The sequence below is a fragment of the Kitasatospora sp. NPDC018058 genome (assembly GCF_044327205.1).
Taxonomy (GTDB): Bacteria; Actinomycetota; Actinomycetes; order Streptomycetales; family Streptomycetaceae; genus Kitasatospora.
This window is the reverse complement of the sequence record NZ_JBIRFA010000016.1, coordinates 113,955-166,932: the sequence shown is the minus strand read 5'-3', so window position 1 is coordinate 166,932 and position 52,978 is coordinate 113,955. Positions and strand designations below refer to the sequence as shown.

Below are 52,978 nucleotides of genomic sequence, written 5' to 3'. Positions count from 1 at the left end.
GTTCCATGGCCTCGCCGCCCCTCCCCAGGGGCGGCGGGGCCATGTCGTTGCCAGTTCGGGTGATCTTCTGCGGGCCGCCTTGCGTGATCGTCCGGCTACACGGTGCGCTTGCCGCTCAGCGGACGGAGCATGCTCACATCCGCAGCGAGAAGCACCGGGGCGGACGACCGACGAAAGTCGCGTGACCCTACCCGTGGCACCGGTGACACTGACGCCATGACTGGTTCTGCACTGCCTCACCTGCTTCGACCGCGTGCCCTGAGGCCCGGCGATCTCGTTGTCATCGCTTCGCTGTCCGGTCCGCTGCCGGCCGCTGACGAGCCCAACGTCGAGCAGACGGTGGTGGTGCTCGAGCGGATGGGATTCCGCGTGCGTCGGGCTCCGCTACTCGAAGTGGGACGCCGCCATTGGTGGAGCGCGGCCACGCCTGCGGAGATCGCCGGGGAGCTCAATGGTCTTCTGCGTGATCCTGAGGTGCGCGCGATCGTCGCGAGTGACGGCGGCCAGACGGCGCTCGGCTACCTTGACCTGATCGACGTCGAGGCGATCAGGGCCGACCCCAAGCCGATCCTCGGCTACAGCGACATCTCGCTGCTGCATCTGGTGCTCTATGCGCGCACGGGTCTGGTCGGGTTCCATGCCGACATGGCCGTCCCTGGCTTCGGCGGGCACTGGCAGTCTGCGCCCGTGGCGCGCCAGGCGGAACTCGAGAGGCTCTACTCCAGGTTGCTGACCGGTACCGAGGCGATCGGTGCGCTGCCTGCGAGCCCGTCGTGGGAGTGCTGGCGTCCTGGTCGTGTCGAAGGTCGGCTGATCGGCGGGGTGATCAATCGCATCGTGCTGGCGCAGGCGACGCGTTTCGCGCTGCCGCTCGAACGGTTCGACGGTGCGGTGCTGTTCTGGGAGGAGATGGGCGGCCTGGCATCGTACGTGTGGAGCTATCTGCAGGTGATGCGACACTGCGGCATCCTCGACCGGATCTCCGGCATGGTCGTGGGCGTTCCGCACGAGATCGGTGGACTCGAGCCCGGCGCGTCCCCGACCCTGCCCGAGATCGTCCTCGACGTCCTCGGCGACCGTGACATCCCGGTCCTGGGCAACGTCGAGTTCGGGCATGCCGGCCCGAATCTGCCGATGCCGGTCGGCATCCGCGTCGGCCTCGATGCGCAGCAGCGGACGTTGTCGTTACTCGAACCGGTGGTAGGGCCGCACGCGATGACTGGACCGGTCGGCTGAACACCGCGGATCAGTGAGCCGACGGACCCCGGCCGCACCCCCTGGGGTCAACTCACGCTTTGGTGACCGCCGCCCTGAGTCGCTTGTTCGACCAGTAGGAGGGGCCATGAACACCTGGTGGCTCGTGTTGATCTCGAAGCTCAGCTCCTGACGTCAGGGATCACCGACCCGGTGAACATCTGCGATCACAGCACCAGCAGGCGCCCATGGAGTGGGAAGTCGGCGGGGCCGACTTCCCACTCACGGCGACGCCAGGCACTGCCCGGGAAGCTCAACTCCCGTACGGGTTCGCAGCCGCGCCATGTCCTGGCGGTCCTTCTCCCGCAGCTCGTAGCCGGTGTGGCAGCGCACCTGGGTCTCGGCGTCGACGCACAGGACCTCGCGCCCGCCGATGGTCCCGCTCACCGGGGCCGGGTAGTGGAACAGCCCCCCGTCCGGGAGCAGTTGGTATCCGCCTTCGGCGGTGGATCCGGCGACCGGGTGCAGGTCCAGCGCTTCGAGGACATCGGATTGATTCACCACGACGGGCACTCTGGCACCGCCGTCGATCCGCCGCCGCCGGGATTCCCGCAGGCCAAAGCCCTCCCGCGCCGAGGGGGTGGAAGGGCTCCGGGGGCTTTACGTGCCGGTGATCAGCAGCACAGGTGGTCGGCGTGGTTCACCGAGGCGCTGGTGACGGCCGTGCCACCCCGGGGTGCCACGTCGCCCCAGGAGGTGTCCGCGAACGCCTGGCCGCTACCGAGGCCGAGCAGCGCGGCTGCTGCGATAACGACGACGACACGCTTGAGCATGATGGTCCTCCGAACATTCGTTGAGTCAGCACTGACAGTAGATCAATGTGCGGATGGATGTTCGATCAACGTCGACATTGACCGCGGGCTCGGTTGGTGTGGAACCACCGTGCCGACGTGAGGTGAAGGACGGCGACGGCCATGCCCTCGTCGCGCCGCCGGACGCCGGCTCCGCCGGTACGCGCGGCACTTCGCCGCCCGCGCCTCACGTGCGCGCCGCGGCCCCGGCGCGGATCCGCTGGCGCAGGAAGAGGGCGGCGCGGTCCAGCGCCTCGTCCGCCTCGTCGAGGACGCCGGCGAAGGCCTGGAACACGTGCGGCACGTCGGCGGTGACGTCGAGGATGACGTCCACGCCCGCCGCCCTGGCCCGCGCGGCCAGGCGGGTGGAGTCGTCCAGCAGCACCTCGTTGGCGCCGACCTGGATCAGCATCGGGGGGAAGCCGGTCAGGTCGGCGAGGACGGCCGGGCTGAGCAGGGGCTGGTGCGGGTCGGCGCCGGCGAGGGCGGCGGCGAAGCGGTCAGGGTCGTCGGGGGGCAAGGTCAACCCCGGCTTCCGGACGCCCTCAAGGGGCTGTCGGGAGAACGTGCCGCTGCTCCTCGCCTCGCCCGACCGGTCCGCCGGACGAGGCTCGATGGTGTCCCTTTCGGCTGTGGGGTGATCTTCGCGCCGTTGCCGTCGGCGGGGTGATCGCGGACGTCGACCGGCTCGCCGCCCGGATCTTGGCGGAAGTCCACAGCGACCCCGGGGCGCCCCGGGCCCGCTACCCTCACCGGGCCGGCGGCGTGGGGCAGTCGCTCCCTTGCGCGCCCCGGACATTGCCCGACACTTCGTCAAATCGTGCAACTCCGGCTTGTGGAAGTGGCCTTGGGGGCGGAAAGCCGCCCGCGCGACCACCGTGTTCTCGCTGGGACGCGCCCGGCCGAGACGTGCCCTGCGGTGCCTGCCGCCGGGCACCGGCCCGTTGTCGGACCCCCGCGCTAGCGTGCGACCATGACGATCTCCCCCACCCTCGCGCCCTGGTCCGAACAGGGCCTCGGCCTGCTGCACCGGCAGAACACCCCCGAGCTGACCGAGCACCTCGGCGGGGTGGAGAGCGAGGAGCGGGTCCGGCGCCGCCACGAGCGCTACCTCGCGCTCACCGGCGGGCGGATGTTCCTGCTGCTGCTCGACGGCGAGATCGCCGGCTCGGTCGGCTACTGGACGCACGCCTGGGAGGGCCGGGACGTCTACGAGACCGGGTACGCCGTCCTGCCCGAGTTCCAGGGCCGGGGCCTGGCGGTGCGGGCGCTGCTGCTGTGCGCCGAGCGGGCCGGGCGCGAGGGCACGCTGCCCTGGCTGCACGCCTTCCCCTCGGTGCACCACGACGCCTCCAACGCGGTGTGCCGCAAGGCGGGCTTCGAGCTGGTCGGCGAGGTCGCCTTCGAGTACCCGCCGGGCCACCACATCCGCTCCAACAACTGGCGCCTGCCGCTGGCCGGTTGAGGCGGACGCAGTCGGGCCGCCCGGACCTACGCCGCCGCGAGCAGCGGTGCGATCTCGGCGGCCCACCGCGGGTACAGCGCAACCTTCTCCTCGTGCAGTGCGAGGATCCGCCCGGCCAGGTCCGGCGTCATGTCGTCGGACAGGTCGGGGCCGATGGCGATCCGGGACAGGTGGGGCATGATCTGCGGGTCCCCGGCCAGGTGCACGGGGTCGTGCATGTAGCGCCGCAGGGCGTCCAGGTCGGCGATGCCCACGCAGTAGGCATGGGTGAAGCCGTCCTCCTCCCCCAGGCTCTGACCGACCGTCCCGAAGGACACCGACTCCACCGAGGCCGTGCGGCGCATCACCGTGAGCACGTGCTCGCGCTCCTGCTCGGTGGTGTCCTGTTTGAACGCGAACCTCAGCATGTGGACGATCACGCCACTCTCCACCCTTCATTGAACCCGCTGGTTCAGAAATACTTACTGACTGGTTCGGGCACTAGACTGAACCCATGGGTTCAGAAGTGTCAACCGGCGCCGGACGTACGGGCCGTGGACGGATCGAGCGGCGACAGGCCATCCTGGACGCCGCGTTCACGGTCTTCGCCCGGCGCGGCTACGCGCAGACGTGCGTGCAGGAGATCGCCCAGGAGGCGGGCGTCGCCAAGCCGACCGTCTACAACCACCTGAACGACAAGGAGAGCCTCTTCCGCGAGGCCGTCGAGGCCGTCGCCGACCGCATCGCCGCCCGCGGCCTCACCGTCCTCGACGAGCTGCGCCTGGCCCCCGCCGGCGCCGACCCCCGCCCGGCGCTCACCACCGCGGCGCGCGGGCTGCTGTCCGCGCTGACCTGCGAAGAGGCGTCCGCCGCACGGCAGTTGGCCGCCTCCGAGCCCGCCCGGTTCCCGGACCTGGCGGCGGGGGTGCGCGAGCGCACCGCGCTGCGGGTGCGCGCCGCCCTCGCCGACCGGCTGGCTCGCCTGACCCTGGCCGGGCGGCTGCGCGCCTGCGACCCGGACCAGGCCGCCGAGCACCTGCTGTCGCTGCTCACCGGGCCGCTGGACTACCGGCCGGACGCCGACCCCGAGCCGCTGGCCGAGGCGGCTGTCGAGGTGTTCCTGCGCGCGTACGGCGCCTGATCAGGCCTGGTCGAGGTAGTCGTCGTCGCACCGGCCGGTGCGGCAGCACTCGGGCAGCCAGTCGGCCGCGAGCTCCCGGACGCGTTGCAGGCGGGCCCGGTCGGGTTCCACCACCGTGAGGATCTCGAAGGCGTCGCCGGCGGCGCCGAGGGACCGGTTGGCCATCACCTCCCGGTAGAGCAGCCAGATCCCCTGCGCGACGACGGCCTGGCACAGCGCCGGGAGGTCGAGCCCGCGCCGGGCGGACTCCATGTCCGTGCCGCTGTCGGTCACCACACAGCCCAGGAGGACGAGGAAGCGATCACGGGCCGGCGGCGGGACGCCCTCGTCGGCGAGGCCCGCGAGGGCCACGGACGCCACGGCCGGGGCCGGCTCCCACAGGACCACCGGGTCCCAGCAGCACCCGTTCAGCCACTGCCGGGACTCCCCGCGCGCGATCCGCCGCAGGTCCTCCGCCAGGTGCCCGGCCGAGCCGCCGCACCCGCAGTGCATGTTCGCCCAGTCCTGCCGGGCTATTTCCATCTCGACCAGTCGCATGATTCCCACACCCTAGAGGGCCCGCCGGCCGGCGGGCGGGGCGCAGGGGGCGGGGGCGGGGCCGTCGGCGAGGGCGGCGAGGAGCACCACCGGCAGCTCCTTGTCCTCCTGCCCGACCGCCAGGCCCAGCCACCGCGCCCCGGCGCCGGGCAGCGGCCAGACCCGCAGGGTGACGGCCTTTCCGCTGAGCAGGCCGAGCGGCACCGGGGACGGGCGGCCCGGGTGGTCCCAGCCGTAGCCGGCGACCAGGTAGGACCACAGGTCGACGTCGTACGGCTCGCCCCAGCGCGCCGTCAGCACGGCGGCCAGGGCCTCCAGGCGGGCGTCGGCCTCGTCGTGGGCCCGCTCGCAGGCCTGCCCGTCCTCGTCGTCCCAGAAGTCGCCGCTGACGTCCAGCTCCAGCACCCGGTAACCCGGGCCGCCGTACCCTTCACCGTCGACGACCTCCTTCTGCGGGTACGGCCGCTCCCGGGCCAGCAGGTCGTCGATCCGCGCGAGGAGCTCGGGCGTGTCAGGGTCCGTGGTCATGGGCGCAAGGCTAGGGCCCGGCGCCGACAGCCCCGGGGCCGGTCGCAGGCGTCCGGTGCACGAGGCCCTCTCGACGGGGGTGGGCGTGCGGGCCATCCTCGTGCCGAGCGCACACCGACCCTTCGTGAAGGAGCCCTCGTGGAGCCCCAGTCGGACCAGTCGGACCATTCCGTGCCATGCCCGCGGCTCGTGCTGGACCCCACCGGGCGGGGTCGTGACACCGAGAGCGCCGAGCTGTTCGCGCGCGGGCCGGCCACCCCCGTGGACATCCTGGGGGTGCACGCGTGGGCGGTGGCCGACCCGGTGCTGCTGGAGGAGCTGCTCAAGGACCCGCGGATCTCCAAGGACGGCCCGCAGCACTGGCCGGCCTTCGCCGAGGTGGTGTCGAACTGGCCGCTGGCGCTGTGGGTGACGGCACGCAACATGTTCACCGCGCACGGCGCCGACCACCGCCGGCTGCGGCGCCTGGTGGGCGCGGCGTTCACGGCCCGTCAGGTCGCCGCGCTGGGCGAACGGATCGAGGAGCTGACGGCGGCGCTGCTGGACGAGGTGGCGCTGACCGGGCCCGGGGTGGCGGTGGACCTGCGCGAGCGCCTGGCCCACCCGCTGCCGATCCAGGTGATCGGCCGACTGCTGGGGCTGCCGGAGTCGCTGCGGGACCGGTTCCGCCGCACCGTCGACCGGGTCTTCGACACCACGCTGACCCCACAGGAGTCGGCGGCCAACGCGGCGGCGTTCTACTCGATGCTGGACGAGCTGATAGCGGCCAAGCGCGAGCGGCCCGGGGACGACATGACCTCCCGGCTGATCACCGTGCGCGACACCGAGGGCGACGGCGGCGCGCTGACCGAGGAGGAACTGCGCGACACCCTGCTGCTGGTCGTCTCGGCGGGCTACGAGACCACCGTCAACCTGATCGACAACGCGGTGGCGCTGCTGCTCACCCACCCCGAGCAGCTCGACCTGGTGCGCTCGGGCGAGGCCGGCTGGGACGACGTGGTCGAGGAGGCGCTGCGCCGCGAGGCGCCGGTGGCGCACCTGCCGCTGCGGTACGCGGTCGAGGACATCGCGCTGCCGGGCGGGGTGGTGATCCGCCGGGGTGAGGCGATCCTGGCCTCCTACGCGGCGGCCGGGCGTCACCCGGTGCGGTACGGGGACAGCGGTGCCGTCTTCGACGTCACCCGGCCGGTCAAGGACCACCTGGCGTTCGGGCACGGCCCGCACTTCTGCCTCGGCGCGCCGCTGGCCCGGCTGGAGGCGCGGACGGCGCTGCGGGCGCTGTTCGAGCGCTTCCCGCGGCTGGCGCTGCTGCCGGGGGCGGAGCTGGAGCCGGTGGAGTCGCTGATCTCCAACGGGCACCGGTCGCTGCCGGTGCTGCTGGGCGGCGGGGCTGAGGGCGTCTAGACAAGTGGGCGGGTAGGCGGGTGGGCCTGGCGCCCCGCTGAACCGCTGCCCCGTTGCCCGGTGTGCGCGGGCGCACCGGGCGGCGGGGCGGCGGTTCAGCGGCCTTCGGGGGTGGCGGCCCGGCCGAAGCCGGCGACGAAGGCGGTGATCAGGCGGGCGAACTCGGTGCGGTCGGCGTCGGGCCAGTCGGCCATCGCGCGGGCGAAGACCTCGCGGCGGAAGTGGTGGGCGCGGTCCAGCTGTTCGCGGCCGGCGGGGGTGAGGGCGAGCAGGGTGCGGCGGGCGTCGCGCGGGTCGCTGCCGCGTTCCAGCCAGCCCTCCTCGACGGTGCGCAGCACCAGGCGGCTGGCGCGGGGCTGGTCGACGCCGAGGGCGGCGGCGACGTCGGTGACCGCGCAGGGGCCGTCGTGGGCCTCGACGGCGTCGAGGACGCCGAAGAGGGTGGGGTCGATGGCGCGGGCGCCGTCGGGCGGGGCGATGCGGCCCAGTGAACGGCGCGTCTGGCTGCGGCGGATGGCGACCATGGCGCGTTCGACGGCGGCGACGGCTTCCTGTTGCTGCGGGCTCTTCTCCTGCTTCGACATGCATGTTAGGTTACAACTATTGTAAAACGACATGCATCAGGGGGGATCACCGTCATGACCACGTCCGAGCTGCCCGATGTCCGCGAGCAGCGCCCGTTCGGCTACTGGCTGCGGCACATCGACGGCGCCATCGAGCAGTGCATGGCCCGTCTGTTCGCCGCCGACGCGCTGAGCCGGCGCGGCTGGCAGGTGCTCAACACCGTGGCCTGCGGGCCGCTGACCACCGCCGAGGTCGACGAGACCATGGCGCCCTTCCTCACCGCCGACGAGCCGACCATGCGCCCGTACCTGGACGCCCTCGCCGCCCGCGGGTGGGTGCGGATCGGCGAGGAGGCCGTCGTCGCCCTCACCGAGGACGGGCGCGCCGCCCACCTGCGGATCTCCACGCAGGTCGCGGCGCTGCGCGAGCGGCTGACGGCCTGTGTGACGCCGGAGGAGTTCGCCACCTTGATGACCTTGCTGCGGCGCATCGGCGCCCACCTCGACACCCTCACCGAGGCCGCGTAGCGCCGCCCACCACGGCGAACCGGGCCCACCGCACAGGAAGTCGGCCCCATCGACTTCCCGCTCCCCCGTCCCGACAACCCACCGCCCCGGCGACCCAGCCGCGCGAACGGGCGCGAGGTCCTCCTCGCCGAGCGGCCTCGCGTCGTCCCGCATCCGTCGCGGCCTGTCGGCGGGAATCCCGCGTTCCCCCCGTCACCGGCGGCCGGTCCTGCACTGTGGGGTCCGGGGGCCCGCACGCGGCGGGTCGCAGCGAAGGAGCGGATCGTGGCGTTCGCCGACTACCAGAACGAGATCTACCTCGACGGGCTGCGCGGGGTCGTGCCGCGGCTGCCGATGACGTACGCGGAGCTGGAGCCGCCGGCCCTGGCCGCGCTGCCCGCCGCGGTCCGCTCGTACGTCGCGGGCGGCGCCGGCGACGAGTACACCCAGCGCGCCAACGTGTCCGCGTTCGAGCGGTGGGGCCTGGTGCCGCGGATGCTGGTCGGCGCGAAGGAACGGGACCTGTCCCTCGACCTGTTCGGCCTGCGACTGCCCTCGCCGCTGTTCCTGGCGCCGGTCGGGGTGATCGGGCTGTGCGCCCAGGACGGCCACGGCGACCTCGCCACCGCGCGGGCCACCGCCCGCACCGGTGTGCCGATGGTCGCCTCCACGCTGACGGTCGATCCGATGGAGGAGGTGGCGGCCGAGTTCGGCGCCACGCCCGGCTTCTTCCAGCTCTACACACCCACCGACCGGGAGCTGGCCGAGAGCCTGGTGCGCCGGGCCGAGGCCGCCGGGTTCAAGGGCATCGTGGTCACCCTGGACACCTGGGTCACCGGCTGGCGCCCCCGCGTTGCATCCCGTCCGGGCAGTCCTCGCCGGCCCGTTCCGCCAGCGACCAGCCGTTCTTACGTTCCAGCGGGGCGATCAGTCCCGCCATGTACTCCAGCGCCCGCCCGCGCGGCTCCGATCTGGTGAAGCGCGACGCGAAGCGGGCGTGCAATCCCGCCAGCGCCGCCTTCCACTCCTCGACCTGCCCCACCCCAAGATCAATCACTCGCCAAGTCAACCACGATCAAGTGCGGTTGCAGTACTAACCGAAGAGCGGCGCCCGTGCGCGGCGGCGCGCCCCTGTCGGATGTCAGGGACCGCCGCCGCGCCCGCGTTCCTAGGCTGGCGAGCACTGGCCCCGACCCCACGTCAGGGCCGCCCCACCAGCAAGGGAGAACCACCCATGCGCAGGATCACCCACGCCCTGGCCGCCCTCGGGATCGCCGCCGCCGCACTGGCCACCCTGGGCACCGGCGGCGCCGGCGCCGCCGACGGCTCCTGGGCGGGCTGCCCGTACGGCGCCGTGTGCGTCTACCCGCAGGACCAGAACCCGGCCTCCGCGCCCAGCGACGTGTACTGGAGCTACGGCGCCCACAACCTGAGCAACCAGAACGGCAACCACTGGGTGCTCAACAACCAGTCCGGCGGCGCCCACGCCCACCTGTGCCGTGGCTCGGGCGGCTCCGACTGCGTGTACGACGTCCCCGCCCAGAACGGCGTCTACTACGACCTGGGCCCGATCAACTCCATCACCCTCGACCGGCCCTGACGGGTCTCGTCATAGTGGGCCGGGGTGTCCGCCGTGTCCGGGGGGCGGCGGGCACCCCTTCACCGCTCCCAGCGCGCGGCGAACCCGGCGCCGGAGCGGGTCACGCGCGCGGCGCCGGGTCCGGCGAAGTGCGCCGGAAGCACCAACTCCCGCTGATCGGCGGCCCGTTCCAGTATCCGCAGCCGGCTGGCCGCCGCCTGTGCCGCGTCCAGGCAGAAGCAGCTGTTGCAGGAGGGGTGCGCCAGCTGGACCGGCGAGTGCAGCAGGTCGCCCACGAACACCGCCCGCCGGCCGTGCGACTCCAGGCGCAGCACCGAGGAGCCGGGTGTGTGGCCGGGGGCCTCCTCCAGGACCAGGCCCGCGCCGATGCGCCGTGTGCCCGACCACTCGACGCCCTGCCCGGCGGCGAGCACCGGGGCGACGCTGTCGGTGAAGACCTGGTCCCACTCGGCCCGGTGCGCCGGGTCCACCGCGTCGCCGGTGCGGGCGGGGTGGGCGGCGCCCGGGTCGAAGAAGGCCCGGTGGGCGGCGGGCAGGTAGTAGACGGCGTTGGGGAAGGTCGGCGCCCAGTTGCCGTCCTGCCAGCGGGTGTTCCAGCCGACGTGGTCGGCGTGCAGGTGGGTGTTGACCACCGCGTCCACCTGTTCCGGTCGTACCCCCGCCTCGGCGAGCAGTTCCAGGAAGCGGCCCCGGCGCTGGTGGAACATGGGGGTGGCGGGCCTGTGGCGTCCATCGCCGACGCCGGTGTCCACCAGGACGGTGCGCCCGCCGCCGCGCACCACCCAGGTCTGCAGCGCGCCGACGTAGGAGCCGTCGGTGGGGTCGTAGTGGTCGGGGGCGAGGTCGCCCGCGGCGCCGGTGTGCCAGGCGTGTTCGGCGAGGTCGGGCACGATCCGCGCGGCCGGCCCGAACGGGCCCCGCCATTCCAGTACCCGGACGATCTCCAGGTCCCCCAGCACGATCCGCTCCACGGTCATCCCCTCCGTCACCCGTCGTCTGCGCCTTGAGCCTAGGACGCCGGGATGAGCCGCTCAATGCGCCAACGGCTTGCCCGGATACGCGATCGGCTCACTATGCTGGCCGCCATGGACGTGGTCAGTGATGCGATCGCCGCCGTACGGGTGGGGCGGCCCTCCTCCAACCGGCTGTGCGCGGGAGGGCGTTGGGGTGCGTGGATCCCCGCCTACGCGGGTGCGGGCTTCCATGTGGTGCTGGCCGGCTCCTGCTGGCTGCTGGCCGAGGGCTGCGAGGCGCTGCGCCTGGGGCCGGGGGACGCGGTGCTGCTGCCGCACGGCACCGGACACGCCCTGTCCAGCGGTGAACTGACGTACCGTCAGGCAGGGGCGCTGCCCGATCTGGACGCCCTCCTCGCCCGGCGGAGCGCACCCTCCGCCGACCCCGACCCCGACTCCGACCTCGACGCCGGCCCCAACCCCGGGCCCCAGGGGGAGCGCGCGGAGCTGCTGTGCGGCAAGTACCGCCTCGACCACGGCCTGGGCCACCCGCTGATGCGCGAGCTGCCGACCGTCGTCCACCTGCCCACCCGCACCGGCGAGCACCCCGGACTGCGGGCGGCCGTCGACCTGTTGGGTGCCGAGCTGGCCGCCGAGCGCCCCGGCGGGCGGCTCGCCGTGCCCGCCCTGATCGACCTGCTGCTGGTCTACCTGGTGCGCGCCTGGACCGGCCGGCCCGGCGCCGGCGGCTGGAGCGCGGCGCTGGCCGACCCGGTGGTGGCCGCCGCTCTGGCGGCCGTCCACGAGGACCCCGCCCGCCCGTGGACCGCCGCCGCCCTGGCCACCCGCGCCGGCGTCTCCCGCGCCACCCTCACCCGCCGCTTCACCGCGCTGGCCGGGCGCCCGCCGATGGCCTACCTGACCTGGTGGCGGATGACCCGGGCCGCCGCCCTGCTGCGCCAGGGCGGCGAGCCGTTGGAGACCGTCGCCCGCAAGGTCGGCTACGCCAGCCCGTACGCGCTTTCGCACGCCTTCACCCGCGAGTTCGGCACCACCCCCGGCCGCTACCGCAGCGCCTCGGGCCGTCACCGAACCACCGAGGCTGCGGGCGAGGCGAACTGATGGGCGTTCACAAGGATAACGAGTGGCAGAGGATTGCCCGGAGGCTGGTTTGACTTATTGACGCCATGTACGCGGCCAGGTTTAACTCCCCCCACCCGCCGCGAAGTTGCGGCGCCCCCAGGGAGAGGCACCCCTATGAACGCCGCACTGCGTCGCGCCCTCGTCTCCGCCGCCGGCCTCGCGCTGGCCCTGTCCCTGACCGCCGCCTGTGGCAAGGCCGGCGGCGACAAGAAGGACTCGGCCTCCGGCGGCGACACCACCTCGATCGGCCTGCTGCTGCCCGAGAACGCCTCGTCCACCCGCTACGAGTCCTTCGACCGCCCGTTCATCGAGGCCAAGGTCAAGGCCCTGTGCGCGCAGTGCAAGGTGCTCTACAACAACGCCGAGGGCAGCGCGGCCAAGCAGAAGCAGCAGTTCGACACCCTGCTCGCCCAGGGCGTGAAGGTGATCATCCTGGACGCCTTCGACGCCAAGTCCACCCAGGGCTGGGTCCAGGAGGCCGCCGCCAAGGGCGTCAAGGTCCTCGCCTACGACCGCCTGGCCACCGGCCCGGTCTCCGCCTACGTCTCCTTCGACAACGAGAAGGTCGGCGAACTCCAGGGCCAGGCCCTGCTGGACGCCCTCGGCGCGCAGGCCGCCGACGCGAACATCGTCATGATCAACGGCGACGAGGCCGACCCCAACGCCGCCCAGTTCAAGGCCGGCGCCCACAAGGTCCTCGACGGCAGGATCAAGAAGGTCGTCTACGAGCAGTCCGGCGAGTGGAAGCCCACCGTCGCCGGGCAGAAGATCGCCGCCGCCGTCACCCAGTTCGGCAAGAACGGCTTCCAGGGCGTCTACTCCGCCAACGACGGCATGGCCGGCGCCATCATCACCCAGCTCCAGGGCTCCGGCATCAAGGTCCCCGTCGGCGGCCAGGACGCCGGCCTCGACGCCGTCCAGCGCATCGTCAACGGCGACCAGGCCTACACCATCTACAAGGCCTACCGCCCGCTCGCCGACAACGCCGCCGAACTGGCCGTCGACCTCCTGCAGGGCAAGGACGTCAAGACGGTCGCCGACGCCGGCATCGACAGCGCCACCGACAAGAACATCCCCGCCAAGCTGCTCGACGCCAAAATCGTCACCAAGGCCGACATCGCCACCACGGTCATCGCCGACGGCCTCTACAAGGCCTCCGACATCTGCACCGCCGACTACGCCGCCGCCTGCACCGCCGCCGGCCTCAAGTAGCCGACCGGCCACGACCCCGGGATGGTTCACGTGACAGGCGCACCCGTCCTCCGGCTGCGGTCGGTCTCCAAGCGCTTCGGCGCCGTCCAGGCCCTCACCGACGTCGACCTCGCCGTCCACCCGGGCGAGGTGCTCGCCCTCGTCGGCGACAACGGCGCCGGCAAGTCCACCCTCGTCAAGACCATCGCCGGCGTCCACCCCGTGGACGAGGGCACCATCACCTGGCACGAGCGGCCCGTGCGCCTGACCCGCCCCCAGGACGCCACCGCGCTCGGCATCGCCACCGTCTACCAGGACCTCGCCCTGTGCGACAACCTCGACGTCATCGCCAACCTCTTCCTCGGCCGCGAGAAGCACCGCCTCGGGCTGCTCGACGAGGTCGCCATGGAGCAGCACGCCCGCCGGCTGCTGGACACCCTCTCCATCCGCATCCCCGACGTGCGAAGCCCCGTCGCGGCGCTGTCCGGCGGGCAGCGCCAGGTCGTGGCCATCGCCCGCGCGCTGGTGGGCGAGCCCTCCGTCGTGCTGCTGGACGAGCCCACGGCGGCCCTGGGCGTCGAACAGACCGCGCAGGTCCTGGACCTGGTGGAGCGGCTGCGCGAGCGCGGCCTCGGAGTGATCCTGGTCAGCCACAACATGGCCGACGTGACCGCGGTGGCGGACACCGTGGCCGTGCTGCGGCTGGGCCGCAACAACGGCCTGTTCCCCGTCGCCGGCACCACCCAGGAACGGATCGTCGCCGCGATCACCGGCGCCACCGACAACGCCCACGCCCGCCGCCGGGCCCGCCGCACCGAGGAGGAGGACGGCGCATGACCACCCCCGCCACCGACCCGAGGGTCCGCGTGAGCGCGGCGACCCGGGCCGCCCTCACCGAGGCCGCCCGGCGCCGGCTCGCCTCCGGCGAACCCGGCTCCCTGCCCGTCGTCGTCGGGCTCGTCGCGATCGCCGTCGTCTTCCAGACCGTCACCCACCACTTCCTGCAGGCCGACAACCTCACCAACATCACCCGCTTCATCGCCGGGCCCGGACTGATCGCGGTCGGCGTCGTGTTCGTGTTGATCCTCGGCGAGATCGACCTCTCGCTCGGCTCGGTCGCGGGCGCCACCTCGGCCGTCGCGGCCGTGCTGGCGGTGCGCCAGGGCTGGCCGGAATGGGCGGCGATCCTCGCCGCGCTCGGCACGGCCTGCGCGATGGGGCTGCTGCACGGCCTGCTGTTCGCCCGGGTGGGCGTGCCCGCGTTCGTGGTCACCCTGGCCGGGATGCTCGCCTGGAGCGGCCTGCAGGAGTGGGTCCTCGGCGACGGCGGCACCGTCAACAACCGCCACAACGGCATCATCGCCGGCCTGGACTCCACCTTCCTCGGCGACGGCGACATCGCCTACGCCTGGGGCCTGGCGGTCATCGCCCCCGCCGCCTACCTGCTCGCCCGGCTGCGCACCGCCCGCCGCCGCGCCGCCGCGGGACTGCCCGCCCGGCCCCTCGCCGACACCGCGCTGCGGGCGGGGGCGCTGGCGGTGCCGTGCCTGGTCGCCGCGTACGCCCTCAACCAGGACCGCGGGCTGCCGCTGTCCCTGGTCGTCCTGCTCGGGGTGGTGGTGGCCACCGACTTCACGTTGCGCCGCACCCGCTACGGACGCGAGGTGTTCGCGGTCGGCGGCAGCGTCGAGGCCGCCCGCCGCGCCGGCGTCGACGTCGCCCGGGTGCGGGGCACGGTGTTCCTGCTCTCCTCCCTGCTGGCCGGCCTCGGCGGCCTGTTCTACGCCTCCCAGCAGGGCTCGGCGGACAAGCAACTGGGCAGCGGCAACGTCCTGATGATGGCCATCGCCGCCGCCGTGATCGGCGGCACCAGCCTCTTCGGCGGCCGCGGAGGCGCCTGGTCGGCACTGCTGGGCATCCTGGTGATCCAGTCCATCACCACCGGCCTGGACATGGTCCACGCCGCCCAGGCCATCCAGTACATGATCACCGGCGCGGTGCTGCTGGCGGCCGTCGTCCTCGACTCCCTGACGCGGCGCACCCGGGCCGGCGCCGGCCGGACCTAGGCGGCCCGCTCCCGGACCCCGCTCCCGGGCCCGTCGCCCCACCGGGGCGGCGGGGAGCGGGAGTGGAAGCGCCCGGCCCCCGGGCGGGACCGTCAGACGGGCGGGCCGCCTCGGGCCGCCGGGGCGGCTAGATCCTGCCGGAGAAGGTGTCGCACCGGGTGAGGTCGCCGCTGCGGTAGCCGGTGGTGAACCAGGCCTTGCGCTGGTCGGAGGAGCCGTGCGTCCACGCCTCCGGGTCGATCTTCCCGGTGGCCTGCTTCTGGATCCGGTCGTCGCCGACGGCCGCGGCCGCGTCCAAACCCTGGGCGATGTCCTGGTCGGTGAGGACGGCGATCAGCGGACGGCCGGTGGAGGCCTGCGGGGTGGTGGTGGCGTGGTGCGCCCACACCCCGGCGTAGCAGTCGGCCTGCAGTTCCAGGCGCACCGAGGCGCTGTCGGCGCCCTGGCGGTCGCCTCCGACCTTCTGCATCGCGCCGGTGAGGGTCTGGATGTGGTGGCCGTACTCGTGGGCGACCACGTAGGACTCGGCGAAGGGGCCGCCCTTGGCGCCGAAGCGGGTGGAGAGCTCGTCGAAGAAGCCGAGGTCGAAGTAGGCCTTCTGGTCGCCGGGGCAGTAGAACGGGCCCACCGCCGAGGTCGCCGGCCCGCAGGCGGTGGAGACCCGGTCGGTGAACAGCACGGTCTGGGCGGGCTTGTACGCCACCTTGGTGCGCTGCGGCAGCTCGGTGCGCCAGAACTCCTGCAGGCTGTTGGTGACCGCCGTGATGCGGCAGTCCTGGCGCTTGTTGGCGTCCGCGCCGCTCTTGCAGGACTGCTGCACCTCGCCGCCGGTGCGGGCGCCGGAGGAGGAGGTGCCGCCTCCCCCGGAGGACAGGCCCAGCAGCTTGGGGTCGACGCCGAGGAGGACCGCGACCAGCACCGCGACCAGGCCCACGGCCCCGCCGCCGATGGCGACCTTCCCGCCGGGCAAACCGCGCCGGTCGTCCACCTGCGAGGTGTCGAGGTCGCCCTGGTCGTCGAACTGCATGCCCCTGCCTGCCCGCTTCTGTCGCTCTGTCGCTTTGGTGATGTTCTGTGCCGCCTACGGCCCGCCCAGCCTACGGGCAGCGACCCCTGACGCGCCGCAGCCGGGACGTCACGCGCGGGCACCGCGGCCGGGGCGTCACACCGAGGCGCCGACCACCCGCAGCAGCTCCAGCCGCGAGGCGCACCCGCCGCCGGGCGGCGCGGTGTGCACCAGCAGCAGCTGGTCCTGCCCGCCCGCGGCCAGCACCTCGCACTCCAGCTCCAACTCCCCCACCACCGGATGCAGCACCCGCTTACGGCCGCTGCGCCGCACCGCCACCTCGTGGCGCTCCCAGTGCGCGGCGAACTCCTCACCGGTGGCGAGGAGTTCGGTGAGCAGCCCGGTGGCCCGCCGGTCCCCCGGGCGGGCCGCGTGCACCGCGCGCAGAGACGCCACATGGGCGCGGGCGAGCGCGTCGTGGTCCTCGGGCGGGAACAGGGCGCGGCTCGCCGGGTCGGTGAACCAGCGCAGCAGCAGGTTGCGCCGCTCGGGCGCCAGCGCGGCGAGGTCCCCGAACACGGCGGCGGCCATCGCGTTCTGCGCCAGCACGTCCCCGAGGTCGGAGACCACCTGGGCGGGCACATCGTGCAGCCGGTCCAGGATCAGCAGCAGCCCGGGGCGCACATGCGTCAGCACGCCGTGGCGGCGCGGCGGCTCGTGCCCGGCCAGGTGGAACAGGTGGTCGCGCTCGTCCTCGCTCAGCCGCAGCGCCCGGGCGAGCGCGGCCAGCAGCTGCGGCGAGGGCTGCGGCCCGCGCCGCTGCTCCAGGCGCGCGTAGTAGTCGACGGACAGTCCCGCCAGCTGTGCCACCTCCTCCCGGCGCAGCCCGGGGGTGCGGCGCCGGGCCCCGGGCGCCAGGCCGACGTCGGCGGGGGTCAGTCGGGCGCGGGAGCGGCTGAGGAAGTCGGCGAGGGCGTCACGGTCGATCACGCGGTCCAGCATGGCGCAACCGGGCCGGCCGGAGCCAGGGATCACCGGTCCCCGGGTCGGTCTGACGGGTGGTCCGAGGGATGGTCTAGGGTCGTCCCCCGTGTCCGAATCCTCGTCATACCTCGCCACCACCCGCGACGCCTACGACACCATGGCCGTGCGCTACGCCGAATTCGTCAAGGACAGCCTGGCCGGTCTGCCGCTGGAGCGCTCGTTCGTCACCGCGTTCGCCGACCTCGTCCGGGCCTGCGGCCCCGCCTTGGTGGCGGACCTCGGCTGCGGGCCCGGCTACCTGTCCGCGGCCCTGCGGGAGGCGGGGCTGGACGTCTTCGGCGTCGACCTGTCGCCGGCGCTCATCGACATCGCCCGCCAGACGTACCCGCACCTGCGCTTCGAGGTGGGCTCGATGGGCGCGCTGGAGACGGCCGACGGCGAGCTGGGCGCGGTGGTGTCCTGGTACTCGCTCATCCACACCCCGCCGGAGCAACTGCCCGCCTACCTGGCCGAGTTCCGCCGGGTGCTGGCGCCGGGCGGGCACGCGCTGCTGGCCTTCTTCGAGTCCGAGGGCGATCCGGTGACGGTCTTCGACCACAAGGTGACACCCGCCTACCGCTGGCCGATCGACGCCCTCGCGCAGCTCGCGGCCGGGGCCGGCTTCGCCGAGGTCGGCCGCATGCTGCGCGAGCCCGGCGACGGCGAGCGCTACCGGCGCGGACACCTGCTGCTGCGCGCACGGTAGCGGGCGGCCCGTGGGGGCGGTGTGGGAGGGCGCTCCTACGATGCCGGTCATGGCACGTTTCGAAGACCTCCGGCGCTCCCTGTGGGACACCGGGAGCGATGGCACGGTGCAGCCGGCCCTCACCGACGAGGCCCTCTCGCAGGCCCGGCGGCTGCTGGGCGTCACGCTTCCCGCCGCCCTGCTCGACCTGCTGCGCCACCGCGACGGCGGCGAGGTCGCGGACAGCCGGAACGTCTTTCCCACCGTGCGGCCGACCTCCTGGAGCGCCGACCACGTCCCGTTCGACAGCGTGCTGGGCATCGGCCGTCGCGCGGGGACGATGTCCCTACTCGACAGCCCGTACCTGGTCGGGGAATGGGGCCTGCCCGCCGAGGTGGTGCTGGTCTCGGGTGACGGGCCGTGCTGGATCGGACTCGACTACCGGGTCTGCGGCCCGCACGGGGAACCGTCCGTCACCTGGTTCGACGCGGACACCGGCGAGGAACTGGCCCTCGCCCCCGACGTCCGGTCCTTCGCCGAAGGCCTCGCCGCCGCCGGCGACTTCACGTGAGGGCCCCCGACCTGCGGTGTCCTGAGCCGGCGGTCTGAGCCGGCGGTGCGCGGGCCGGGGCGTACCCGCCCGCGGCGGGCCCGCCGCGGGCGGATAGCGTACGGCCGTGAGCAACTCGACGCCTCCCGGGTGGTACCCGGTCCCCGGTGCGGACGGCACCCCCGGGTACGAGCGCTGGTGGGACGGCAACGCCTGGACCAGCGAGGTCCGCCCGCTCCAGGGCGGCACCGGACAGAGCGCCGGCGCGCCGGCCCCGGTCTGGCAGCCGCAGGCCCCGCAGGGCGGCTACGGCTACCCGGGGCAGGACGGCGCCCAGGCCCCCGGCTACGGCTACCCCGGCCCGCAGGCCTACCCCGGTGCGCAGGCCTACCCCGGTGCGCAGGCCTACCCCGGTGCGGGCTACGGCCACCCCGGGCCGGGGTACCCGCCCCCGCCGCCGCCTCGGCGCAGCAGGACCGGGGTGATCGTCGGCGCCGCGGTCGGCGTGCTGGCCGTGGGCGGGATCATCGCCGCGTTCGCGTTCAGCCACGGCGGCGGCCCGCAGGCCGGCCCGACCCCGAGTCCCACCGTCTCGACCGGACGGGGCGAGAGCCCCTCGCCGGGGCCCACCCCCGTCCCGACCACCCCGGTGGCCAAGCCCGTGCCGGCCGTCACGGGGATCGTGCCGGACGCGCGGCACGCGATCACCCTGCCGATCCTGGAGGGCTGGTCCACGGAGAGCGACCGCCCGAACGTGTCGATGTTCGAAGGCACCGGCGGATACGGCTGCAACGGCGGTCACCGCTGTGTACGGGGCATGTTCGCGGTCGGCAAGGACCCGGTCCAGGGCGCCACGGCCAAGGACGCCGCCGACGCCGCGATGCCCGCCTGGGCGGAGGGCCTCTACCCCGGGCTCACCCAGCACACCGACTACGGTTCCGGCCCCATGAGCGTGGACGGCGTGCCCGGTTACGCCGAGCGCTGGCACGTGCGCAACTCGGCCGGCCTCCAGGGCTACGTCCTGCTCGCCACCTTCCAGGCCAAGGGCGGCGGCTACGTGGCGTTCCAGGGCGCGGTGGACGACGACGCGCTCTCGCCGGACAAGGACGCGCTGGAGCAGATCCTCAACGGGGTGAAGCAGTCCGGCTCCTCCGGCAGCGGTACCTGACGGGCTGAGGCCCTCCTCACGCGCCGGGGCCTCGCCTGGTGACCGGGATCCCGTCGGCCCCGGTCGCCGGGCTCGGTCTCAGCCAGGGATCGGCGATCCCCGGTTCGACGGGTCTCTGCCGTCCCTGCCCGGGCGCGGGCAGGCTGGTGGACGTCGAAGAGGGCGACACCCAGGAAGGGGACGGGGACATGACGCAAATTCTGGTGACGGGCGCGACCGGTTCGGTGGGGCGGCGGCTGGTGCCGCGCCTGGTGCGGTGGGCCGGGGCCGAGGGTGGTTCGGTGCGGGTGCTGGTGCGCGACCAGGCGAAGGCGCAGGGCCTGGGCGATGTCGAGACGGTGGTCGGTGACCTGTGCGAACCGGCGGACCGGGCGCGGGCGTTGGACGGCGCCGAGGTGGTCCTCAACGTGGCGGCGGCGCTGCGCGGGGTGCCGGACGAGCAGGCCTGGGCGGTGAACCGGGACGCGGCGGTGGCGTTGGGCCGTGAGGCGGCGAAGGCCGGGGTGGCCAGGTTCGTGCACACCAGCACCAACCTGGTGTACGGGCGGGGCCTGGGGCGCCCGGCGGTGGAGCGGGACCGGCTCGCGCCGCACGAGGCGTGGGGCGTGTACGCGGCGTCCAAGGCGCAGGCCGAGGCGGGCCTGCGCGAGCTGGGGGACGAACTGCCGCTGGTGGTCGCCCGGTTGGCGTTCGTGTACGGCGAGGGCGATCCGCATCTGGCGCAGTCGCTGCACTGGGCCGGGAAGTGGCCCGCGCACCAGCGTCTGGCGGTGGTGCACCACGCGGACGTGGCGCAGGCGCTGTGGCGGGCGGTGGTGACCCCGGGTATCGAGGGCCGTACCTACAACGTGTCGGACGACGCCCCGCTGACCGCCTGGGACCTGCACGCGCTCAACGGCCGGGCGCACCCGGGTGGTTCGCAGCAGATGGAGTTCGACCCGTGGGAGGGCCAGGTGTCCACCGCCGCCGCGCGCCGGGACCTGGGCTGGCGCCCGCTGTACCCGTCGGCGTGGGCGGCGGCGGAGGCCGGCGCGCTGTAGGGATCTGCCTCTAGGCCGTAACGCCCGGCCCCGCCGCCCGAACAGACGGCGGGGCCGGGCGGGCCGGTTCACCCGAGCGGGGGCGCGGGCGCGTAGCCGGCCGGGCGGGAGGTGAAGGTGCCGCGGCCCTGGGTGCGCCCGCGCAGGCGGCCCGCGTAGCCGAACAGTTCGGCCAGCGGCACCAGCGCGCTCACCTGCGCCGCGCCGTCGCGCCCCAGGGTGGTGGCCTGTACCTGGCCGCGGCGCGCGGCCAGGTCCCCCAGCACCGCGCCGAGGGCGTCCTCGGGCACGGTGGCGGTCACCTCGGCGAGCGGCTCCAGCAGTTGCAGCCGTGCCGAGCGCAGCGCCTCGCGCAGGCCCTGGCGGGCGGCGGTGCGGAAGGCGAGTTCCGAGGAGTCCTTGGGGTGGGTGATCCCGTCGGTGAGGGTGACGGCGACGCCGACGACGGGGTGGCCGCCCAGCGGCCCCTCGGCGAGCGCGTCGCGGCAGCCGGCCTCGACGGCCTGCGCGTACTCGCGCGGTACCCGCCCGCCGGTGACGGTGGAGGCGAACGCGAAGCCGTCACCGGCCGGTCGGACGTCGAGGACGATGTGGGCGAACTGGCCCGCGCCGCCCTCCTGTTTGGCGTGCCGGTGGACGAAGCCGCTCACGCCCTCCACCAGGGCCTCGCGCAGCGCGACCCGGGGGCGGCCCACCACGGCCTCCACGCCGGCCTCGCGGCGCACCTTCTCCACCGCCACCTCCAGGTGCAGCTCCCCCAGCCCCGACAGGGTGCGCTGCCCGGTCTCCGGGTCGGTGGCCAGGCGCAGCGAGGGGTCCTCCTCGGCGAGGCGGGCGAGGGCGGCGGTGAGCTTGTCGGTGTCGGCGGCGCGGCGGGCCTCGACGGCGACGGTGACGACGGGTTCGGCGCTCACGGGGGCCTCCAGCAGGATCGGGTGGTCGGGGTCGCACAGGGTGGCGCCGACGCGGGCGGCCTTGGGGCCGATGACGGCGACGATGTCCCCGGCCAGGGCGTGGTCGGTCTCGGTGTGGCGGTCGGCCATCACGCGCAGGATGCGGGCGATGCGTTCGGTGCGGCCGGTGGCGGCGTCGAGCACGGTGTCGCCCTTGCGCAGGGTGCCGGCGTACAGGCGCAGGTAGGTGAGGCGGCCGGTGGGGGCCGCGGTCACCTTGAAGGCCAGGGCGGTCAGGGGCTGGCGGGGGTCGGCGCCGCGCTGCTGCCGTTGCTCGTCGGCGGCCCGTACGGGCGGGGCGTCGAGGGGTGAGGGCAGGTAGGCGACGGCGGCGTCCAGCAGCGGTTCGATGCCGCGGTTGCGGTAGGCGGAGCCGCACAGCACCACCACGGCCTCGCCGGTGCGGGTGAGGTCGCGCAGGGCGGCGGTGAGGGTGGCGGCGTCGAGGGCGCCGTGGGTGCAGAAGTCCTCCAGGGCTTCGGGGTGCAGTTCGGCCACCGCCTCCTCCAGGGCGCGGCGGCGTGCGGTGGTGTCGGCGGTGAGGTGGTCGGGCACCGGGCCGTGCGTCAGGGTGCCGTCGTCGGCCCAGGTGAGGGCGCGCAGGTGTACGAGGTCGATGACGCCGGTGAAGGACTCCTCGGTGCCGATGGGCAGTTGGACGGCGAGCGGGCGCGGGTGGAGGCGTTCGCGGATGGAGGCGAGCGCGGTGTCCAGGTCGGCTCCGGCGCGGTCGAGCTTGTTGACGAAGGCGATCCGGGGCACGCCGTGGCGTTCGGCCTGGCGCCACACCGATTCGCTCTGCGGTTCGACGCCGGCGACCGCGTCGAACACCGCGACGGCGCCGTCCAGGACGCGCAGCGAGCGTTCGACCTCGTCGGCGAAGTCGACGTGGCCGGGGGTGTCGATGAGGTTGATCCGGTGTCCGGCCCAGGCGCAGCTGACGGCGGCGGCGAAGATGGTGATGCCGCGGTCGCGTTCCTGGGGGTCGAAGTCGGTGACGGTGGTGCCGTTGTGGACTTCGCCGCGCTTGTGGGTGGTGCCGGTGAGGTAGAGGATCCGCTCGGTGACGGTGGTCTTGCCGGCGTCGACGTGGGCGAGGATGCCGAGGTTGCGGACGGCGGCGATGGCGGCGGTGGCGGCGGTGGTGGAGCGGGTGGTGGTGGTGTCGGTGCGCATGGCCCGGTTGCCTTTCAAGGGGCGTCTTCTACGGGTGGGCGCGCGATTGGGTCCAGTGCCGAAAGTCTGATGATTCGTCAGATATGTTGCGGTGGAACGCCGGTGCCGGTTTTCGGCAGGCGGGGTTCAGGCGGTCGCGGCACTGTTCCGGTGCCGGCCGCGCAGCGGGCACCGGAAGGGCGGGGACACCAGGATCACCTCGTACCGCGACGCGGGAGAGGGGGCGGCGGCGCTGTGCTTCGGCATGGCCGCCCTCCCCCTCTCCCCTGGCTGTCGTCGTCACGGTCGTCCGCACCTCGGGGCGCGGCTGCGTGGCGAGTGTAGGGAAGAGGGGTCCTGCTCCGCGAAGGGTTTTACGGCGGGGTCGTCACGGTGCGTGGAAGCGCAGGACCGGCTCCGACCAGCCGTCGTCGCCCGCCCCGGCGTCCAGGGCGGCGCCGATGGCGCGTTCCTCGTAGCCGAAGTGCGATTCCATGATGGCGGCCAGTCCGTCGAGTTCGCGGCCGATCGCCTCCAGGTCTGCGTCGGGTGCCTCGGCGGCCTGTTCGGCGAGTTCGCGCACCCGGGTGAGGATGCGGGAGATGAAGCCGTGGTCCTCGACGAGTTTGGCCACCGTCGGTGCGAGGTCGGGTCGTTCGCGCACCAGGGCGGCGAACAGGCCTTCGTCCTCTCCTTGGTGATGGTTGGTCAGGGCGGTGCAGAAGGCCAGGCAGTGGGTGAGGAGGGTGTCGTCGGCGAGCGTTCGCCGGCCGAGTCCGGCCCGGACGTCTGCCAGGCGGCGGCGCAGTTCCCGGTGGGCTTGGGAGAGTTGAAGACTGAGGGCGGCGGTTCGGCCGTTCACGGGGGAGGCCACGGGTGGGCGGTCCCTTCGGTTGCGCACCTCCATGCCTGGCGCGGTCCGCCACCGGCACGCGATGCCGCCCGCCATCCGATCACGGCACCCGCCGGCGCGGCAAGCCCGGCCGCCCGGCGGCGGCGCGTGCCGCGAGCGGGCGCGGGGGTCGCGGGCGCCCGAGCAGGACCCGGCCGCCACCAGCGCCGGCCCCGCCCCCTGGCGCACCCCGAAGGCGCCCCCGTCCAGCGCGGTGCCCAGCAGCACCGGCCAGCGGGTTGAGCAGTCCGAGCAGGCCGACGGTTGCGGCCGGCAGGTGACGCAGTCCCGCGAACCGGCAGGCGAAGGCGAGGGCGGTGGCCACCAGGGTGACGTTGCCGAAAGCGAGCGGGGTGGGGCCCTCCAGCGGGGGCGGCGCCCCCTCGACGGCGGCGGCCAGGAGGTGGCACGACTGGACGTGCGCTTTCGCGCGATCCTCGACTACCGGCACAGGGCAAGCACAATATGACCCATGACCAGCGATGCTCCCCCACCCGACCCCGACCCCGACCGCCTGGGCCGGTCCGCTCCCCCGCCGCCCGGCTGGGAGAACCCGGCGGTGCGGGCGGACCGGCGCCTGGTGGAGCTGCTGCAGGAGCTGCGGGTGCTGCAGACCGGTGTGCAGATCGTCTTCGCGTTCCTGCTCGGCGTCGCCTTCACCCCGCGCTTCGCCGAACTCAGCGACGCCCAGCAGGACATCTACATCGCCACCCTGCTGCTGGCCGTCGTCGCCGCCGCCGTCCTGGCCACGCCCGTCGCCCTGCACCGGGGCCTGTTCCACCATCCCGGCAAGGCCCGCATCGTCGACGTGTCCACCCGCATCGCCCAGGTCGGCCTGCTGCTGCTCGCCTCCGCCCTGACCGGGGCCGTGCTGCTGGTCCTGGACGTCGTCCTCGGCACGGCGCTGGCCGTCACGATCGCCTGCGTCATCGGCCTGATCTTCACCGGCCTGTGGTTCGTCCTGCCGTGGGCGGTGCGCCGCGCCACCACCCGCGACCGGCCCTGACGCCCCCGCCTCGCGCCGGCGTTGCGCAGGCAGCCCGCCACCACCTGCGCCCCGGCGCCGTGCGCCGCCGCCGCGATCGCCGACCCGTTGGGCGAGGGCAGCACCAGGCGCGGCGTGGCCGGCGCGCGGCGCAGCGCCGCCGGGGAGAGCAATCAGGGTGTCTGCGCGCTGACGGCGCTTCGGCCGACGGCGAGTCGGGCGTCACGGCTGCGGGCGAAGGTCTCGGCGTTCTCGTCGCGCCAGGCGTACGGGAAGACCCGCGCCCCGGTCTCGACCGCGACCGAGACGGAGGTGGTGAAGGACAGGACGTCGACGACCACCAGGGCGGCGACCTCGGCGGCGAGGTGGCGGGCGCCGGCCGGCCCCATGCGAAGCGCACGCCGTGGCCTGCTTGTACGAAGTATTCGCGCATGGCCGAGGACCCTGTCACGGCGGCGTACCGTCGTGACGGTGCCGGTCCGGTGGGCGGCTCGGGGTGGAACGGGGAGGCGGGCGGTGCTGATCGTGGTGAGCGGCGGGCCGGGCAGCGGGAAGACGACGCTGGCGCACGCGCTGGCCGGGGAGATCGGCTGCCCGGCGGTGTGCCGGGACGAGGTGAAGGAGGGCCTGGTGCACGCGGGCGCGGGCGAGCCGGCCCCCGGGGTCGACGAGGCGGTGCGTGCCGTCTTCTTCGAGGTGCTGGGGGTGTTGGTGCGCGCCGGGGTGAGCGTGGTCGCGGAGGCCGCGTTCCAGGACCGGCTCTGGCGCCCGGGTCTGGAGCCGCTGGCCGCGCGCACGCAGCTGCGGGTGGTGCACTGCCGGGTGGAGGCGGCGCTGGCCCGGCGGCGGATCGCCGAGCGCCTGGCCTGTGGCGGGCACCGGGCCGCGCACGCCGACCGGGAACTGCTCGCGGCCCCGCCGGGGGCGGGCAACCTGCTGGACGACTTCACGCCGCTGTCCCTGCCCGGTGTGCCGCGCCTGTGCGTGGACACCACGCGCGGCTACGACCCGCCGCTGGCGGACATCGTCGCCTTCGCCCGGCGCTGACGGGCGGGCGGGCGCTCGGGCGGGCGTGGACCGGGCCCGCCGGGCGGCTCGGCGGGCCCGGGCGACGTGGCGCCGCGGCTGCGGCCAGTGCCGCATCCGGTACATGCGGCCTGGGGCCGGGTCCTGAAGCACACCGCCGACGAGCCCGAAGTGACGCGGCCCGAAGGCGTCCGAACCGTCAGGCGGCCCGGTACGCCCGCAGGAAGGCCGCCACGCCACCGGTGATCTGCCGGTCCGTCTCCTGCGCCGACAGCGTCAGCACCCCGTAGTGCGTGAGCTGCACGATCGAGTGCGACGTCAGCGCCATGAAATGTGCACCCGCCAACGCCGCGTCCCCATGGAGATCGAGCAGTCCGGCCGCGGCCAGAGAGGTCATCGCATCGGCGAGGGCGCGGCCCACCGGGCCCGGCCCGGCCTCCTTCCAGGTCTGCAGCACCTCCGGCGGCACGTGGTCGGCCTCGGCATGAATGTGGCGGACCAACGCGAAGTGGTCCGGGTGCTCGGCCATCAACGCCACGAAGGCGCGCGCCAGGGCGACCAGGTCGCGCTCCAGGTCCGCCGGCCGGGGCGGGCGTTCCGCATCCAACAGGCCGTTCATCTTGGCGATCTGGGCATCCCGCACCTCGCCCGAGGTCCATGCCACCACCGTGCGGAACAACTCGGCCTTGCCGCCCGGGAAGTGGTTGTAGAGCGTCCGGGTGGAGACGCCGGCCGCCGCGGCCAGCGCGTCGACCGAGGCGCGGGCGTAGCCCTCGCGGCCGAAGACGCCGCAGGAGGCGCTCGCGATGGCGATCTGCTTGGCCAGTTTGCGCGGTGGGACCTCGCGGCGGGACTGCACCGACCCGGCCGGCTTCCGTACCGCGTACGCGGTGGCGGCGGGTGTACTGGCACTGGCGCTGGTACCGGCGGGGCTGCTGGCGCGGCGTCGATGAGCACCCGTCCCGCTCCTGCGACCGTCACCTGCGGCCGGCCGTCACGGCCGGCTCCCTTGCCCGCCGGCCTGGTGGTGGTCGTAGTCGGCGCGGGCGGCGAGGACGTGGGGCATGTGGGTCTCGGCCCAGGCCTTGATGGACCGCACGAGGGGCAGCAGGTCGTGTCCGAGCGGGGTGAGGGCGTAGTCGACGCGGGCGGGGACGGTGGCGGTGACGGTGCGCTGCAGCAGGCCGTCGCGTTCCAGGGCGCGCAGGGTCTGGGTGAGCATCTTCTCGCTGACCCCGGCGAGGCGTCGGCGCAGGTCGCTGTAGCGCTGGGGTCCGTCGGCGAGGGCGTTGACGGCGAGGCTGACCCACTTGTCGCCGATCCGGTCGAGGAGTTGGCGGGCCGGGCACTGGGCGAGGTAGGCGTCGTAGTGGGCCCGTGCGGCGGCGCGGCGCTGGGCGGCGGTCATGGTGGGCAACTGGCGCTCCTCCCCTTGGGGTCGGTTACGCACCTTGGGGTGCGTGCTTCCCGGTGGGGAGCAACTCTCCCTAGGTTGGGCATCGTTGTCGAGTCCTTGAAGGGGTGTGGGCGGTATGCGTGCGGTGGTGGTGCGGGCGTTCGGCGGGCCGCAGGCCCTGGAGGTGGCGCGGGTGGCGCTGCCCGGGGCGGGTGCGGGTCAGGTGCGGGTGCGGGTGGCGGCGGCGGGGGTGAACCCGGTGGACGCGCTGACCCGCGCGGGGGCGCTGGCCGGGGCGGGGCTGATGGCGGCGCGGGAGGTGACGGGCATCGGCTGGGACGTGGCCGGGGTGGTGGACGCCGTCGGCGAGGGGGTGACGGCTTTCACGCCGGGGCAGCCGGTGGTGGGGCTGCGCGACCGCCTGGACGTGGACCTGGGCGCCTACGCGCAGTTCGCGGTGCTGGACGCGGGCGCGCTGGCCCCGGCGCCCGCGGGGGTGGGCTTCGCGCAGGCGGCCACGCTGCCGCTGAACGGCCTCACCGCGTGGCAGGCGCTCGACCTGCTGGACCTGCCCGCCGGCGCGAGCGTGCTGGTGACGGGCGCGGCGGGAGCGGTGGGCGGCTTCGCGGTCGAGCTGGCGGTGCTGCGCGGCCTGCGGGTGGTGGCGGTCGCCGGCGCCGGGGACGAGGCGCTGGTGCGCTCGCTGGGCGCCGAGTGGTTCGTGCCGCGTACGGTGCCCGATGTGGCGGCGGCCGTACGGGAGTCGGTGCCCGGCGGGGTGGACGGAGCGCTCGACGCGGCGCTGCTGGGGACGACGGCGCTGGGGGCGGTGCGCGGGCGGGGCGCGTTCGTGGCGGTGTCGGGCGGCAGTGAGCCGGTGGGGCTGCGCGGGATCCGGGTGGCGAACGTGTGGGTGAGCGCCGACGGCGCCGCTTTGGCCCGTCTGTCCGCGCTGGCCGAGGAGGGCCGCCTGACCCTGCGGGTCGCCGCCACCCTGCCGCTGGAGCGCGCCGGCGAGGCGCACGAGCGCCTGGAGCGGGGCGGGCTGCGGGGGCGGCTGGTGCTGGTGCCCTGACCTGGGGCGCTTGGTACGGCGCGAGGTTGCCCCGCCACCACCCTTGAGAGCGCCCTGGTCCCACGGTCGAAGCGCCCCGGTTCACCACGCGCCGAAACGGCCGCCCACGTGCCCGCCACACCCGCCCGAACCGCTGGTCGGTCACCGGCGCTGACCGCCCGCGCCTGCCGAAAGGTCGGGCAGCGCCGGCCGGCAGGCCCCGGCCGCGAAGCCGGGCCGCGAGCCCCGGTGCGGCGGTCGCGGGACTGCGGCACACTGTCCCGGTGATCACCGACCACTGGCCGCTGCGGGGCCTGCGCGTCACCACGCCCCGTCTGGAGCTGCGCGCGCCCTGCGAGGAGGAGCTCGCCGACCTCGCGGACGTGGCCGCGCGCGGCGTCCATCCCCCGCACGTACGCCCCTTCCTCACCCCGTGGACGACCCTGCCGCCCGCCGAACGCGCCCGGCACGTCCTGCAGTTGCACTGGAGGCGACTGGGACGCTGGAGTCCGCAGCACTGGGCCCTGGACCTGGTGGTCTTCCACGAGGGGCGCCCGGTCGGCTACCAGGACATGCGCGCCCGGGACTTCGCCGTCCGCCGCGAGATCGCCTCCGGCTCCTGGCTCGGGCTGGCGCACCAGGGCCTGGGCATCGGCACCGAGATGCGCGCCGCGATGCTCCACCTGGCCTTCGCCGAACTCGGCGCGCTCTCGGCGACCTCGGCGTCCTTCACCGACAACCACTCCTCCCTCGCCGTCTCCCGCAAGCTCGGCTACCGCCCCGACGGCATCACCCGCGACACCCTCGACGGCCGCGTCGTGGAATCCCAGCGCCTGCGCCTGTCCCGCGACAACTGGCAGGGCCCGCCCGTCCCGGTCACGGTCACCGGCCTGACCGCGGCCTGCCTGGAGCTGTTCGGGGCCGACCGTGCGCCGCAGCAGCCGCAGCCACCGAAGTAGCCGGGGCGAGAACCCGTCCGGACCGCGCCGAGGCGCCGGCCGCCGTGTCCGGGCGGCCGGCGCCCCTTCACCGGTCGAGCGGCGGGCCCGGCGGTGAGTACCGGACCGGGCCCACCGGTTCAGCTCAGTGCCAGTAGTGGTCGGGCCACGTGCCGCACGGCCACTGGATGACATGGGCGCCGGCGCTGGTGCCGGCGCCCGGGACGGCCAGGCACTGGCCGCTGTTGTAGTCGACGACGTGGTACCAGTTGAAGTCGTTGGCGCTGAACTGCCAGTTCGCGGTCCAGTAGTGGTCGTTCCAGGTGCCGCAGGGCCACTGGATCAGCCCGGTGCCCTGCGCCGTGCTGCCTCCCGGGACCGCGAGGCACTGGTTGCCGTTGTCGTTGATGATGTGGTCGTAGGCCCCGTTGAAACCGATGCTCTGCGTGGCAAGGCCGTTGCCGCCCGCCGAGAGGATGCGCTGGAGTTCCTCCGGGGACACGGGGGTCAGGCCCTTGAGGGCCTCCTTGAGGTCCTTCTCGTGCTGCGCGGTGACGGTGACGCTCCCCTGCGCCGCGGGTGCCGGGCTCTGTGCCGTCGCGGCACCGCCCGTCGTGAACGCGAACGCCGCCGCGGTCGCGACGGCCGCCGCGATGCGCACGGCGCGGCCCGGTATCAGCTTGTCGATGGTCGACTCGGCTCCTGCCGGATGAACGCGGATGGTCGAACCGATCAGCGGGCAGGGCGGAGGTCGCAACCGTTCCCCCTGCACGGCCGAGGCAACGCTAGGAGAGGCAAACTTCCTTTCCAAGGCCGCGAATTGGCCACCATCCGGCGGGGCCTGAGAGGCCAGACGGGCCGGCCGGCGGCCCATACGGCCCGTGGAGTCCCGCACGCCAGGGCGGTGCGGCCACCGCCCACGGGCCACCCCCGGCACCCACCGCCGCACCCGGGCCGCCGAGCGCCTGACCGACCGGAGCGGGACGCCGCGACCGATCAGGGCAGCTCACCGACGCGCCGCCCCACGGTTCGGTGAACGCGCAGGGCCCCGCAGCGGCGATCGGCCGACCGCGCTCCCCGCGGCCGCCGAACCCCCGGGCCGGCTCCCCGGCCGGGGAGCCGACGCCGCCGAATGTCATGCACCGGCCCCGCCGGGCCGTCGCCCGGCCGACCGAACGGGATCCTCGATCACACCGGACACCGCAGCGGGGAGTCGGGCCCGCCGACTCCCCGTGCGCCGCGGGCGGCTCAGGCGACCCAGGCGGCTCAGGTGGCCAGGGCGCCGGCCAGGGCGTCCAGGGAGTACAGGACGCGGATGCCCTGCGCCACCGGGGTCGCGGAGGCGGTGCGGTCGAGCCAGAAGGCGTGCAGGCCGGCGCGGTGGGCGCCTTCCGCGTCGAGGGTGTAGTTGTCGCCGACGTAGGCGACTTCGTCGGGGGCCAGGCCCAGGGCGGCGCAGCCGGCGTGGAAGATGCCGGGGGCGGGTTTGGCCTCGCCGTGCTGGTCGGAGCAGATGAGGACGTCGGCGACGTGGTCGAGCAGGCCGACGGCGCGCAGTTTGCGGCGCTGGTGGTCGGTGTCGGAGTTGGAGACGACGCCGAGGCGGTAGTGGGGGGCGAGGGCGGCGAGGGTGGGGGCGGCGTCGGGGAAGGCGGCCTGGGCGGCGTCGCGGTGGGCGGCGTAGCCGGCGAACCAGGCGGCGGCCTGTTCGTCGGTGAGGTGGTGGGCGCCGTCCTCGCCGAGGTGGGTGAGGAAGTGGCGGGTGCGTTCGTGCTGCTGGCCGCGGAAGGTGAGTTCGCCGGCGAGGAAGCGCGCGTAGTGGGTCTGCATGACGGTGCGCCACAGGGTCAGCGCCGCCTGCGGGGAGGGGAGGCGCTCGAGCAGGCCCGTCTGCCGCAGGTGGGCGAGGATGCCGGCCTGCTCGGAGCCGGAGTAGTCGAACAGGGTGTCGTCGACGTCGAAGAGCACGCCTCTGATCGGCATGGTGCGGTCCTTTTCGTGTGCGCGTGCGGTACGGACCCTGCGCGCGGGGCCCGGGCGGTTGGGTGGGGCACCGGCGCCGGCCCCTCGGGTGCGGCCGCAGCGCCTGCCACGTGGCGCCGCGTGCGGGGCCGTTCCGGGTGGAGGTCATCGGCGGCGGCGGGCGCATCGGGTCGGCGGTGGAGCCGGCGCCCGGGACCCGCGCTCGCGGGGGCGGGCCCTCGGCGCGACACGCCCGTCCGCCGTGGGGCTCAGGCCGGGACCGGGACCGCCGCCCCCGCCCCCGCCCCCGCCGATGCCCCCGCCGATGCCAGCAGGGCGTCGAGCAGGCCCGGGAAGCGGGCGTCCAGGTCGGTGCGGCGCAGGCTGACGAAGCGGTTGCGGCCGGCGACGCGGGTGGTGGTGACGCCGGCTTCGCGCAGGACGCGCATGTGGTGGGAGACGGTCGACTTGTGGAGGTGGTCCAGGCCCAGGCTGCGCGGGTCGCAGGAGTGTTCGGCGCCGTCGGCGTAGCTGAGCAGCAGGCGCATGCGGACGGGGTCGCCGAGGGCGTGCAGGACCGTGACGAGGTCGATGTCGGCGGTGGCGGGCTGGGGAAGCCGCTCGTCGTCGGTCATGGGTTCGGCTCCGGTCCTGGGGTCTCGGCGGGGCGGGACGGCGGGCAACAGCGGGGATGGTTTGACAATCATCCACCAATCCCCGATTGTTTGGCGAGCATCAAACTGTTCCATGTTCGTCCAACAATAGCCTCGGGGGGCTTTCCGTGCCCGTACGCCTGCTCCTGCTCGCCCTCGGGACCTTCGCCATGGGCACCGACTCGATGGTCGTGGCCGGCATCCTCGGCCCGGTCTCCGCCGACCTGCGGGTCTCGGTGGGCGCCGCCGGCCAGCTGGTCACCGTCTTCGCGCTCGGCTACGCGCTGCTGGCCCCGCCGCTGGCCGCCGCCACCGCCCGCTGGCCGCGCCGGCGCCTGCTGCTGACCGCGCTCGCCGTCTTCAGCGCCGCCAACGCGCTCAGCGCCCTCGCCCCCACCTACGAACTGCTGCTCGCCACCCGGGTCCTCGCCGCGGCCGGCGCCGCCCTCTACACGCCGACCGCCAACGCCGTGGCCACCACCCTGGTCGCCCCCGAACGGCGCGGCCGGGCGCTGGCCACCGTACTCGGCGGCATGACGGTGGCCACCGCGCTCGGCGTGCCGCTGGGCACCTGGGTCGGACGCGCCGACTGGCGGATGACGATGTGGCTGGTCACCGCGCTCGGCCTGGCCGCACTGGCCGGACTGGCCGCCCTGCTGCGCGACCTGCCCGCCCCCACCGCCGCCCCCACCCTGAAGGCCCGCCTCGCCCCGCTCGGCCGGCCCCGGGTGCTCGGCGCCGCCGCCACCACCCTCGCCTTCTTCCTGGCCTTCCAGAGCGTCTACATCTACCTGGCCACCGCCGTCTCGGGCGCCACCGGCGAAAGCGCGAACCGGCTGAGCCTGATCCTGCTCACCACCGGCGTGATGTCGGTGGCCGGCAGCTGGCTGGGCGGACGCCTGGTCGACCGCGTCGGCGTGCGCAGGGTGCTGCTGACCGGCTCCGCCCTCGCCGCCGCCGCCTTCGCCGCCCTGCCCTGGCTGGGGCGCAGCATGCCGGGGTCGCTGGCGTACGCGATGGTGGTGCCGCTGGCGGGGTGGGCGGTGTCGGTGGCGCTGCCGCACCGGCTGGCGTCGATCGACCCGGCAAACGCGCCGCTGCTGATCTCGCTGAACAGCAGTGCGCTGTACCTGGGCACGGCGGCGGGGGGTGTGGCGGGGTCGGCGGCGATCGCGGTGCTGGGAGGGCGGTGGTTCCCGCTGGCGGCGGCGGTGCCGGCGCTCATCGCGTGCGCGATCGCGGCGGCCACCACCCGCGACCAGCGCGCGGGCGCCCCGGCGGCGGCCGCGGCGGCGGCCCGCGGCTGAGCGCCGTACGGGGCCGGGGCACGGGAGGGAGAGGCCGTACGGGGCCGCGGCGCGGCCCCGTACGGCGCGCGGCGTCAGGCGCCCAGCACCTCGCCGACCAGCGCGCGGGCCTCGTCCTGAACCCGCGCCAGGTGCTCGGTGCCCAGGAACGACTCGGCGTAGATCTTGTACACGTCCTCGGTGCCCGAGGGGCGGGCGGCGAACCAGGCGTTGTCGGTGCACACCTTCAGGCCGCCGATCGCGGCCCCGTTGCCGGGCGCGTTCGAGAGCACGGCGGTGATCTTCTCCCCCGCCAGCTGCCCGGCCGTGACCTGCTCGGGCGCCAGGCGGGCCAGGCGGGCCTTCTGCTCGCGGTCGGCGGGGGCGTCCACGCGGGCGTAGGCGGGCTCGCCGTGGCGGGCGGTCAGTTCGCGGTAGTGGGCGCTGGGGGTCGTGCCGGTGACGGCGGTGATCTCGGAGGCGAGCAGGGCCAGCAGGATGCCGTCCTTGTCGGTGGTCCACACCCCGCCGTCGCGGCGCAGGAAGGAGGCGCCGGCGCTCTCCTCGCCGCCGAAGGCGATCGAGCCCTCCAGCAGGCCGTCGACGAACCACTTGAAGCCGACCGGGACCTCCAGCAGCCGGCGGCCCAGGTCGGCGGCGACGCGGTCCAGCATCGAGGAGGACACCAGCGTCTTGCCCACCGCCGCATCACCCGGCCAGTCGGCGCGGTGGCGGTAGAGGTAGTCGACGGCCACCGCCAGGTAGTGGTTGGGGTTCATCAGGGCGCCGTCGGGGGTGACGATGCCGTGCCGGTCGGCGTCCGCGTCGTTGCCGGTGGCGATGGCGTACTCCTGCCGGCGGCCGATGAGGGAGGCCATCGCGGCCGGCGAGGAGCAGTCCATGCGGATCCTGCCGTCCCAGTCCAGCGTCATGAACCGCCAGGTCGGGTCGGTGACCGGGTTGACCACCGTCAGGTCCAGGCGGTGCGTCTCGGCGATGCGCCCCCAGTACGCCACCGACGCCCCGCCCAGCGGGTCCGCGCCGATGCGAAGCCCCGCCGCCCGCACCGCGTCCAGGTCCACCGCCGAGGGCAGGTCCTCGACGTAGGCGGTGAGGTAGTCGTGGCGGCCGGTGGTGGCCGCGGCCAGCGCCCGCGCGTAGGGGACCTTCCGCACCCCGCGCAGGCCCTCGCGGATCAGCTCGTTGGCGCGGTCCTGGATCCAGCCGGTCGCCTCGGATCCGGCCGGTCCCCCGCTGGGCGGGTTGTACTTGAAGCCGCCGTCGCGCGGCGGGTTGTGCGAGGGCGTCACCACGATGCCGTCCGCCAGCGCCCGGGGGCTGCGCCGGTTGTGGGCCAGGATCGCGTGCGAGATCGCCGGGGTGGGGGTGTAGCCGTCGGCGGCGTCGATCAGCACCTGCACGCCGTTGGCCGCCAGCACCTCCAGCGCCGTCACCCTCGCCGGCTCGGACAGCGCGTGGGTGTCCGCGCCCAGGAACAGCGGGCCCGCCACCCCCTGCAGCGCCCGGTACTCGCAGATCGCCTGCGTGGTCGCGGCGATGTGGTCCTCGTTGAACGCCGCGTCCAACGAGGAGCCCCGGTGCCCCGAGGTCCCGAACGCCACCCGCTGCGCCGCCTCCTGCGGATCCGGCCGCAGCGCGTAGTACGCCGTCACCAGCCGCGCCACGTCCACCAGGTCACCGGGCTGCGCCGGCTGCCCGGCCCGTGCGTGTGCCATCCGTCTTCTCCCGCCGAAAATCCCGAAACTCGCGTCGACGTCCTCGTCCCCGCGCTCACCGATCGTAGCCAGAACGCGACCGCGCCCCGAACCGCACGGGGCGACGCGGGGCGCGTGTGGCCGTTTCGGTTCAGACGGGCGGCCGTTCGCGGTGACCGTCGAGGGCCGGCGCGGTGACGGTGGCCGCGAACTGTGTGATCCGGTACTCGGTCAGGCCCTCGCGCACGAACGGGTCGGTGGCCACCAGCGCCTCGATCGCCGCCCGGTCCTCACCCGCCGCCAGGATCACCCCGCCCTCCCGCGGCACCTTGCGCCCCGCGGCCAGGAACACCCCGGCCTCGACCTGCCCGCACAGCCACCGCCTGTGCCGCGCCATCGCCTCGTCGATCCGCTCCAGCTCCGCGGTGTACACCAATTCCAGTACGAACATGCGACCAGGCTAGACCCGCACCGGGCGCCTCCTGCCGCAGGGGTGGGCGAGGGCGGATTCGAACCGCCACAGCCGAAGCGGGGGCTTTACAGGCCCTTGGGCTCGCCAGTGCCCAGCTCGCCCTCAGGGGGGCGTCAACACCCTTGCTCTGCACGGAGGAAACGTGACCGAAAGCGTGACGCGGCGGCGCGACGCCCGGCTACGCCCGGGGCGGGACGGCGGCGACGCGGCGCGCGGACGGGAAGCGGCGATAACCACGGCCATGGGCGGCTCGGGCTGCTGCGGCGTTCATGGCGTACTCCCCTCCTTCGCTGCGTACGGCGTGCGGCGTCGTCCGCGACCACTCTCCCGCAGCGCTCCCCGGGGGTGCAACGGGTTTTCCCACCCGGGCCCCGGAAGGGTGCCGACCCCGATCCTGCCAGGTCAGGCAAGGGTTGCGGTAGGACGCAGCGCACCCCGGTTTCGCCTTGTCGCCTCGCCTCGGCGGGGCGCACACTCGTGCGACACCCCCTCCCCCTCCACGACCCACGCGCCACCGCCCCCCTTTCGCGGGGCGGCCGGCGCGCGGGCCCTCGCGCCCCGGCGCCACGAGGGGGGCAGGTGAGACGGATGAGCAACGACGAAGGGATACAAGGGACTTGAACGCGCATGCGGACCTGGCACTGAGGGCACGGGTGCGGCTGATGAGCCACAACGACCGGATCCTGGAAGGGGAGGAGGGGCTGCGGGTCTACCGGATCCTCTTCACGGCGAGCCCGCGCGTCTACGCCTTCAAACTCGCCTTCGTCCTGCGGGAGGCGGCCGAGGGCCCGCGGGTGGCCCACCTGCCGAAGGCCCGGCAGCTGCTGCTGGAGGAGGCGAAGGCCGCCTGCGCACACATCCCCGCCGACGCGCCCGCCTACCAGCGCCACATGTGGGACTACACGATGTCGGACCTGCGGCAGATCGAGCGGCGACTGGGCCAGGCGACCCAGTAAGGGATCCACGGCCCCGGCGCACCGTCACACCGGGGCCGCACGGCGGCGCAAGCGGCAGGAGCGGCGGGAGCGGCAGGAGCGCCGGGGCCGCCGTCGTCGGCTGGAACACCGCCGCCCGGGCGTGGGCCGGCGAACCGGGCGCGCAGGTGGCGCGGCTGCCGGCGCTGGACGGGACGGTGACCCTGCAGGGCGAGGGCCTGGAACGGTTCTCCGGCGACTTCGGGCACCTGGTCTCTGCCGCGCCCCGTGCAGTGCTGCGGCCCGGCTCGGTGCTGGACGTGCAGAAGACGGTCGCCTTCGCCCACCGCCACCGCATCCCGGTGGCCGTCAACGGACAGAGCGGCGATGCGGCGGCGGTCGGCGCGGCGGGGCTGGAGTCGCACTCCAACTACGGCCAGGCCAACCCCCGCGGCGGCATCGCGATCGACGCCCGCGGCCTGGACAAGGTCGTCTCGATCCGGCCCGGGCGGGCCGTCGTCGAGGCCGGCGCCACCTGGGCGCAGCTCACCGACGCGGGCCTGAAGGAGGGCTGGGTGCCGCCGTGCCTGACGGACTATCTGCACCTGTCCGTCGGCGGGACGCTGAGCGTGGGCGGTATCGGCGGGGCGGTGCAGCACTACGGGATGCAGGTGGACACCGTCGAGGAGCTCCAGGTGGTGACCGGGACGGGTGAGCTGGTGACGGCCTCGCGCACGCGTGACCGGGAGCTGTTCGAGGCGGTGCCGGCCGGCGCCACCGGGCAGGATCATCCCGTCCCAGTTCACCGGGGCCGGGCCGGGGCAGGGGCATCTCACGGACGGTGAGGCCCCCCGGTCCCCCCATGGTCTCGAAGACGACTTTCCCCGGCATCACGGGCCCCCCGGGTCGCACTTGAACCGGCGCGACCCGGATCCCCACCCAAACCGCGACGGGGACCACTGTCAAACATCACCCGGATCGAAATCCACGGGACTCCGACGCACGTCACACATGTCTGACCACACGTCACATTCGTCACCGAAAGGGGCCGTCAGATGCGGACCGGCTTGAGAACCCGGGCATCGTCGATGCGAAACACACTCCAAGGAACAAGACGGGCAAACACCACGTCCGCGCGGCCACACACATACCTCACATCACCTTTCGCCACACACGCCCCGCGGCCCCCACCCCACACAGGCCTCGACTTGTCATGAGAAGCCGTGATCAAAGCGATCTTGGGGCTTTGAGATCGGACGGGGGTTCGGCTTTCGATCCCGTTCGGATGATCGCGTACGGGCCGGCGCATGAAGGAAGGGCCTCCTGCACAGTCCGGAGATGTCGAGTCACCGGAGTGCGAGGAGGCCCTGTTGTCCCAGTCTGTCGCGTTCGCCGGGTCAGCGTCCAACTCCGGCGTGTCGGGCTGTGATTGTCTCGCTCACCGGTTCGGCAACGCCGCCGACCACGAGGATCGCGAGCGCCGTTACCCCAGCGATCTCACCGACGCCGAGTGGGCCGTGGTGCGCGACGCGCTGCCGCTGCCTCGCTGGATGGAGGGCCGAGGCGGCCGTCCGGAGGCCTACTGCCACCGCACCACGGTCGACGCCGTGCTCTACCTGGTCGACGGCGGCATCAAGTGGCGGGCGATGCCCGCCGACTTCCCCCACTGGCGGGCCGTCTACCGCTTCTTCCGCCGCTTCCTGGCCCAGGGCCTGCTCACCGAGCTGCACGACCGGCTGCGCCGCCGAGTGCGGGTCAAGGAGGGCCGCGACCCGGAACCGTCCGCGGGGATCATCGACTCCCAGTCGGTCAAGGCCGACGCCGTGGTCGGCGCCGCCACACGCGGCTACGACGGCGGCAAGAAAATCAACGGCCGCAAGCGCCACCTGGTGGTGGACTGCCTGGGCCTGCTGCTGGCCGTGCTGGTCACCCCCGCCTCCGCCACCGACCGCGACGCCGCGACGCCGCGACCGCGATGCTGCCGCGCCTGCGCGAGAAATGCTTCCGCCTGAAGCTGGTCTGGGCCGACAGCGGCTACACCGGCGCCCTGGTCGAGTGGGCCGCCGCCGCACTGCACCTGGCACTCACGGTGGTCAAGCGCACCGAGGCCACCACGGGGCTCCAGGTGCTGCCGCGCCGCTGGGTGATCGAGCGCACCAACGGCTGGCTGATGCGCACCCGCCGCCTCGCGCGCGACTACGAACGCACCACCGCCTGCGCCGAGGCGATGGTGCACTGGTCGATGGCCGCCCTCATGACCCGCCGCCTGGCGGGAAGACGGCGCTGAACCGGCCATCCGGCTCCTTGGCCAGCCAGCCCCGCTCGGCCATCCGCCGCGCCTTCGCGCGCACCCCCTCCACCCCGGCCGCGGACGTCTCCCATCCCAGCCGCTGAGCGATCTGACGGCAGTTCAACGGACCCGTCCCCTCCCGCGCGGCGTCGTCGAGCAGGACGACGATGCGCTGGTAGTCCGGCGCCAGCACCCGCACCGACACACCCTCGCTCCACACCGGCACCACCGTCCCCGGCGCCGCGGCCACCGCCGGCTCCCCGCTCTGCGGCGAACCGTCCACCCCACGCGCACCAGCCAGCGCCGCGGCCAGCCCCTCCCACGCGATCACCGCCCGTTCATACGCCCGTTCGGCCTCGGCGACCGCAGCCCGGGCGCGCTCCGCCGCCTCGCGGCACTCCTCCAAGCGCCGACGCGCATCCAGCTCCCGTTCCTCCAGCAGACCCAGCGGCGAGGGCAACCGGCACCTCCGGCATCACGACGACACGACGCGCCCATCGTGCCCGCCCTCCCGCCGACGCCATGCCTGAGCAGCGGAAATCAAACGATCACGCCCGGATTGATAACGGCTTCTGAAGCAAGACGAAACGTCCTCTCAAACGTCGTCCCGGATCGGAATAGGGGGATTTCGGCGCGCGATGAACCGACTTGATCATGCGTCAGGTTCGTCGTCGAAGGGGCCGCCGGGCCGCCGACCGGGGCTTCGGGCCGACCCGGTCGGGGCAGGGCGTACGCTGAGGCGCGTGATCGAGGACGACGTCCAGGGGTGGGCCGGCACACACCGGTGGGTTCAGGGCGCACTCGCGCCCGGTGAGCGGATCACGCGGGCGACGCCCCTGAAGGGCGGGTGGACCTCGCGGATGCGCCGCCTGGACGTCGAGGGCACCGACGCCCCGTACGCGCTGGTGCTGCGTTCCTTCGTCAAACCGTTCTACCGGCGTCACGCGCCCGCCCTGCTGACCCGGGAAGCCGCAGTACTGCGCCTGCTTCAGGCGGGCGCCGTACCGGCGGCGCGACTGCGGGCCGTGGACGCGCAAGGGGCCCACTGCGAGTACCCGTCGCTGGTGATGAGCCACCTACCGGGAGAGGTACGGGTACGCGAGGACGGGGACGTCGAGCGCCGTATCGCGCTGCTGGCCGCCCAGTTGGCCGCCGTCCACGCCGTCCAGGCATCCGGGGCAAACCGCCCCCGCCCCTGGCAGGCGTGGACGTCACCCGAACGCGTCCAACCACCCACCCACACCGATCGGGCGGGCCTGTGGGACCGGGCGGTGAACGTGATCGACCGCGAGGCGCCGGCACACCGCCCGCGCTTCCTACACCGCGACTTCCATCCCGGCAACGTGCTGTTCACCGGCACCGGTGAACAGTTGACGGTGAGCGGGGTGGTGGACTGGGTGGAGACCTCCTGGGGCCCGGCCGACCTGGACGTCGCCCACTGCTCCACCGCCCTGGCCCTGCTACACGGCACCCACGCGGGCATGGCCTTCCCCGACGCCTACGAACAGGCCGGCGGACACCTCACCGCCGGCACCGACCACCTCTACTGGCGACTACTGGACGCCCTCGCCTTCGCCCCGGACGCCGAGAAAGTCGCCGTCCCCTGGCGTGAACTGGGCCGCACCGACCTGACCCCCGAACTACTGAGCACCCGCCTGGAAAACTACCTACAAACCCTCTTCGACCGCTACGCCTGAACGCGGCACCCCCCACCAACAACACCAGGCACCTGCACTGACGGCCACTGAACGCCCTCACCTTCACCCCGGACACCGAGAAAATCGCCGCCCCCTGGCGTGAACTGGGCCGCACCGACCTGACCCCCGACGCACTGAGCACACGCCTGGAAAACCACCCACAAGCCCCCTTCGACCGCTACGCCCGAACACGGCACCCCCACACCAACAACACCAGGCACCCACCCACCACCCGCCCGCAGCCACCACCACCGCGGCCAGCACCACCGGCGCCAACGCCACCCACACCCTCCCACCCAGGACAACCGGCGACCACCGCCGCCCCCGGGGGTGGTCGCGATGCTCCCGCCCACCATCGACGACCCCGCCCACGACCACCGCCCCGACCACCCGCACACCACCCACACCCTCCCACCCGGAACGACCGGCGACCACCGGCGACCACCCGCGCCGGGAACGCCGGGGCGGCGGCTCCGGTGACCGGGAGCCGCCGCCCGACCTCCTGACCACCCGTCAGTCAGCGCAACCCGGCACGGTGTTCAGCGGGACGCAGTCGTCGGGCCTGTCATTGACGACCCGACTGTCGTCGAGGGCCACCCCGGCACCGGCATCGTTGAAGACGCCACCGCCGTCGACCGCGGCCGTGTCGTCGGCGACCGTGCCGTGGTGGAGCGTGAGCGCGGTGGGCCCGCTCTCCTTCCGGTCGCGGATACCGCCGCCGACACCCCCGGCCGAGTCCGCCTTGACCTTGACCCTGGTCAGCGTCGCGGAGCCCTCGTCGTCGATGCCACCGCCGCCCAGCACGGCCCGGTCGTCCACGACGAGGCCGCCGACGACCGCCAGAACGCCCTCGTTCTGGACGGCGCCGCCGTCACGGCCGGCGAAGTTGTCAGACAGCTCACCGTCGGTGCACGTCGCCTTGTCACCGTTGACGACGGCACCGCCCACCGCGTTGTCGGCCGCATTATGGCTCAGGACACTGTCCTGGACCGTGAGCGTGCCCGAGGCATTGAAGATCGCACCACCGGCGGCGTCGACCCCGTTCCAGTCGACCACGGGCAGCCGCAAATCCGCGAACGGCCACCCCGGCCGATGCCCGACCCCCTGTGCCGTATCCGACCCTCGGTCACCCGGCCTCCAGAAACCGGGACGGGCAGTAGGATCGGCAGCGTCATCACCCGTATACCACCGGTAGGAGGCTTTTTCATGGCTCAGGTCACGCTGAAGGGAAACCCGGTCCAGATCGGCGGCACACTGCCGGCGACCGGCAGCCAGGCCCCGGCATTCACACTGGTCGGCGCGGACCTCACGGACACCTCACTGAAGGACTACGCCGGACAACGCAAGATCCTCAACATCTTCCCCAGCATCGACACCCCCACCTGCGCGACCTCGGTACGCACCTTCAACACCCAGGCCGCCGCACTGAAGAACACCGTCGTACTCTGCATCTCCGCCGACCTGCCCTTCGCACAAACCCGCTTCTGCGGCGCCGAAGGCCTCGACAACGTCAAAACCCTCTCCACCCTGCGCGGACACGACTTCCACCACACCTACGGCGTCTCCATCAACGACGGCCCCCTCGCCGGCCTGACCGCCCGCGCCGTCATCGTCCTCGACGAAAACGACACCGTCCTACACACCGAACTCGTCACCGAGATCGCCGACGAACCGAACTACGACGCCGCCCTCGCCACCCTCAACTGATACCCACCACCCACAACCACACCAGCCCCCCACCCACACCCCAAGGCCCGCCCCACACCCCCCTTCAACCAAAAAGCGGACACAAGGCGGGCCTTCACACCCCCCACCACCCCACGCACCCAAAAAAACCGACCGCCCTCAGCACCTGCGGGCGCCCCCCGCCCGCGCTCGTTGCCTCGGGACATCCGCAACGACGTCCACGAGGCGTTCCTCGAACCAGCCGGCCGCGTGATCACGTACCAACGCGTCAGCCGGCCAGGCGGACGGCCTCGATGAAGCCCCACGCACGACCGAAGCCCTCCGGCAAGGGACGGCCGTAGGCCTCCCCCACCTCTGCGAGGGAGGTCGACCGCGTCGCCCACCCGTGGTGGTGCAGCCACTCGTCCGTTCCAGGCCCGAGGCCACCGCGCCAGAGGTCGGTGACGTGGGCGATGGCGGGATCCTGCGGGGTCTTCGCGACGGCCAGGCCCTGCTCCATCAGGAGCCGGCTGCCCGGGGCGGACAACAAGCCGACGGCCGTGAGCAGCCCGGCTGCCTCGTCCGCGCTGAGGTAGACCAGCAGGCCTTCGGCCGGCCAGGCGGTCGGTAGCTACGGGTCGAAGCCCGCCGCCACCAGGCGGCGGGGCCAACCGGGATCGAGCAGGTCGCCGGGCAGCACGGTGCGCTCGCAGTTCGCCTCCGCACCGACGGCCTCGATTACCGGCTCTTTGAACGCCAGCACCGGCGCCAGGTCGAGTTCCCACAGGCGTGTCCCGGAGGGCCAGTCCAGCCGATACGCCCGGGCGTCCGATCCGGCGGCCGGCAGCATGGCTTGGGAGGCCTCGGCGGCCAGCAGTCGGCGTCGTAGAAGCGGGTCCGCAGCACGCAGTACACGAAGAGTGCCCCGCCGAGTGGGCTGATTCGCGAGGGCCCTTCTGTCGACAGCCCGGCCGCCGCGACGAACTCGGCGGCGTACGGGTCGACGAGCAGCGGGCCGGGACGGCCGCTCTCGCAGGAGCGCGCCCGTGCGACGGACACGGCGGTCCGCGAGACGGGGCTGAGCGAACCGGGCGTCTGCGCCATCCCGACAAGCTACCCCGACGTACAAGTCGCCCCCGGACTACGGTAGTTCCTCGCCTTCGCCGCTCCACCCCGGCATGATCCCCTCTGCGCCCTGCTTCGCACCGGGTGCGAACGGGACGGCGGGCACAGCGGGGACGGCAGGGACGGCAGGGACGGCAGGGACGGCAGTGAGAGCACATCCGGTGGGGATGACGATGTTCGAGCAGACCGTACGAACACTGGGCGGTGACGATGCCTGAGGACTCGATACCCCCGCAGGACACGCCCCCGGAGCCGAGAGCGAAGCCCGATCCGCGGCCCGCCGCGTCGCAGCCGACACCGAGCCTCGGCGAGTGGCTCCGGTCCGCCGCGCACGTCGTGGTCGTGGTCGTCGGCCTCTCCCTCACGGTGCTCGGTTTCGTCCGGTTCGCCGACACCTTCGAGGAGGTCCGGGCGTACCGCACCACCCCGGTCTGCACCGCGGCAGCCAAGCCGGGTGACGGCTGCGTGACGCTGGAGAGCGGTCGGGTGGCGAAGAAGGAGGAGGAGTCGAGCTCCGACTCGACGGACTACGCGCTGACCGTCACCCGTGAGACGGCGCCCACCGGCCGCTACTACGTCGGCAGGGCGTTCTACGACGACGTCGACACCGGCACCGTCGTGGACCTGAAGATCCTGCGGGGCAAGGTGTTCGAGCTCAGCTACCAGGGCCACCGCTCTCAGCCCCCGAGCACCCCGTACCTGACGATCGTCGAGTTCAGCGCGCTGATCGCGGTCGGGCTGGTGATGTTGGTCAGCGGCCTGGTCGCGGACATCGAATACATGGTGGGCATCGCCATCGGGTACGCCGTCGTGATCGCGTTCTTGACCGACATGGGCTCCACCCTCCTGATCACCTTCCAGTGGCCGCTGATCGTCACCCTGGCCCTCGCCGTGGTGTTCTGGCTGATCGCGGCCGCCATCACCCGCACCACCTTCCTCGAGCTCTGACCCCCCGCCCGGCCGCCCTGTCGGAGCCGCGCACTACGCTGCCCCGCATGACTGCTGCGGTGCACATCCCCGAGTACGAGGACGAGGACAAGGAGCTGCGCGCGGGCGAGGACCTCGCGTGCGAGCCCGCCTTCTGGCTCGCCCATCTGCTCCTGCCCCTGGGCCACGGCGACGAGGAGCCGCAGGAGTACGGCGTCCCGGAGGAGGCTTACGACGCCATGGTGGAGCGGCTCGGCGACGCCGAGGCGCCGGGGCTGGTGGTGCGGGTGCCGTTCGGCCGGGGCCACACCGCCTGCGTGGCGTACCAGAACTTCGAGGACGAGAGCGTCATCGACTTCTTCGTCCACCATCCGGACTGGGGTCGGCTGGGCTTCCTCGGGCAGCACGGTCCGCACGGCTCCGGCCCCGGTCTGTCCTGGCCCGAGCTGACCGCCCTCGCGCGGAGCGCCGGCGAGCACGACCCCGAGGGGATCGGCGACCGGGCGCGGCGGCTCCTGCTACTCCTCCCGGTACTGGGCGACGCCGACACTCCCCCGGAGGCGCAGCGGACGGTGGCCGAGGCGCTGGTCGCGGTCGGCCTCCGGGCCGACGCCGCCGGGGAGTTGGCCGCACGGCTGGTGGACGAGCCGGGGCTGGAGCACCAGCCGCGGTGGAGTGTGACGGCCGACAGCCCGATCCCGGTCTGCTCTTCGGACTACAGCCCCCGGCAGATTCCGCTCGCACTCGGCATCACCGAGGAGCAGGCCCGGATCCTGGCGGAGGCGCTCACGGGCGACCACTGAGTGATTGTCAGGTCCGAGACAAGGGAAGGAGCCTCCCACACACCGCCCACCGGGAGGCCATCCGTGCACCTCAGGACGTACCTCAGGACCAGGACCGCGACCAGGACCGCCATCAGGGCCGCCAGCAGGGCCGCAGGCGCCCTGCTCACCACCGCCCTCGCCGCGACGCTCCTCGGCACCGCCCCCGCCTGGAGCGCGCCGGGCGCGGACCAACCCCGGCAGCAGGTGGAGGTCTTCGCCGAGGACGGCGGCATCTCCCGCACCACGGCGCCGACCGCCTCCCCCCACGTCGCCGCCCCGACCGCGGACCTGGCCGCGCCCGGCGTCGAGGGCGACGGCGACGTCACCGCCCTGGTCCGCAACGGCGACCCGGCCACAAAACTGGACGTGGTGGTGATCGGCGACGGCTACGCGGCCCCGGAGCAGGAGAAGTTCCGCACCGACGCCGCCGAGAAGTGGCGCGAGATCACCGCCGTCGAGCCGTACGCCACCTACCGCGGCCTCTTCAACGTCTGGGCGGTGACCGCCGTCTCGCCGGAGTCCGGCGTCTCCGGCGATCCGGACCGGGCGACCGCACGGCACACCGCGCTCGGCGCGTACTTCTGGTGCGACGGCGTGGAACGGCTGCTCTGCGTGGACGAGAAGGCGGTCGAGCGCTACGCCGCGAAGGCCCCGCAGGCGGACCTGGTGATCGTGGTGGCCAACAGCGCCAAGTACGGCGGCGCGGGCTACAACGACGTGAAGTCCCCGCTCGGCTACGAGGGCATCGCCACCGTGGCGGGCGGCAACGCCAAGTCCGGGCAGATCGCGGTGCACGAGACCGGGCACTCCCTGGGCAAGCTGGCCGACGAGTACGCCTACGACGGCCAGGGCACCTACCAGGGCGACGAGCCGCCCGAGGCCAATCTCACCACGCTGACCGCCGACCGGATGCGCGACCAGGGCAGCAAGTGGTCCCGCTGGCTCGGCAAGGCCTCGCCGGACGGCGGGACGGTCGGGACGTACGAGGGCGGCGGCTACTACCCGACGGGGCTGTACCGGCCGACCGAGAACTCGATCATGCGATCGCTCGGGCGCGAGTTCAACCTGCCCGGACGGGAGGCGATGATCGCCGGCTTCTACCGCCACGCCACCCCGCTGACCAGCCCGACCTCCACCGACACCTGGCTCACCGCCGCCGACCGGCTGACCGTCGACCTGCCGGTGCCCGGCACCCGTCTGCGCTGGTACCTGGACGGGCGCGAGCAACCGCAGCTGAACGGCCGCACCGCGCTCGACCTCGGCACGCTGCACCTGACCGGCCCGCGCTCGTGGCCCCACCTGCTCACGGCCGTCGCCACCGACCCCACCCCGGCCGTGGCGGACCCGGCCCTGCGGGCGGAGCTGACCGGCAGTCTGTCCTGGCTCCTCACCCGATGACCCCAGCGGTCCAGAGCTGCGACGGACCCGGGCCCGGCGGCGGAGTGCCGTCGGGCCCGGGTCCGCCAGGTCACCTGTCGGGGGGCGGCGCCTCGGTCTCGTAGGGCGCGAAGTCGGCGCTGGACTCGCAGCCGAGGTTCTCGAAGGTGCCGACCTTCGTGTCCCGGTCGGTGTGGGTCAGGTGGTACTCGCAAGCGCCCTTGAGGTACCGGCCGTTGCCCCCTCCCGGGAAGTCGACCTCCTTGGTCCCGAGGTAGGGGGACTGGTGACCGTTGAGGCGAGCGGTGGCATTGACGTCGGTACCGCCGGGGGCGTGGGTCTCATAGGCCCAACCCGACTTGGCGGCCCCGCAGGTGGCCCACCATCAGCTAGGTCACCGGCCAGCGGCGCTCCGACCCGTCCGGCGGCCGACGGCGCAGCGGCGCCAGTTCCCGCTCCAGTGTCCGGACGTCCCGCGCTATCCGAGCGGCGATCTCCCTCGGCTCGGTCTCGCTCGGCAGTCGGCGCGACCAGGAACGGGGCTTGGCCGGACCGTCCTGGACCATGTGGAAGTTGAGCCGCACGACCCCGGCGACGTCGACCAGACTCACCAGGATCCGGGTGTCGGCGAGGTCGATGGTGACCTCGTTCCCGATGCACGAGCAGGCCACCAGGCCCTCGATGCCCTCCTCGGCCAGGTACCTGGCCAGCGGGACCGCCCTCCCCCGGATAAGAAACGGACGTGCCACCGGACCGGACACCGGACCCGCCTCCTCTCGCCGCACGCGTGCGGCCCCGGCCGCGGCGCAAGCGCACCGCAACAGACCGCGCCCGCCCATGCTCCACCACACCACCGTCAAGCGCCAAGTCTGCATCTCACCAACTGATTTGAGCATATGCACCCACCCGGCGCACCGGCGCACACCCGGGCGCATCCGGCGCGGTCGGGGCGGTGGCCGGCACCCGCCCGTGGCCGTCCGCACGGGAGGACGGCCGCCGTCCGGACAGCGGCCACGTCGCGGATCCCGGACGGGTCGCCGGTCGCCGCCCCGCCCCGCCCTGCCCCGCCCTGCGCTACAGCCAGGCCGCGGTCCCGGTCGCCACGAAAGCGCCGACGAAGACCGGGCCGAACATCCCGTTCTCGATCGACGTGTCGATGTGCCGCATCGCCGTGACGTACGTCCGGTCGCCACCGGCCGCCGGGCCCGGCATCACCGACAGCCGCCTCCCGACCGACTCACCGACTTGCCCGGGGGGACGACGACGCGTAGTTCTGAACCAGTTCAATTTGAACTCGTTCAAAGCAATCGGGGTGCCGAATGGCCGGACACCTGCTCACGGACGGATCGAACAGGTCGGGCAGAACGGACGGAGCGGACCGACCCTGGCCGATCGTCGTACTCGCCGGGGCCAGCTGGCTTCCGAGCTGGACGATCACCGCCCCGGACGTCAACGGATCGCTCCTCACCATCTGGGGTCTGCTCATCGCGCTGACCCTGCTCCCCCTGTGCGTCCGCGGCGACACAGCGTTCCGCCGAGTCTGCGGGACCTTCGCCGCGATACTGCTCGCCCTTGAGACCCTGGTCTCCGCCTTCACGCTCTTCCTCTACCTGCCGGCCCTGGTGGCCTTCTGCCCCGCGGGCGTCCCGCTGCTGCTCGCACGCTGGAACACGGGCGACACGACACGCACGGTCCTCGCCGTCCCGGTAGCGACCCTCCCCTTCCTCATGGCCATGCTCTGACCCTGCCCGAGCGGCGACCCGGCCCGTCCTCGGCGGACACGCGCCCTGGCTCCGAACGCGTTCGACACCAAGCCCGGGGGCGCCGATGAACCAACACCTGTTCTCGCACCGAGCCGATCGGCCCCGGCCGATCGTCGTCCCGGCCGGAGCCGGCACCGGCGTCGCGCCGATGACGGTCGCGGGCCCGGTCGAGGCCGCGATCGGCGGACGCGCTCAGCGGCGCAGCCCGGAGCCACCGGCTGCGCCGCTGAGCGCCGTCACCCCCCGGAGGCGGCGTTAGCGCAGCACGCCGCGCACAGCCTCCGGGTCACCGGGGGTGAGGCGCTCCGGCGCGGCCGTCAGCGCCTTGGCGGTGGCCGGCGGCGGGGTGACGTACACCGGCGTCGGATCGGCCTCGGGCGCGCAGGTCTTGGCGATCCGCCCCTTGCCCTGGGGCAGGCTGCCGTCGCGCAGGTAGGCGGTGAAGGTGTCGTCGAGGCAGGTGTTGCCGTGGAAGAGGATCTCGTGGAAGCTGCCGCCGTTCTGGACGACCAGCTTGGAACCGGGCAGCGCGTCGTGCATGGCGAGCCCGCCCTCGTACGGCGTGGCGGCGTCCTCGGTGGCCTGGAAGAGCAGGACCGGGGGCAGGCCCTTGCCGGTGATCTTCAGTCGGCCGGCCGGGTTGCCCTGGTAGGGCCAGAACATGCAGGCGGCGTTGTACCACATGTTGTTATAGGCGTAGAAGGGCGCGGCGTCGTTGACCTTGGCCTGGTCCTTCTTCCAGGACTCCCAGTCGCGCGGCCAGGCGTTCTCCGTGCACTGGGCCGCGTTGTACGCCGGGAAGGTGCCGTCGTCGGCGCCCGGGGCCGCGTACTTGTTGTAGGCGATGGTCAGCGGCCGGGTGTCGTGCTGGGTGAGGTAGGCGGAGAGCACGGTGGCCATCCGGGGCCAGCGCAGGAAGTTGTAGCCGCCGCCGTAGAAGGTGTCCTCGAATTCGGCCGGGCCGATCTTCCCGGGCGCCGGGGCGGCGTCCGCCGGGTCCTTCCGCAGCGCGTCCTCGACCTGGTAGTAGGCCTTCTTCACGGCCTCGGCGTCGGCGCCGAGGTGGTAGACGGAGTCGGCCTTGGCGGTCCAGGCCGCGAAGGCGTCGAAGCGGCGCTGGTGTTCCTTGTCCTGCAGGATGTTGTGGTCGTACCAGCTGATGGTCGGGCCGACGATGCTGTCCAGCACCATCCGGCGTACGTGCGAGGGGAAGAGCTGACCGTAGGTGGAGCCCAGGGAGGTGCCCCAGGAGCCGCCGTAGAAATTGATCTTCGGCACACCGAGCGCACGGCGGATGCTGTCCATGTCGCGGGCGTTGTCGACGGTGGTCATGTGCGGCAGCAGCCAGGACCAGTCGGCCGCGCAGTCGGCGGCGTAGCCGGCCGCCTTCTTCAGCCAGGCCTTCGAAGTCCCCTGGCTCAGCTGGTAGTCGGGGCGCTCGGCATCGAAGTAGTGGGCGTCGCAGACGACATGGGGGTCACTGCCGTTGGTGCCGCGCGGGTCGAAGCCGATCCAGTCGTAGGTGGAGGCGACGTCGGCGGGGATCTGCCCGGAGATGTAGGCGGGCATCCAGAGGCCGGAGTCGCCGGGGCCGCCGGGGTTGAGCAGGATCGGGCCCTGCTGCTTGTCCTTGGGCGCGGTGGCGGGGAGGCGGTTCAGCTTGATCTTGATCTTGCGCCCGCGCGGGTCGCCGTAGTCCACCGGCACGTCGAGCATCGCGCACTGGAGCGCGGGCGTGGCGGTGTCGCTGCAGGAGCTCCAGTCGAGCTTCCCCTGGCCGGTGTCCACGAGGTCGGCGCCGTCGGGCCCGGTGCCGGACGCGGCGGAGGCGGAGGCCCCGCCGAGGGCGGCGACGGCTGCGGCGGCCGCGAGGAGGGCGATGGCTTTTCTCATGGGGAGCATGATGTGACATGTGCAATGGCACATCTAGAGGGCGGACCGGACTTTACCAAGCTTTGACCCGACTTGTATATCTGACCGATCATCAGACCTTTACCACCTTGGGGAGGTTGGCCGTGCGAGGGGCCCCGATCCATGACTAGCATCTGACATCCAATCCGTTCGGACGCAAATCGCCTGGGAGGGGCGGCGCCGGACAGACCGACAGGAGGGCCCATCCGCGTGTCCCACCCGCACGTCCACCCCGTCAGCTCCCGCCCGACCGCGGCCGACCTCGCGCTGCCACCGGCCCTGCCCTATCCCGACGGCTGGGCCGCGCTCGCGTTCTCCGCCGAGCTCAAGCCCGGCACGGTGATCACCCGCCAACTGGCCGGCGAGGACGTGGTGCTGTACCGGCTGCGGGACGGCCGGCTGCGCGCCGTGCGGCCGTACTGCCCGCACCTGGGCGCCCACCTCGGGCTCGCCGCGGTCGAAGGCGGCGAACTGGTCTGCCCGTTCCACCGGTTCGCCTTCGACGCCGACGGCCGGTGCGTGCGGACCGGGTACGACACCCCGCCGCCCAGGGCCGCGCTGTCCCGGTTGCCGGTGCGCGAGGTGAACGAGGCGGTCTTCGTCTGGCGCCACCACAACGGCCGGGAGCCGGACTGGGAGATCCCCGCCTGGCACCTGCTCGACGACCAACCCTTGCGCCACACCTCCTTCGAGATGCCCGGGTACGCCCAGGACGTCATGGAGAACTCCTTCGACCTGGGCCACTTCATCACCCTGCACGGCTGGCCACAGGGCGAGTTGGCGGCCCCGGTCGAGTTCGACGGGCCGCGCTTCCACATCTCGATGCGGGTGCGGGAGAGGTTCCCGCTGGTCGGGATGCGCGAGGTGGAGGTCGAGGTCGACGGCTACGGCCTGGCCGCGCTGCACACGGACGTCCACACCCGCTCGCTGGGCCTACAGATCTGCTCGCTGGTGATGGCCACCCAGGTCGCCCCCGCCCGGATGCAGCTGCGCCAGGCGAGCCGCTTCGCCCTGGCGGAGCCGGCCGGACTGCCGCCGCTGGTCGCCCGGGCCGTCAGCCGTACGGTGACCAGGTTGCTGGCCGGTCCGATGTTCAAGCGCAACATCGAGTTCACCTCGGCCGACTTCCCGATCTGGTCCACCAAGAAGTACCTCTCCCCGCCGCGGCTCGCCGCCGGCGACGGGCCGATCGGCGCGATGCGGCACTGGGCCCGGCAGTTCTACCCGCCGGACCACCAGGCGCACCTGCCGGCGCCCGCCTCCCTGACGAACCGGCACGGCCAGGAGACCCCGGGCGGCGTCGGCCCCCACCGGTAGGCCCGCCCCCAACGCGTGGCCGATCCGTGCGACCAGGTGAACACCCTCAACGCGGACGGCGGCCTGTACCTGATCGTCGACGGCTTCACGGGCGATCTGACGGCGCCGGCACCGCTGCCGGGGCGCCGACGGGCGCCCCGTTAGGGTGGCGCATGGCCCATTTCACGCTGACCCGCCGCTCCCCGCTCCCGGCGCCCGACGCCTGGGCGCGGCTCACCGCCTGGCCCCGGCACGGCGACCGGGTGCCGTTCACCCGGGTGGCCGCGGTGCGCGGCACCGGCCGGGCGGTCGGGGACGTGATCCTGGCGCGGACGGGCGTCGGACCGGTGCGCTTCGACGACCCGATGGAGATCACGGCGCTGACCGAACCCGAACTGTGCCGCCTGGAGAAGCGCGGCCGGGTCGTCCGGGGCCACGCCGAACTGCGGGTCCGCGCGGCGGGCGCAGGCAGCGAGGCGGTCTGGGCCGAGGAGCTGCGGATCACCGGCCTGCCCCGGTTCTTCGACCCGGTGGTGGCGTCCGCCGCGCGGTTCGTCTTCGGCCGGGTGCTGGACCACCTGTTGGCCTGCGCCCCGGCTGCGGATTGAGGCTGCGCCGACTCGGGTACTGCCGGCGGGCGTAGTGGCGCCGGTCGGGCAACCCACGACCGGCGAAGCCGTGGCGCCCCGGGACGAACCTCCGACCCGCGCTACCGTCCGCGCAGTCGGCGCACCAGGTTGCGGGCGGCCCACGGCCAGTCCGGGTGCTCGAAGGTGAAGCCCGCGTCGAGCAGCCGGGTCGGCACCACACGGCGGCTCTTCAGCAGCAGCTCGGTCTCGGAGCGGAGCGCGAAGGCGCCGACCTCGGCCATCCAACGCGCGGCGGGCAGGGCCAGCGGCATGCCCCAGGCCATCCGCAGGTCGCGCATGAACTCGCGCTGGGGCAGCGGGTTCGGGGCGGCGAGGTTGACCGGGCCGGTGAGCTCCTCCCGGTCGATCAGGAACTCGACGGCGCGGACGAAGTCCCGGTCGTGGATCCAGGACACGTACTGCGCACCGCCCGCGATCGGGCCGCCGGCGCCGAGCCGCGCCAGCCAGGACAGCGAGTCGAAGGCGCCGCCGCGCTCGGGCCCGAGGACCACGGCGGTGCGCAGCGCGAGGCGGCGGGTGTCCGGGGTGTCGGCCTCCACCTGGGCGTCCTCCCACGCCCGGGCGATGTCGATGCTGTACCGCCAGGAGGCCGGGGCATCGGGCTCGTCGCCGCCGATCAGGCCGCTGAGCTCGTCGTTGGGGGCGTCGTGCCGGTGGGCGTAGACGGTGGCGGTGCTCATCTGCAGCCAGACGGCGGGCGGCCTGCGGGCGGCGGCGATCGCCTGGCCGACGGCCCGGGTGGAGTGCACCCTGGAGTCCATCATGGCCTTCCGGTTCTCCTCCGTGTAGCGGCAGTTGACGCTGCGCCCGGCCAGGTTGAGCACCACGTCGCTGCCGTCGACCTCCGCCGCCCAGGCCCCGAGGCTCCGGCCGTCCCACCCGATCCGGCGCGGCCCGGCGGGCCGGCGGCTGAGCACGACGACCTGGTGTCCGGCGGCCGTCAGGCTGCGGTCGAGCAGGTTCCCGAGCGCGCCGGAGCCGCCGGGAATGACGATCTTCATGCGTTCCCCCTCGTCTTCATCACCGGCTTCGAGCCTAGCGCACAGAGTTGAACGCGTTCAATTATCGCCGAGGGGGTCATCACGGGAAGAGGTGCGCCGGGCGGGCCCGGGCGCACCGCCTACGCTGACCGGCATCAGCCCCAGTCAGGGACCCGCGACGGGTGGGACCGTGGTGACGGTCACCGGCACCAACCTGGCTGGAGCGAGCGTCACCATCGGCGGCAACACCGCCACCAACGTCACGATCAACGCCGCTGGCACCCAGATCACCGCCACCACCCCACCCGGAGCGGCCGGACCGGCCACCGTCACCACCGCCGGAGGCACCGCCAACCTCGTGGGCGGCTTCACCTACCTCGCACCGAACCGCGCCACCTCGCTGACCGCGACCCCGGCGCCGGCCAAGCTGTTCCCGCCGCAGGTGTTCTACCCGGTCCTCAACGCCACCTTGACCGAC

General features: G+C 73.6%; 62 protein-coding genes, 1 tRNA gene and 3 pseudogenes (1 of these 66 running past the window's edge). 34 read left to right on the top strand and 32 right to left on the bottom strand.

Annotated features, from left to right (window positions below; genetic code table 11):
- Nucleotides 1-216 precede the first annotated feature (216 nt).
- A complete protein-coding gene (locus ACH4E7_RS23615; RefSeq protein WP_396250994.1) occupies nt 217-1,236 on the top strand; it encodes an LD-carboxypeptidase in 1,020 nt (339 codons plus the stop codon).
- A gap of 240 nt (nt 1,237-1,476) precedes the next feature.
- Here ACH4E7_RS23615 and ACH4E7_RS23610 read toward each other — a convergent pair whose 3' ends face one another.
- From ACH4E7_RS23610 to ACH4E7_RS23600, 3 genes are all read right to left on the bottom strand, one after another.
- Nucleotides 1,477-1,758 carry a nucleotidyltransferase domain-containing protein gene (locus tag ACH4E7_RS23610; protein WP_396250993.1) on the bottom strand — a complete coding sequence of 94 codons (282 nt, stop codon included), beginning with the start codon at nt 1,756-1,758 and terminating at the stop codon, nt 1,477-1,479.
- Nucleotides 1,759-1,868: 110 nt separating this feature from the next.
- A complete protein-coding gene (locus ACH4E7_RS23605; protein WP_396250992.1) occupies nt 1,869-2,027 on the bottom strand; it encodes a hypothetical protein in 159 nt (52 codons plus the stop codon).
- A 205-nt stretch (nt 2,028-2,232) separates the two neighbouring features.
- Nucleotides 2,233-2,844, bottom strand: coding sequence for an alpha/beta hydrolase (locus ACH4E7_RS23600; protein ID WP_396250991.1), 612 nt, complete (start codon nt 2,842-2,844; stop codon nt 2,233-2,235).
- 174 nt (nt 2,845-3,018) lie between these two features.
- Here ACH4E7_RS23600 and ACH4E7_RS23595 point away from each other — a divergent pair, with 174 nt between their 5' ends.
- Complete coding sequence (locus tag ACH4E7_RS23595) at nt 3,019-3,510, top strand: GNAT family N-acetyltransferase (protein ID WP_396250990.1); 492 nt, start codon at nt 3,019-3,021, stop codon at nt 3,508-3,510.
- A 26-nt stretch (nt 3,511-3,536) separates the two neighbouring features.
- Here ACH4E7_RS23595 and ACH4E7_RS23590 read toward each other — a convergent pair whose 3' ends face one another.
- On the bottom strand, nt 3,537-3,929 hold the full coding sequence (locus ACH4E7_RS23590) for a Dabb family protein (RefSeq protein ID WP_396250989.1): 393 nt from the start codon (nt 3,927-3,929) through the stop codon (nt 3,537-3,539).
- A gap of 74 nt (nt 3,930-4,003) precedes the next feature.
- Here ACH4E7_RS23590 and ACH4E7_RS23585 point away from each other — a divergent pair, with 74 nt between their 5' ends.
- On the top strand, nt 4,004-4,630 hold the full coding sequence (locus ACH4E7_RS23585) for a TetR/AcrR family transcriptional regulator (protein WP_396250988.1): 627 nt from the start codon (nt 4,004-4,006) through the stop codon (nt 4,628-4,630).
- Here the strand turns inward: ACH4E7_RS23585 and ACH4E7_RS23580 are convergent, their stop codons facing one another.
- Together ACH4E7_RS23580 and ACH4E7_RS23575 are read right to left on the bottom strand one after the other, a co-directional pair.
- On the bottom strand, nt 4,631-5,167 hold the full coding sequence (locus ACH4E7_RS23580; protein WP_396250987.1) for a hypothetical protein: 537 nt from the start codon (nt 5,165-5,167) through the stop codon (nt 4,631-4,633).
- A gap of 12 nt (nt 5,168-5,179) precedes the next feature.
- The gene (locus tag ACH4E7_RS23575) at nt 5,180-5,695 is read right to left on the bottom strand and encodes a hypothetical protein (protein ID WP_396250986.1); all 516 of its coding nucleotides are present in this window, start codon (nt 5,693-5,695) and stop codon (nt 5,180-5,182) included.
- Nucleotides 5,696-5,884: 189 nt separating this feature from the next.
- Here ACH4E7_RS23575 and ACH4E7_RS23570 point away from each other — a divergent pair, with 189 nt between their 5' ends.
- Nucleotides 5,885-7,099, top strand: coding sequence for a cytochrome P450 (locus ACH4E7_RS23570; RefSeq protein ID WP_396250985.1), 1,215 nt, complete (start codon nt 5,885-5,887; stop codon nt 7,097-7,099).
- 95 nt (nt 7,100-7,194) lie between these two features.
- Here ACH4E7_RS23570 and ACH4E7_RS23565 read toward each other — a convergent pair whose 3' ends face one another.
- Nucleotides 7,195-7,683: a MarR family winged helix-turn-helix transcriptional regulator gene (locus ACH4E7_RS23565; RefSeq protein WP_396250984.1), complete on the bottom strand. Its 489-nt coding sequence runs from the start codon at nt 7,681-7,683 to the stop codon at nt 7,195-7,197.
- 54 nt (nt 7,684-7,737) lie between these two features.
- Here ACH4E7_RS23565 and ACH4E7_RS23560 point away from each other — a divergent pair, with 54 nt between their 5' ends.
- Nucleotides 7,738-8,190 carry a MarR family winged helix-turn-helix transcriptional regulator gene (locus tag ACH4E7_RS23560; RefSeq protein ID WP_396250983.1) on the top strand — a complete coding sequence of 151 codons (453 nt, stop codon included), beginning with the start codon at nt 7,738-7,740 and terminating at the stop codon, nt 8,188-8,190.
- Nucleotides 8,191-8,454: 264 nt separating this feature from the next.
- A pseudogene (locus tag ACH4E7_RS23555) lies at nt 8,455-9,048 on the top strand (alpha-hydroxy-acid oxidizing protein); the annotation flags it as partial.
- Here ACH4E7_RS23555 and ACH4E7_RS23550 read toward each other — a convergent pair.
- Nucleotides 9,020-9,211, bottom strand: a pseudogene (locus tag ACH4E7_RS23550) (IS701 family transposase); the annotation flags it as partial. The pseudogenes ACH4E7_RS23555 and ACH4E7_RS23550 overlap by 29 nt on opposite strands.
- A 192-nt stretch (nt 9,212-9,403) precedes the next feature.
- Between ACH4E7_RS23550 and ACH4E7_RS23545 the strand changes: the two are divergent.
- A complete protein-coding gene (locus ACH4E7_RS23545; protein ID WP_396250982.1) occupies nt 9,404-9,769 on the top strand; it encodes a hypothetical protein in 366 nt (121 codons plus the stop codon).
- Between the two features lie 59 nt (nt 9,770-9,828).
- Here the strand turns inward: ACH4E7_RS23545 and ACH4E7_RS23540 are convergent, their stop codons facing one another.
- Entirely contained in the window at nt 9,829-10,758 is a 930-nt protein-coding gene (locus ACH4E7_RS23540; RefSeq protein ID WP_396250981.1) for an MBL fold metallo-hydrolase, read from the bottom strand.
- A 96-nt stretch (nt 10,759-10,854) separates the two neighbouring features.
- Here ACH4E7_RS23540 and ACH4E7_RS23535 point away from each other — a divergent pair, with 96 nt between their 5' ends.
- The 4 genes from ACH4E7_RS23535 to ACH4E7_RS23520 all read left to right on the top strand — a co-directional run bounded on the left by ACH4E7_RS23535 (nt 10,855) and on the right by ACH4E7_RS23520 (nt 15,122).
- Nucleotides 10,855-11,844 (top strand): AraC family transcriptional regulator, encoded by a 990-nt coding sequence (locus ACH4E7_RS23535; protein WP_396250980.1) that lies wholly within the window; start codon nt 10,855-10,857, stop codon nt 11,842-11,844.
- Between the two features lie 135 nt (nt 11,845-11,979).
- Nucleotides 11,980-13,077 carry a sugar ABC transporter substrate-binding protein gene (locus ACH4E7_RS23530; RefSeq protein WP_396250979.1) on the top strand — a complete coding sequence of 366 codons (1,098 nt, stop codon included), beginning with the start codon at nt 11,980-11,982 and terminating at the stop codon, nt 13,075-13,077.
- A gap of 21 nt (nt 13,078-13,098) precedes the next feature.
- Nucleotides 13,099-13,893, top strand: a complete 795-nt coding sequence (locus ACH4E7_RS23525) for an ATP-binding cassette domain-containing protein (protein WP_396250977.1) — start codon at nt 13,099-13,101, stop codon at nt 13,891-13,893.
- A complete protein-coding gene (locus ACH4E7_RS23520; RefSeq protein ID WP_396250976.1) occupies nt 13,890-15,122 on the top strand; it encodes a sugar ABC transporter permease in 1,233 nt (410 codons plus the stop codon). Before ACH4E7_RS23525 ends, ACH4E7_RS23520 begins: the two co-directional genes overlap by 4 nt.
- A gap of 127 nt (nt 15,123-15,249) precedes the next feature.
- Here the strand turns inward: ACH4E7_RS23520 and ACH4E7_RS23515 are convergent, their stop codons facing one another.
- Nucleotides 15,250-16,149, bottom strand: a complete 900-nt coding sequence (locus ACH4E7_RS23515) for a neutral zinc metallopeptidase (protein WP_396250975.1) — start codon at nt 16,147-16,149, stop codon at nt 15,250-15,252.
- A gap of 135 nt (nt 16,150-16,284) precedes the next feature.
- Nucleotides 16,285-17,115, bottom strand: coding sequence for a helix-turn-helix transcriptional regulator (locus tag ACH4E7_RS23510; RefSeq protein WP_396251062.1), 831 nt, complete (start codon nt 17,113-17,115; stop codon nt 16,285-16,287).
- Between the two features lie 103 nt (nt 17,116-17,218).
- On the opposite strand from ACH4E7_RS23510, the gene ACH4E7_RS23505 reads away from it, so the two are divergent.
- From ACH4E7_RS23505 to ACH4E7_RS23490, 4 genes are all read left to right on the top strand, one after another.
- Entirely contained in the window at nt 17,219-17,857 is a 639-nt protein-coding gene (locus ACH4E7_RS23505; protein WP_396250974.1) for a class I SAM-dependent methyltransferase, read from the top strand.
- Between the two features lie 49 nt (nt 17,858-17,906).
- Nucleotides 17,907-18,407: an SMI1/KNR4 family protein gene (locus tag ACH4E7_RS23500; RefSeq protein ID WP_396250973.1), complete on the top strand. Its 501-nt coding sequence runs from the start codon at nt 17,907-17,909 to the stop codon at nt 18,405-18,407.
- Between the two features lie 106 nt (nt 18,408-18,513).
- Complete coding sequence (locus ACH4E7_RS23495; RefSeq protein ID WP_396250972.1) at nt 18,514-19,554, top strand: DUF2510 domain-containing protein; 1,041 nt, start codon at nt 18,514-18,516, stop codon at nt 19,552-19,554.
- A 188-nt stretch (nt 19,555-19,742) separates the two neighbouring features.
- Nucleotides 19,743-20,594 carry an NAD-dependent epimerase/dehydratase family protein gene (locus ACH4E7_RS23490; RefSeq protein WP_396250971.1) on the top strand — a complete coding sequence of 284 codons (852 nt, stop codon included), beginning with the start codon at nt 19,743-19,745 and terminating at the stop codon, nt 20,592-20,594.
- A gap of 68 nt (nt 20,595-20,662) precedes the next feature.
- On the opposite strand, the gene fusA is transcribed toward ACH4E7_RS23490, so the two are convergent.
- The 3 genes from fusA to ACH4E7_RS23475 form a co-directional block, all read right to left on the bottom strand.
- The gene (gene fusA / locus ACH4E7_RS23485; RefSeq protein ID WP_396250970.1) at nt 20,663-22,723 is read right to left on the bottom strand and encodes an elongation factor G; all 2,061 of its coding nucleotides are present in this window, start codon (nt 22,721-22,723) and stop codon (nt 20,663-20,665) included.
- 367 nt (nt 22,724-23,090) lie between these two features.
- Nucleotides 23,091-23,576 (bottom strand): hemerythrin domain-containing protein, encoded by a 486-nt coding sequence (locus tag ACH4E7_RS23480; RefSeq protein WP_396250969.1) that lies wholly within the window; start codon nt 23,574-23,576, stop codon nt 23,091-23,093.
- Nucleotides 23,577-23,655: 79 nt separating this feature from the next.
- The gene (locus ACH4E7_RS23475; protein WP_396250968.1) at nt 23,656-24,045 is read right to left on the bottom strand and encodes a hypothetical protein; all 390 of its coding nucleotides are present in this window, start codon (nt 24,043-24,045) and stop codon (nt 23,656-23,658) included.
- Between the two features lie 21 nt (nt 24,046-24,066).
- Here ACH4E7_RS23475 and ACH4E7_RS23470 point away from each other — a divergent pair, with 21 nt between their 5' ends.
- Nucleotides 24,067-24,600, top strand: a complete 534-nt coding sequence (locus ACH4E7_RS23470; protein WP_396250967.1) for a DUF6328 family protein — start codon at nt 24,067-24,069, stop codon at nt 24,598-24,600.
- 152 nt (nt 24,601-24,752) lie between these two features.
- Here ACH4E7_RS23470 and ACH4E7_RS23465 read toward each other — a convergent pair whose 3' ends face one another.
- A complete protein-coding gene (locus tag ACH4E7_RS23465) occupies nt 24,753-24,968 on the bottom strand; it encodes a hypothetical protein (RefSeq protein ID WP_396250966.1) in 216 nt (71 codons plus the stop codon).
- Between the two features lie 127 nt (nt 24,969-25,095).
- On the opposite strand from ACH4E7_RS23465, the gene ACH4E7_RS23460 reads away from it, so the two are divergent.
- Nucleotides 25,096-25,626, top strand: coding sequence for an AAA family ATPase (locus ACH4E7_RS23460; protein ID WP_396250965.1), 531 nt, complete (start codon nt 25,096-25,098; stop codon nt 25,624-25,626).
- Between the two features lie 178 nt (nt 25,627-25,804).
- Here the strand turns inward: ACH4E7_RS23460 and ACH4E7_RS23455 are convergent, their stop codons facing one another.
- Nucleotides 25,805-26,464: a TetR/AcrR family transcriptional regulator gene (locus ACH4E7_RS23455; RefSeq protein WP_396250964.1), complete on the bottom strand. Its 660-nt coding sequence runs from the start codon at nt 26,462-26,464 to the stop codon at nt 25,805-25,807.
- 135 nt (nt 26,465-26,599) lie between these two features.
- Entirely contained in the window at nt 26,600-27,022 is a 423-nt protein-coding gene (locus tag ACH4E7_RS23450) for a winged helix-turn-helix transcriptional regulator (protein ID WP_396250963.1), read from the bottom strand.
- 115 nt (nt 27,023-27,137) lie between these two features.
- On the opposite strand from ACH4E7_RS23450, the gene ACH4E7_RS23445 reads away from it, so the two are divergent.
- The gene (locus ACH4E7_RS23445; RefSeq protein ID WP_396250962.1) at nt 27,138-28,076 is read left to right on the top strand and encodes an NADP-dependent oxidoreductase; all 939 of its coding nucleotides are present in this window, start codon (nt 27,138-27,140) and stop codon (nt 28,074-28,076) included.
- 263 nt (nt 28,077-28,339) lie between these two features.
- Nucleotides 28,340-29,014: a GNAT family N-acetyltransferase gene (locus tag ACH4E7_RS23440; RefSeq protein ID WP_396250961.1), complete on the top strand. Its 675-nt coding sequence runs from the start codon at nt 28,340-28,342 to the stop codon at nt 29,012-29,014.
- Between the two features lie 124 nt (nt 29,015-29,138).
- On the opposite strand, the gene ACH4E7_RS23435 is transcribed toward ACH4E7_RS23440, so the two are convergent.
- From ACH4E7_RS23435 to ACH4E7_RS23425, 3 genes are all read right to left on the bottom strand, one after another.
- Nucleotides 29,139-29,750, bottom strand: coding sequence for an RICIN domain-containing protein (locus ACH4E7_RS23435; protein WP_396250960.1), 612 nt, complete (start codon nt 29,748-29,750; stop codon nt 29,139-29,141).
- A 509-nt stretch (nt 29,751-30,259) separates the two neighbouring features.
- Nucleotides 30,260-30,976, bottom strand: coding sequence for an HAD family hydrolase (locus ACH4E7_RS23430; protein WP_396250959.1), 717 nt, complete (start codon nt 30,974-30,976; stop codon nt 30,260-30,262).
- A gap of 248 nt (nt 30,977-31,224) precedes the next feature.
- Complete coding sequence (locus tag ACH4E7_RS23425) at nt 31,225-31,590, bottom strand: ArsR/SmtB family transcription factor (protein WP_396250958.1); 366 nt, start codon at nt 31,588-31,590, stop codon at nt 31,225-31,227.
- Nucleotides 31,591-31,736: 146 nt separating this feature from the next.
- On the opposite strand from ACH4E7_RS23425, the gene ACH4E7_RS23420 reads away from it, so the two are divergent.
- A complete protein-coding gene (locus ACH4E7_RS23420; protein ID WP_396250957.1) occupies nt 31,737-32,915 on the top strand; it encodes an MFS transporter in 1,179 nt (392 codons plus the stop codon).
- Between the two features lie 74 nt (nt 32,916-32,989).
- On the opposite strand, the gene pgm is transcribed toward ACH4E7_RS23420, so the two are convergent.
- From pgm to ACH4E7_RS23405, 3 genes are all read right to left on the bottom strand, one after another.
- Nucleotides 32,990-34,630, bottom strand: coding sequence for a phosphoglucomutase (alpha-D-glucose-1,6-bisphosphate-dependent) (pgm, locus tag ACH4E7_RS23415; protein WP_396250956.1), 1,641 nt, complete (start codon nt 34,628-34,630; stop codon nt 32,990-32,992).
- A gap of 130 nt (nt 34,631-34,760) precedes the next feature.
- On the bottom strand, nt 34,761-35,060 hold the full coding sequence (locus ACH4E7_RS23410; RefSeq protein WP_396250955.1) for a YciI family protein: 300 nt from the start codon (nt 35,058-35,060) through the stop codon (nt 34,761-34,763).
- Between the two features lie 43 nt (nt 35,061-35,103).
- Nucleotides 35,104-35,183: transfer RNA gene (locus ACH4E7_RS23405), tRNA-Tyr, on the bottom strand.
- A gap of 560 nt (nt 35,184-35,743) precedes the next feature.
- Here ACH4E7_RS23405 and ACH4E7_RS23400 point away from each other — a divergent pair.
- The 4 genes from ACH4E7_RS23400 (at nt 35,744) to ACH4E7_RS23385 (ending at nt 38,282) form a co-directional block, all read left to right on the top strand.
- Nucleotides 35,744-36,037, top strand: coding sequence for a hypothetical protein (locus tag ACH4E7_RS23400; RefSeq protein ID WP_396250954.1), 294 nt, complete (start codon nt 35,744-35,746; stop codon nt 36,035-36,037).
- A gap of 146 nt (nt 36,038-36,183) precedes the next feature.
- Nucleotides 36,184-36,840, top strand: a complete 657-nt coding sequence (locus ACH4E7_RS23395) for an FAD-binding protein (RefSeq protein ID WP_396250953.1) — start codon at nt 36,184-36,186, stop codon at nt 36,838-36,840.
- A gap of 525 nt (nt 36,841-37,365) precedes the next feature.
- A complete protein-coding gene (locus ACH4E7_RS23390; RefSeq protein WP_396250952.1) occupies nt 37,366-38,007 on the top strand; it encodes an IS5 family transposase in 642 nt (213 codons plus the stop codon).
- Nucleotides 37,971-38,282, top strand: a complete 312-nt coding sequence (locus tag ACH4E7_RS23385) for a transposase (protein ID WP_396250951.1) — start codon at nt 37,971-37,973, stop codon at nt 38,280-38,282. Before ACH4E7_RS23390 ends, ACH4E7_RS23385 begins: the two co-directional genes overlap by 37 nt.
- On the opposite strand, the gene ACH4E7_RS23380 is transcribed toward ACH4E7_RS23385, so the two are convergent.
- Nucleotides 38,248-38,745 (bottom strand): hypothetical protein, encoded by a 498-nt coding sequence (locus ACH4E7_RS23380; protein ID WP_396250950.1) that lies wholly within the window; start codon nt 38,743-38,745, stop codon nt 38,248-38,250. The two genes, ACH4E7_RS23385 and ACH4E7_RS23380, sit on opposite strands and share 35 nt — an antisense overlap.
- A 286-nt stretch (nt 38,746-39,031) precedes the next feature.
- On the opposite strand from ACH4E7_RS23380, the gene ACH4E7_RS23375 reads away from it, so the two are divergent.
- Nucleotides 39,032-39,982, top strand: coding sequence for a phosphotransferase family protein (locus tag ACH4E7_RS23375; protein ID WP_396251061.1), 951 nt, complete (start codon nt 39,032-39,034; stop codon nt 39,980-39,982).
- Nucleotides 39,983-40,495: 513 nt separating this feature from the next.
- Here ACH4E7_RS23375 and ACH4E7_RS23370 read toward each other — a convergent pair.
- The gene (locus ACH4E7_RS23370; RefSeq protein ID WP_396250949.1) at nt 40,496-41,038 is read right to left on the bottom strand and encodes a hypothetical protein; all 543 of its coding nucleotides are present in this window, start codon (nt 41,036-41,038) and stop codon (nt 40,496-40,498) included.
- A 150-nt stretch (nt 41,039-41,188) separates the two neighbouring features.
- Between ACH4E7_RS23370 and tpx the strand changes: the two genes are divergently transcribed.
- On the top strand, nt 41,189-41,689 hold the full coding sequence (gene tpx, locus ACH4E7_RS23365) for a thiol peroxidase (protein ID WP_396250948.1): 501 nt from the start codon (nt 41,189-41,191) through the stop codon (nt 41,687-41,689).
- Nucleotides 41,690-41,936: 247 nt separating this feature from the next.
- On the opposite strand, the gene ACH4E7_RS23360 is transcribed toward tpx, so the two are convergent.
- Both ACH4E7_RS23360 and ACH4E7_RS23355 read right to left on the bottom strand, forming a co-directional pair.
- Nucleotides 41,937-42,197: a hypothetical protein gene (locus tag ACH4E7_RS23360; RefSeq protein ID WP_396250947.1), complete on the bottom strand. Its 261-nt coding sequence runs from the start codon at nt 42,195-42,197 to the stop codon at nt 41,937-41,939.
- An 81-nt stretch (nt 42,198-42,278) separates the two neighbouring features.
- A complete protein-coding gene (locus tag ACH4E7_RS23355; protein ID WP_396250946.1) occupies nt 42,279-42,776 on the bottom strand; it encodes a class I SAM-dependent methyltransferase in 498 nt (165 codons plus the stop codon).
- Nucleotides 42,777-42,976: 200 nt separating this feature from the next.
- Between ACH4E7_RS23355 and ACH4E7_RS23350 the strand changes: the two genes are divergently transcribed.
- From ACH4E7_RS23350 to ACH4E7_RS23340, 3 genes are all read left to right on the top strand, one after another.
- Nucleotides 42,977-43,720, top strand: a complete 744-nt coding sequence (locus tag ACH4E7_RS23350; protein WP_396250945.1) for a hypothetical protein — start codon at nt 42,977-42,979, stop codon at nt 43,718-43,720.
- A 47-nt stretch (nt 43,721-43,767) separates the two neighbouring features.
- Nucleotides 43,768-44,502: a hypothetical protein gene (locus tag ACH4E7_RS23345; protein ID WP_396250944.1), complete on the top strand. Its 735-nt coding sequence runs from the start codon at nt 43,768-43,770 to the stop codon at nt 44,500-44,502.
- A gap of 63 nt (nt 44,503-44,565) precedes the next feature.
- On the top strand, nt 44,566-45,921 hold the full coding sequence (locus ACH4E7_RS23340) for a M64 family metallopeptidase (protein ID WP_396250943.1): 1,356 nt from the start codon (nt 44,566-44,568) through the stop codon (nt 45,919-45,921).
- Between the two features lie 70 nt (nt 45,922-45,991).
- Here ACH4E7_RS23340 and ACH4E7_RS23335 read toward each other — a convergent pair.
- The 3 genes and pseudogenes from ACH4E7_RS23335 to ACH4E7_RS23325 form a co-directional block, all read right to left on the bottom strand.
- Nucleotides 45,992-46,249 (bottom strand): annotated as a pseudogene (locus tag ACH4E7_RS23335) (hypothetical protein); the annotation flags it as partial.
- 40 nt (nt 46,250-46,289) lie between these two features.
- Entirely contained in the window at nt 46,290-46,661 is a 372-nt protein-coding gene (locus ACH4E7_RS23330; RefSeq protein ID WP_396250942.1) for a hypothetical protein, read from the bottom strand.
- A 313-nt stretch (nt 46,662-46,974) separates the two neighbouring features.
- Nucleotides 46,975-47,115, bottom strand: a complete 141-nt coding sequence (locus tag ACH4E7_RS23325) for a hypothetical protein (RefSeq protein ID WP_396250941.1) — start codon at nt 47,113-47,115, stop codon at nt 46,975-46,977.
- 104 nt (nt 47,116-47,219) lie between these two features.
- Between ACH4E7_RS23325 and ACH4E7_RS23320 the strand changes: the two genes are divergently transcribed.
- Entirely contained in the window at nt 47,220-47,642 is a 423-nt protein-coding gene (locus ACH4E7_RS23320; RefSeq protein WP_396250940.1) for a hypothetical protein, read from the top strand.
- 276 nt (nt 47,643-47,918) lie between these two features.
- Here ACH4E7_RS23320 and ACH4E7_RS23315 read toward each other — a convergent pair whose 3' ends face one another.
- Complete coding sequence (locus ACH4E7_RS23315; RefSeq protein WP_396250939.1) at nt 47,919-49,556, bottom strand: alpha/beta hydrolase; 1,638 nt, start codon at nt 49,554-49,556, stop codon at nt 47,919-47,921.
- A gap of 228 nt (nt 49,557-49,784) precedes the next feature.
- Between ACH4E7_RS23315 and ACH4E7_RS23310 the strand changes: the two genes are divergently transcribed.
- The 3 genes from ACH4E7_RS23310 to ACH4E7_RS23300 are packed head-to-tail and all read left to right on the top strand — an operon-like array spanning nt 49,785 to nt 51,478.
- Nucleotides 49,785-50,891 carry a Rieske 2Fe-2S domain-containing protein gene (locus ACH4E7_RS23310; RefSeq protein ID WP_396250938.1) on the top strand — a complete coding sequence of 369 codons (1,107 nt, stop codon included), beginning with the start codon at nt 49,785-49,787 and terminating at the stop codon, nt 50,889-50,891.
- Nucleotides 50,892-50,906: 15 nt separating this feature from the next.
- Nucleotides 50,907-51,035 carry a hypothetical protein gene (locus tag ACH4E7_RS23305; protein WP_396250937.1) on the top strand — a complete coding sequence of 43 codons (129 nt, stop codon included), beginning with the start codon at nt 50,907-50,909 and terminating at the stop codon, nt 51,033-51,035.
- Between the two features lie 8 nt (nt 51,036-51,043).
- Nucleotides 51,044-51,478, top strand: coding sequence for an SRPBCC family protein (locus ACH4E7_RS23300; protein WP_396250936.1), 435 nt, complete (start codon nt 51,044-51,046; stop codon nt 51,476-51,478).
- A 101-nt stretch (nt 51,479-51,579) separates the two neighbouring features.
- Here the strand turns inward: ACH4E7_RS23300 and ACH4E7_RS23295 are convergent, their stop codons facing one another.
- The gene (locus ACH4E7_RS23295) at nt 51,580-52,521 is read right to left on the bottom strand and encodes a TIGR01777 family oxidoreductase (protein WP_396250935.1); all 942 of its coding nucleotides are present in this window, start codon (nt 52,519-52,521) and stop codon (nt 51,580-51,582) included.
- On the opposite strand from ACH4E7_RS23295, the gene ACH4E7_RS23290 reads away from it, so the two are divergent.
- On the top strand, nt 52,508-52,978 hold the 5' portion of the coding sequence (locus ACH4E7_RS23290) for an IPT/TIG domain-containing protein (protein ID WP_396250934.1). 408 nt of this gene lie beyond the right edge of the window; only the first 471 of its 879 coding nucleotides appear in the window; it begins with the start codon at nt 52,508-52,510; its stop codon lies off the right edge, out of view. The genes ACH4E7_RS23295 and ACH4E7_RS23290 overlap by 14 nt on opposite strands.

Bases quoted from the DNA above. Each gene is read 5' to 3' on its own strand.
- ACH4E7_RS23615 (WP_396250994.1), top strand. From the start codon at position 217: ATGACTGGTTCTGCACTGCCTCACCTGCTTCGACCGCGTGCCCTGAGG.
- ACH4E7_RS23605 (WP_396250992.1), bottom strand. From the start codon at position 2,027: ATGCTCAAGCGTGTCGTCGTCGTTATCGCAGCAGCCGCGCTGCTCGGC.
- ACH4E7_RS23600 (WP_396250991.1), bottom strand. From the start codon at position 2,844: ATGTCCGGGGCGCGCAAGGGAGCGACTGCCCCACGCCGCCGGCCCGGT.
- ACH4E7_RS23595 (WP_396250990.1), top strand. From the start codon at position 3,019: ATGACGATCTCCCCCACCCTCGCGCCCTGGTCCGAACAGGGCCTCGGC.
- ACH4E7_RS23585 (WP_396250988.1), top strand. From the start codon at position 4,004: ATGGGTTCAGAAGTGTCAACCGGCGCCGGACGTACGGGCCGTGGACGG.
- ACH4E7_RS23580 (WP_396250987.1), bottom strand. From the start codon at position 5,167: ATGCGACTGGTCGAGATGGAAATAGCCCGGCAGGACTGGGCGAACATG.
- ACH4E7_RS23575 (WP_396250986.1), bottom strand. From the start codon at position 5,695: ATGACCACGGACCCTGACACGCCCGAGCTCCTCGCGCGGATCGACGAC.
- ACH4E7_RS23565 (WP_396250984.1), bottom strand. From the start codon at position 7,683: ATGTCGAAGCAGGAGAAGAGCCCGCAGCAACAGGAAGCCGTCGCCGCC.
- ACH4E7_RS23560 (WP_396250983.1), top strand. From the start codon at position 7,738: ATGACCACGTCCGAGCTGCCCGATGTCCGCGAGCAGCGCCCGTTCGGC.
- ACH4E7_RS23545 (WP_396250982.1), top strand. From the start codon at position 9,404: ATGCGCAGGATCACCCACGCCCTGGCCGCCCTCGGGATCGCCGCCGCC.
- ACH4E7_RS23535 (WP_396250980.1), top strand. From the start codon at position 10,855: ATGGACGTGGTCAGTGATGCGATCGCCGCCGTACGGGTGGGGCGGCCC.
- ACH4E7_RS23530 (WP_396250979.1), top strand. From the start codon at position 11,980: ATGAACGCCGCACTGCGTCGCGCCCTCGTCTCCGCCGCCGGCCTCGCG.
- ACH4E7_RS23525 (WP_396250977.1), top strand. From the start codon at position 13,099: ATGGTTCACGTGACAGGCGCACCCGTCCTCCGGCTGCGGTCGGTCTCC.
- ACH4E7_RS23520 (WP_396250976.1), top strand. From the start codon at position 13,890: ATGACCACCCCCGCCACCGACCCGAGGGTCCGCGTGAGCGCGGCGACC.
- ACH4E7_RS23515 (WP_396250975.1), bottom strand. From the start codon at position 16,149: ATGCAGTTCGACGACCAGGGCGACCTCGACACCTCGCAGGTGGACGAC.
- ACH4E7_RS23500 (WP_396250973.1), top strand. From the start codon at position 17,907: ATGGCACGTTTCGAAGACCTCCGGCGCTCCCTGTGGGACACCGGGAGC.
- ACH4E7_RS23490 (WP_396250971.1), top strand. From the start codon at position 19,743: ATGACGCAAATTCTGGTGACGGGCGCGACCGGTTCGGTGGGGCGGCGG.
- fusA (WP_396250970.1), bottom strand. From the start codon at position 22,723: ATGCGCACCGACACCACCACCACCCGCTCCACCACCGCCGCCACCGCC.
- ACH4E7_RS23470 (WP_396250967.1), top strand. From the start codon at position 24,067: ATGACCAGCGATGCTCCCCCACCCGACCCCGACCCCGACCGCCTGGGC.
- ACH4E7_RS23465 (WP_396250966.1), bottom strand. From the start codon at position 24,968: ATGGGGCCGGCCGGCGCCCGCCACCTCGCCGCCGAGGTCGCCGCCCTG.
- ACH4E7_RS23445 (WP_396250962.1), top strand. From the start codon at position 27,138: ATGCGTGCGGTGGTGGTGCGGGCGTTCGGCGGGCCGCAGGCCCTGGAG.
- ACH4E7_RS23430 (WP_396250959.1), bottom strand. From the start codon at position 30,976: ATGCCGATCAGAGGCGTGCTCTTCGACGTCGACGACACCCTGTTCGAC.
- ACH4E7_RS23425 (WP_396250958.1), bottom strand. From the start codon at position 31,590: ATGACCGACGACGAGCGGCTTCCCCAGCCCGCCACCGCCGACATCGAC.
- pgm (WP_396250956.1), bottom strand. From the start codon at position 34,630: ATGGCACACGCACGGGCCGGGCAGCCGGCGCAGCCCGGTGACCTGGTG.
- ACH4E7_RS23410 (WP_396250955.1), bottom strand. From the start codon at position 35,060: ATGTTCGTACTGGAATTGGTGTACACCGCGGAGCTGGAGCGGATCGAC.
- ACH4E7_RS23400 (WP_396250954.1), top strand. From the start codon at position 35,744: ATGAGCCACAACGACCGGATCCTGGAAGGGGAGGAGGGGCTGCGGGTC.
- ACH4E7_RS23385 (WP_396250951.1), top strand. From the start codon at position 37,971: ATGCTGCCGCGCCTGCGCGAGAAATGCTTCCGCCTGAAGCTGGTCTGG.
- tpx (WP_396250948.1), top strand. From the start codon at position 41,189: ATGGCTCAGGTCACGCTGAAGGGAAACCCGGTCCAGATCGGCGGCACA.
- ACH4E7_RS23345 (WP_396250944.1), top strand. From the start codon at position 43,768: ATGACTGCTGCGGTGCACATCCCCGAGTACGAGGACGAGGACAAGGAG.
- ACH4E7_RS23320 (WP_396250940.1), top strand. From the start codon at position 47,220: ATGGCCGGACACCTGCTCACGGACGGATCGAACAGGTCGGGCAGAACG.
- ACH4E7_RS23315 (WP_396250939.1), bottom strand. From the start codon at position 49,556: ATGAGAAAAGCCATCGCCCTCCTCGCGGCCGCCGCAGCCGTCGCCGCC.
- ACH4E7_RS23300 (WP_396250936.1), top strand. From the start codon at position 51,044: ATGGCCCATTTCACGCTGACCCGCCGCTCCCCGCTCCCGGCGCCCGAC.
- ACH4E7_RS23295 (WP_396250935.1), bottom strand. From the start codon at position 52,521: ATGAAGATCGTCATTCCCGGCGGCTCCGGCGCGCTCGGGAACCTGCTC.